The 55078-nt window shown below is 73.0% G+C and carries 54 protein-coding genes (1 of these 54 running past the window's edge); 28 read left to right on the top strand and 26 right to left on the bottom strand.

The features are described from left to right. Positions 1-131: 131 nt before the first annotated feature. Together ACGFZF_RS16215 and ACGFZF_RS16210 are read right to left on the bottom strand one after the other, a co-directional pair. Positions 132-896 (bottom strand): DUF4239 domain-containing protein, encoded by a 765-nt coding sequence (locus tag ACGFZF_RS16215; RefSeq protein ID WP_393554504.1) that lies wholly within the window; start codon positions 894-896, stop codon positions 132-134. Between the two features lie 21 nt (positions 897-917). Then, entirely contained in the window at positions 918-1478 is a 561-nt protein-coding gene (locus ACGFZF_RS16210; protein WP_393554502.1) for a hypothetical protein, read from the bottom strand. 207 nt (positions 1479-1685) lie between these two features. Between ACGFZF_RS16210 and ACGFZF_RS16205 the strand changes: the two genes are divergently transcribed. The 3 genes from ACGFZF_RS16205 to ACGFZF_RS16195 all read left to right on the top strand — a co-directional run bounded on the left by ACGFZF_RS16205 (position 1686) and on the right by ACGFZF_RS16195 (position 5888). Beyond that, a complete protein-coding gene (locus ACGFZF_RS16205) occupies positions 1686-2645 on the top strand; it encodes an SCO0930 family lipoprotein (protein ID WP_393554500.1) in 960 nt (319 codons plus the stop codon). A 268-nt stretch (positions 2646-2913) separates the two neighbouring features. Beyond that, positions 2914-3726: an SAM-dependent methyltransferase gene (locus tag ACGFZF_RS16200; RefSeq protein WP_393554498.1), complete on the top strand. Its 813-nt coding sequence runs from the start codon at positions 2914-2916 to the stop codon at positions 3724-3726. Then, entirely contained in the window at positions 3723-5888 is a 2166-nt protein-coding gene (locus ACGFZF_RS16195) for a putative bifunctional diguanylate cyclase/phosphodiesterase (RefSeq protein WP_393554496.1), read from the top strand. Before ACGFZF_RS16200 ends, ACGFZF_RS16195 begins: the two co-directional genes overlap by 4 nt. Before the next feature lie 81 nt (positions 5889-5969). On the opposite strand, the gene ACGFZF_RS16190 is transcribed toward ACGFZF_RS16195, so the two are convergent. Further along, the gene (locus tag ACGFZF_RS16190; RefSeq protein ID WP_393554495.1) at positions 5970-6869 is read right to left on the bottom strand and encodes a LysR family transcriptional regulator; all 900 of its coding nucleotides are present in this window, start codon (positions 6867-6869) and stop codon (positions 5970-5972) included. Positions 6870-6941: 72 nt separating this feature from the next. Here ACGFZF_RS16190 and ACGFZF_RS16185 point away from each other — a divergent pair, with 72 nt between their 5' ends. From ACGFZF_RS16185 to ACGFZF_RS16175, 3 genes are read left to right on the top strand one after another with little or no spacing between them, the layout of a single operon-like run. Continuing rightward, on the top strand, positions 6942-7679 hold the full coding sequence (locus ACGFZF_RS16185) for a succinate dehydrogenase (RefSeq protein WP_393554493.1): 738 nt from the start codon (positions 6942-6944) through the stop codon (positions 7677-7679). Between the two features lies 1 nt (position 7680). Next, complete coding sequence (locus tag ACGFZF_RS16180) at positions 7681-9624, top strand: fumarate reductase/succinate dehydrogenase flavoprotein subunit (protein WP_393554491.1); 1944 nt, start codon at positions 7681-7683, stop codon at positions 9622-9624. After that, positions 9621-10370 carry a succinate dehydrogenase/fumarate reductase iron-sulfur subunit gene (locus ACGFZF_RS16175; protein ID WP_393554489.1) on the top strand — a complete coding sequence of 250 codons (750 nt, stop codon included), beginning with the start codon at positions 9621-9623 and terminating at the stop codon, positions 10368-10370. The genes ACGFZF_RS16180 and ACGFZF_RS16175 overlap by 4 nt, the downstream gene beginning before the upstream one ends. Before the next feature lie 60 nt (positions 10371-10430). Here ACGFZF_RS16175 and ACGFZF_RS16170 read toward each other — a convergent pair whose 3' ends face one another. Further along, positions 10431-11285 carry a helix-turn-helix domain-containing protein gene (locus tag ACGFZF_RS16170; protein WP_393554487.1) on the bottom strand — a complete coding sequence of 285 codons (855 nt, stop codon included), beginning with the start codon at positions 11283-11285 and terminating at the stop codon, positions 10431-10433. A 100-nt stretch (positions 11286-11385) separates the two neighbouring features. Here ACGFZF_RS16170 and ACGFZF_RS16165 point away from each other — a divergent pair, with 100 nt between their 5' ends. Next, positions 11386-11943: a YceI family protein gene (locus ACGFZF_RS16165; RefSeq protein WP_393554485.1), complete on the top strand. Its 558-nt coding sequence runs from the start codon at positions 11386-11388 to the stop codon at positions 11941-11943. On the opposite strand, the gene ACGFZF_RS16160 is transcribed toward ACGFZF_RS16165, so the two are convergent. Then, on the bottom strand, positions 11897-14320 hold the full coding sequence (locus ACGFZF_RS16160) for an ATP-binding cassette domain-containing protein (RefSeq protein ID WP_393554483.1): 2424 nt from the start codon (positions 14318-14320) through the stop codon (positions 11897-11899). The genes ACGFZF_RS16165 and ACGFZF_RS16160 overlap by 47 nt on opposite strands. A 9-nt stretch (positions 14321-14329) precedes the next feature. Then, entirely contained in the window at positions 14330-15361 is a 1032-nt protein-coding gene (locus ACGFZF_RS16155; RefSeq protein ID WP_393554481.1) for an LLM class flavin-dependent oxidoreductase, read from the bottom strand. A 301-nt stretch (positions 15362-15662) separates the two neighbouring features. Between ACGFZF_RS16155 and ACGFZF_RS16150 the strand changes: the two genes are divergently transcribed. Further along, on the top strand, positions 15663-16151 hold the full coding sequence (locus ACGFZF_RS16150) for a hypothetical protein (RefSeq protein WP_393554479.1): 489 nt from the start codon (positions 15663-15665) through the stop codon (positions 16149-16151). A gap of 122 nt (positions 16152-16273) precedes the next feature. On the opposite strand, the gene ACGFZF_RS16145 is transcribed toward ACGFZF_RS16150, so the two are convergent. Continuing rightward, entirely contained in the window at positions 16274-16489 is a 216-nt protein-coding gene (locus ACGFZF_RS16145; RefSeq protein WP_147980108.1) for a dodecin, read from the bottom strand. Positions 16490-16741: 252 nt separating this feature from the next. Here ACGFZF_RS16145 and ACGFZF_RS16140 point away from each other — a divergent pair, with 252 nt between their 5' ends. The 3 genes from ACGFZF_RS16140 (at position 16742) to ACGFZF_RS16130 (ending at position 19882) form a co-directional block, all read left to right on the top strand. Then, positions 16742-17992, top strand: coding sequence for an extracellular solute-binding protein (locus ACGFZF_RS16140; RefSeq protein WP_393554922.1), 1251 nt, complete (start codon positions 16742-16744; stop codon positions 17990-17992). A gap of 136 nt (positions 17993-18128) precedes the next feature. After that, on the top strand, positions 18129-18992 hold the full coding sequence (locus tag ACGFZF_RS16135) for a GNAT family N-acetyltransferase (RefSeq protein ID WP_393554476.1): 864 nt from the start codon (positions 18129-18131) through the stop codon (positions 18990-18992). Next, a complete protein-coding gene (locus tag ACGFZF_RS16130) occupies positions 18989-19882 on the top strand; it encodes a lysophospholipid acyltransferase family protein (protein ID WP_393554475.1) in 894 nt (297 codons plus the stop codon). Before ACGFZF_RS16135 ends, ACGFZF_RS16130 begins: the two co-directional genes overlap by 4 nt. Here the strand turns inward: ACGFZF_RS16130 and egtD are convergent. The 4 genes from egtD to egtA are packed head-to-tail and all read right to left on the bottom strand — an operon-like array spanning position 19777 to position 24078. Further along, on the bottom strand, positions 19777-20742 hold the full coding sequence (gene egtD / locus ACGFZF_RS16125; protein ID WP_393554473.1) for an L-histidine N(alpha)-methyltransferase: 966 nt from the start codon (positions 20740-20742) through the stop codon (positions 19777-19779). The two genes, ACGFZF_RS16130 and egtD, sit on opposite strands and share 106 nt — an antisense overlap. Beyond that, a complete protein-coding gene (gene egtC, locus ACGFZF_RS16120; protein WP_393554471.1) occupies positions 20739-21506 on the bottom strand; it encodes an ergothioneine biosynthesis protein EgtC in 768 nt (255 codons plus the stop codon). Before egtC ends, egtD begins: the two co-directional genes overlap by 4 nt. Next, on the bottom strand, positions 21506-22822 hold the full coding sequence (gene egtB / locus ACGFZF_RS16115) for an ergothioneine biosynthesis protein EgtB (RefSeq protein ID WP_393554469.1): 1317 nt from the start codon (positions 22820-22822) through the stop codon (positions 21506-21508). The genes egtC and egtB overlap by 1 nt, the downstream gene beginning before the upstream one ends. Next, on the bottom strand, positions 22819-24078 hold the full coding sequence (gene egtA, locus ACGFZF_RS16110) for an ergothioneine biosynthesis glutamate--cysteine ligase EgtA (RefSeq protein ID WP_393554467.1): 1260 nt from the start codon (positions 24076-24078) through the stop codon (positions 22819-22821). Before egtA ends, egtB begins: the two co-directional genes overlap by 4 nt. A 131-nt stretch (positions 24079-24209) precedes the next feature. Here egtA and ACGFZF_RS16105 point away from each other — a divergent pair, with 131 nt between their 5' ends. Then, positions 24210-25034, top strand: coding sequence for a TIGR02452 family protein (locus ACGFZF_RS16105; RefSeq protein WP_393554465.1), 825 nt, complete (start codon positions 24210-24212; stop codon positions 25032-25034). An 88-nt stretch (positions 25035-25122) separates the two neighbouring features. On the opposite strand, the gene ACGFZF_RS16100 is transcribed toward ACGFZF_RS16105, so the two are convergent. Next, positions 25123-25575, bottom strand: coding sequence for a type II toxin-antitoxin system PemK/MazF family toxin (locus ACGFZF_RS16100; protein WP_393554920.1), 453 nt, complete (start codon positions 25573-25575; stop codon positions 25123-25125). A 129-nt stretch (positions 25576-25704) separates the two neighbouring features. Between ACGFZF_RS16100 and ACGFZF_RS16095 the strand changes: the two genes are divergently transcribed. Further along, positions 25705-25875, top strand: a complete 171-nt coding sequence (locus ACGFZF_RS16095; RefSeq protein WP_356606486.1) for a hypothetical protein — start codon at positions 25705-25707, stop codon at positions 25873-25875. 69 nt (positions 25876-25944) lie between these two features. On the opposite strand, the gene ACGFZF_RS16090 is transcribed toward ACGFZF_RS16095, so the two are convergent. From ACGFZF_RS16090 to ACGFZF_RS16075, 4 genes are all read right to left on the bottom strand, one after another. Further along, complete coding sequence (locus tag ACGFZF_RS16090) at positions 25945-27405, bottom strand: SPFH domain-containing protein (RefSeq protein ID WP_393554462.1); 1461 nt, start codon at positions 27403-27405, stop codon at positions 25945-25947. A gap of 81 nt (positions 27406-27486) precedes the next feature. Next, positions 27487-27705 carry a hypothetical protein gene (locus tag ACGFZF_RS16085; RefSeq protein ID WP_356606490.1) on the bottom strand — a complete coding sequence of 73 codons (219 nt, stop codon included), beginning with the start codon at positions 27703-27705 and terminating at the stop codon, positions 27487-27489. A 14-nt stretch (positions 27706-27719) separates the two neighbouring features. Next, the gene (locus tag ACGFZF_RS16080; protein ID WP_393554460.1) at positions 27720-28427 is read right to left on the bottom strand and encodes an alpha/beta fold hydrolase; all 708 of its coding nucleotides are present in this window, start codon (positions 28425-28427) and stop codon (positions 27720-27722) included. A gap of 25 nt (positions 28428-28452) precedes the next feature. After that, positions 28453-29703, bottom strand: a complete 1251-nt coding sequence (locus tag ACGFZF_RS16075; protein ID WP_393554458.1) for an MFS transporter — start codon at positions 29701-29703, stop codon at positions 28453-28455. A gap of 158 nt (positions 29704-29861) precedes the next feature. Here ACGFZF_RS16075 and ACGFZF_RS16070 point away from each other — a divergent pair, with 158 nt between their 5' ends. From ACGFZF_RS16070 to ACGFZF_RS16060, 3 genes are all read left to right on the top strand, one after another. Continuing rightward, positions 29862-30884, top strand: coding sequence for a LacI family DNA-binding transcriptional regulator (locus ACGFZF_RS16070; RefSeq protein ID WP_393554456.1), 1023 nt, complete (start codon positions 29862-29864; stop codon positions 30882-30884). 140 nt (positions 30885-31024) lie between these two features. After that, the gene (locus ACGFZF_RS16065; RefSeq protein ID WP_393554454.1) at positions 31025-31294 is read left to right on the top strand and encodes a hypothetical protein; all 270 of its coding nucleotides are present in this window, start codon (positions 31025-31027) and stop codon (positions 31292-31294) included. A 230-nt stretch (positions 31295-31524) separates the two neighbouring features. Continuing rightward, positions 31525-32712, top strand: a complete 1188-nt coding sequence (locus tag ACGFZF_RS16060; RefSeq protein ID WP_356780542.1) for a thiolase family protein — start codon at positions 31525-31527, stop codon at positions 32710-32712. A 91-nt stretch (positions 32713-32803) separates the two neighbouring features. Here the strand turns inward: ACGFZF_RS16060 and trxA are convergent, their stop codons facing one another. After that, positions 32804-33181: a thioredoxin gene (gene trxA / locus ACGFZF_RS16055; protein ID WP_147980096.1), complete on the bottom strand. Its 378-nt coding sequence runs from the start codon at positions 33179-33181 to the stop codon at positions 32804-32806. Between the two features lie 156 nt (positions 33182-33337). Between trxA and ACGFZF_RS16050 the strand changes: the two genes are divergently transcribed. Both ACGFZF_RS16050 and ACGFZF_RS16045 read left to right on the top strand, forming a co-directional pair. After that, the gene (locus ACGFZF_RS16050; protein ID WP_393554451.1) at positions 33338-34786 is read left to right on the top strand and encodes a dihydrolipoyl dehydrogenase family protein; all 1449 of its coding nucleotides are present in this window, start codon (positions 33338-33340) and stop codon (positions 34784-34786) included. Further along, positions 34783-35652 (top strand): 3'-5' exonuclease, encoded by an 870-nt coding sequence (locus ACGFZF_RS16045; RefSeq protein ID WP_393554449.1) that lies wholly within the window; start codon positions 34783-34785, stop codon positions 35650-35652. The genes ACGFZF_RS16050 and ACGFZF_RS16045 overlap by 4 nt, the downstream gene beginning before the upstream one ends. A gap of 103 nt (positions 35653-35755) precedes the next feature. Here the strand turns inward: ACGFZF_RS16045 and ACGFZF_RS16040 are convergent, their stop codons facing one another. After that, a complete protein-coding gene (locus ACGFZF_RS16040; protein WP_393554918.1) occupies positions 35756-36370 on the bottom strand; it encodes a TetR/AcrR family transcriptional regulator in 615 nt (204 codons plus the stop codon). 153 nt (positions 36371-36523) lie between these two features. Between ACGFZF_RS16040 and ACGFZF_RS16035 the strand changes: the two genes are divergently transcribed. The 3 genes from ACGFZF_RS16035 to ACGFZF_RS16025 all read left to right on the top strand — a co-directional run bounded on the left by ACGFZF_RS16035 (position 36524) and on the right by ACGFZF_RS16025 (position 40140). Further along, on the top strand, positions 36524-37918 hold the full coding sequence (locus ACGFZF_RS16035; RefSeq protein WP_393554447.1) for a purine-cytosine permease family protein: 1395 nt from the start codon (positions 36524-36526) through the stop codon (positions 37916-37918). Positions 37919-38016: 98 nt separating this feature from the next. After that, the gene (locus ACGFZF_RS16030) at positions 38017-39690 is read left to right on the top strand and encodes an amidohydrolase (RefSeq protein ID WP_393554445.1); all 1674 of its coding nucleotides are present in this window, start codon (positions 38017-38019) and stop codon (positions 39688-39690) included. Between the two features lie 9 nt (positions 39691-39699). Then, positions 39700-40140, top strand: a complete 441-nt coding sequence (locus tag ACGFZF_RS16025; RefSeq protein WP_393554443.1) for a GNAT family N-acetyltransferase — start codon at positions 39700-39702, stop codon at positions 40138-40140. Positions 40141-40218: 78 nt separating this feature from the next. Here ACGFZF_RS16025 and ACGFZF_RS16020 read toward each other — a convergent pair whose 3' ends face one another. From ACGFZF_RS16020 to ACGFZF_RS16005, 4 genes are all read right to left on the bottom strand, one after another. Further along, positions 40219-40860, bottom strand: a complete 642-nt coding sequence (locus ACGFZF_RS16020) for a DUF305 domain-containing protein (RefSeq protein WP_393554441.1) — start codon at positions 40858-40860, stop codon at positions 40219-40221. Between the two features lie 115 nt (positions 40861-40975). Beyond that, positions 40976-41479, bottom strand: a complete 504-nt coding sequence (locus tag ACGFZF_RS16015) for a hypothetical protein (RefSeq protein WP_393554439.1) — start codon at positions 41477-41479, stop codon at positions 40976-40978. Between the two features lie 148 nt (positions 41480-41627). After that, on the bottom strand, positions 41628-41972 hold the full coding sequence (locus ACGFZF_RS16010; protein ID WP_356780556.1) for a tetratricopeptide repeat protein: 345 nt from the start codon (positions 41970-41972) through the stop codon (positions 41628-41630). A gap of 234 nt (positions 41973-42206) precedes the next feature. Next, the gene (locus ACGFZF_RS16005) at positions 42207-43172 is read right to left on the bottom strand and encodes a pirin family protein (RefSeq protein WP_393554437.1); all 966 of its coding nucleotides are present in this window, start codon (positions 43170-43172) and stop codon (positions 42207-42209) included. 241 nt (positions 43173-43413) lie between these two features. On the opposite strand from ACGFZF_RS16005, the gene ACGFZF_RS16000 reads away from it, so the two are divergent. The 7 genes from ACGFZF_RS16000 to ACGFZF_RS15970 all read left to right on the top strand — a co-directional run bounded on the left by ACGFZF_RS16000 (position 43414) and on the right by ACGFZF_RS15970 (position 52054). Next, on the top strand, positions 43414-45609 hold the full coding sequence (locus ACGFZF_RS16000) for a discoidin domain-containing protein (RefSeq protein WP_393554435.1): 2196 nt from the start codon (positions 43414-43416) through the stop codon (positions 45607-45609). A 232-nt stretch (positions 45610-45841) separates the two neighbouring features. Beyond that, positions 45842-47164, top strand: a complete 1323-nt coding sequence (locus tag ACGFZF_RS15995) for an ROK family protein (RefSeq protein WP_393554433.1) — start codon at positions 45842-45844, stop codon at positions 47162-47164. Positions 47165-47333: 169 nt separating this feature from the next. Further along, positions 47334-47507, top strand: a complete 174-nt coding sequence (locus ACGFZF_RS15990) for a hypothetical protein (RefSeq protein ID WP_393554431.1) — start codon at positions 47334-47336, stop codon at positions 47505-47507. Continuing rightward, a complete protein-coding gene (gene kdpF, locus ACGFZF_RS15985; protein WP_356606524.1) occupies positions 47504-47593 on the top strand; it encodes a K(+)-transporting ATPase subunit F in 90 nt (29 codons plus the stop codon). The genes ACGFZF_RS15990 and kdpF overlap by 4 nt, the downstream gene beginning before the upstream one ends. 8 nt (positions 47594-47601) lie before the next feature. Further along, positions 47602-49266, top strand: coding sequence for a potassium-transporting ATPase subunit KdpA (gene kdpA, locus ACGFZF_RS15980; RefSeq protein WP_393554428.1), 1665 nt, complete (start codon positions 47602-47604; stop codon positions 49264-49266). Further along, positions 49263-51371, top strand: coding sequence for a potassium-transporting ATPase subunit KdpB (gene kdpB, locus ACGFZF_RS15975; protein WP_393554426.1), 2109 nt, complete (start codon positions 49263-49265; stop codon positions 51369-51371). Before kdpA ends, kdpB begins: the two co-directional genes overlap by 4 nt. An 8-nt stretch (positions 51372-51379) precedes the next feature. Then, positions 51380-52054: a potassium-transporting ATPase subunit C gene (locus ACGFZF_RS15970; protein WP_393554424.1), complete on the top strand. Its 675-nt coding sequence runs from the start codon at positions 51380-51382 to the stop codon at positions 52052-52054. Between the two features lie 68 nt (positions 52055-52122). Here the strand turns inward: ACGFZF_RS15970 and ACGFZF_RS15965 are convergent, their stop codons facing one another. The 4 genes from ACGFZF_RS15965 to ACGFZF_RS15950 all read right to left on the bottom strand — a co-directional run. Then, complete coding sequence (locus ACGFZF_RS15965) at positions 52123-52887, bottom strand: hypothetical protein (protein ID WP_393554423.1); 765 nt, start codon at positions 52885-52887, stop codon at positions 52123-52125. A gap of 115 nt (positions 52888-53002) precedes the next feature. After that, a complete protein-coding gene (locus tag ACGFZF_RS15960; protein WP_393554421.1) occupies positions 53003-53692 on the bottom strand; it encodes a GntR family transcriptional regulator in 690 nt (229 codons plus the stop codon). Between the two features lie 141 nt (positions 53693-53833). Continuing rightward, on the bottom strand, positions 53834-54835 hold the full coding sequence (locus tag ACGFZF_RS15955; protein ID WP_393554419.1) for a proline racemase family protein: 1002 nt from the start codon (positions 54833-54835) through the stop codon (positions 53834-53836). 30 nt (positions 54836-54865) lie between these two features. Further along, positions 54866-55078 carry the 3' end of a dihydrodipicolinate synthase family protein gene (locus tag ACGFZF_RS15950; RefSeq protein ID WP_393554417.1) on the bottom strand. Its footprint extends 708 nt past the window's final position, so 213 of the gene's 921 nt are visible here — the last part of the coding sequence; its start codon lies beyond the right edge, outside the window; it ends in the stop codon at positions 54866-54868.

Genomic DNA, 55078 nt, shown 5'->3' with positions numbered 1-55078 from the left:
TGATATGCACCTCGATGCCCGAAACGCTAGGAGTGCACTATCACAACCGCGATCCCAGGCGCGCGAATGGGGCACCGGTGTCCCCCGGCCGGCCCATCGACACGCCGTGCCGCGGTGCCCGAACGGGCCCGTCAGTCCGTGAGATGGGGGAAGAGGTCGGTGAACGGGGTCGCCGTCGCCGAGATCCCTCGTCCGAACGGTGCGTCGAAGTCCCAGATGAGGAAGAGCAGGAACGCGATCATGGCGCTGAACAGCCCCGCGAGAAGCAGTTCGCGTCCGGTCCGCCGGATCTGGAGGGTGAAGATCAGCCCCACCGTGACGAGGGCGCCGATGATCAGGCCGAACCACACGACCCCCGGCATGGTGGCCCCCGCGCTCTGGCCCCGCGCGCCCCGGGCGTCGTCGACCACCGCGACCTGGTCCACCAGCGGCTGGTACGCCTGTCCCTCGTGGTCGTCGGCGGGCCGGTAGTCGGTCACGTCGCGGCGGATCCGGTCGAGGAGTTCGGTGCCCCTCTCGCTCAGCTCCTCGCGCTCCGACATGTGGCGCCATTCGTCCCCCACGACGTAGGAGACGTAGGCGTCGACGTCGGCGCGGATCCGGGTCCGGACATCGGCCGGGTAGACCTCGGCCCGCGCCGAGATCTCGTGCAGGGCCTGGGCCTCCTGGCGCACCGTCTCCTGGGCGGCGCTGCGGGCCTCCCAGACGCCGGCGATGGCAAGGCCGAGCACGATGGCGTACACCACGCCGATCATCATCGTCATGTACTCGATGACGTCGGGGGTCTCGCTGGGGTCGTCGTCGTCGGTGATCCTCCGGTGGTTGATGACGACGATGGTGAGCACGACGGCGCAGGCGGCGGCCATCGCGATGGACAGGACGAGCCATTCGGACATGGGGACTTCCTTCGGCGGGGCTCAGCGGGAGCGGGCGCGCAGGATCGCGGTCGCGAGCACCGCGGGGGCGGTGACGAGCAGCGTCATGGACACGAGGGAGGGGCCGCCCTCGGGCTCGGCCCGCGCGGTGCGGCGGTAGGCGGGCAGGGCGACGGGGGGCGGGGGAGCCGGGCGGGGGCTCAGGGACGGGGAGGGTGACGGGGGAGGCGGGGGAGGCGGCGCCGGAGCGGGCGGCTGGGCTCTCCTGACGGGCGGTGGCGGGGGAGGCGGTGTCCGGACCGGCACCGGCGGGGGTGCGGGGTGGGTGACGGGCGGCGGCGGTGGAGGCGGCTTCGGCGTGGGCCGGGGTGTGGGCGTCGCGGGCGGCGGCGGCGTCGGCGAGGGGGTGGGCGTCGGCGGAGGCGGCGTGGGTGTGGGGGAGCACGCGCCCGGTCCGGCCACCGCGACCGAGGTGTTCGAGTCGCCCGGGCCGGTGACGGCGTAGGCGCAGGCATCGGCGGCGGCGGGTACCGGAGCGGCCAGCAGCCACACCAGCGCGGTGGCCGCCAGGGGCCGGGCCAGAAGGGATCCGTACAGAGACACGCCGACGAGCATGATCACAGGACGGGCGCACCACGCCGGGAATCGCGGCGGATTCGCCGGATGGAGGGGTTCTCGGAGTGCACCGGTTTGACGTTCGGGCGAAAAACTTTCGAGATCCGTTGAGTACGCGAGCGGCGCGCTCCGTATCCATGACCAGGAACGGCAGCCCACGCCACCTCAACAAGCTATGAATCAACGGGAGTTGACATGAAGACCTGGAGGAACGCCGCACTCGCGGTGACGGCGGTGGCCGTACTCGCACTCACGACGGCGTGCGGCCAGGAGCAGGGCGACCAGACGCTGGGCGGCCAGCCCGCGGGCGCCGCGAAGCCGGCCGGGGCTCCCGCCGAGAACGGGTACGGGAACGACGGGTACGGGTCCGACGCCGGAGCGGCCGAGGCCGCGAAGTCCGCCGGGCAGCTGGAGGTCCAGAACGACCCGAAGCTCGGCAAGGTCGTCACCGACAGCGAGGGCTTCACGCTCTACCGCTTCGACAAGGACTCGGCCAACCCGCCGCGGGCCACCTGTGAGGGCGACTGCGCCAAGGCGTGGCCGGTCGTGAGCGCGGTCGGCGCCAAGGCGCCGGACGGTGTGGGAGCCGCCGAACTGGGTCAGGTGGTCCGCGCCGACGGGACGAAGCAGCTCACCATCGGCGGCTGGCCGATGTACCGGTACGCGAAGGACACCAAGGCCGGCGACACCAACGGGCAGGGCGTGGGCGGCACCTGGTTCGCCGCCGCCCCCGACGGCAAGAAGGCGGCACCGGCCGCCGAAGAGGCCGGTAGCGAGGATTCCGGTTCGGACCTCGCCGGGCTCTCGGTGCGAAAGGACCCCAAGCTCGGTGACATCGTGGTCGATTCGCGCGGAATGACGGTCTACCGCTTCAAGAAGGATTCCGCCTGGCCCATGAAGACCGCCTGTGTCGGCGCCTGCCTGGAGAAGTGGCCGGTTGTCGCCCCTGTCGACAAGAAGGACACCGAGGGCATCAGCACGAAGGGATTCGTCACCTTCAACCGTCCTGACGGCATCAAGCAGCAGACCATGGACTGCTGGCCGCTCTACACCTTCGCGGGCGACGAGGAGCCCGGAGACACCAATGGCCAGGGCGTGGGCGGCACCTGGTACGCCGTCTCGCCCCAGGGAAAGCTGGTCGGAGCGCCCAAGTAGGTCCCCCGCGCCGCGCTTCCGGCCGGTCGGCCCGCCGTCACCCCCTCGGTGACGGCGGGCCGGACGCACGTCCGCGTGCACGTGAATGTGCACGGCCACAAGGCGCGATCTCTTCGTTCTGATCGCACGTGCCATTGGCGTGTGACCAAGAACGGATCGCGAATTTCCGTTTCTACTCGCCCTCTTGGCGGGCGATCAGTAGCCTCGGCTCGAACACCGGCCGCGAACACATGGCCGCACCCCCCGTGGCGACTTGTTGGAGACTTTGATGGAGCGTCCCGCCTGGGCCCCGCCGGGTATCGATATCTCGGTCCCGAGCGTGTCCCGTATGTACGACTTCTATCTGGGCGGCTCGCACAATTTCGAGGTCGACCGGGACGCGGCCCGCAAGGCCATGGAGTTCATGCCGGGGCTGCCCAAGATCATGCAGGCGAACCGGGCCTTCATGCGACGCGCCGTGCGCCACGCCGTCGACAGCGGCGTCACCCAGTTCCTCGACATCGGCTCCGGCATACCCACCTTCGGCAACGTCCACGAGGTCGCCCAGGCGGCCTCCCCGGACGCCCGCGTCGTCTACGTCGACCACGACCCGGTCGCCGTCGCGCACAGCCGGGCCGTCCTGGAGGGCAACGCGGGCGCCGCCGTCGTCGCGGCCGACCTGCGCAAGCCGCGGGAGATCCTGCGCAGCCCCGAGGTCACGGGACTGCTCGACCTGGAGCGGCCGTTGGCGCTGCTCCTCGTCGCCGTCCTGCACTTCCTGGAGGACGAGGACGAGCCGCAGCGGGCCGTCACCGAGCTCCTCGACGCGCTCGCGCCCGGCAGCCTCGTGATCCTCACCCACGCCTCCTACGAGGGCATACCGCTCCCGGAGGACCAGGCCGGCGGCGCCGTCGGGGTCTACCGGAACATCCGCAACCCCCTCGTGATGCGCTCCCGCGAGGAGATAGCCCGCTTCTTCGACGGGTGCGAACTCGTCGAGCCGGGCCTGGTCTCCATGCCAGACTGGCGGCCCGACAGCCCGGCCGAGGAGGAGGATCCCTACGCCTTCTCCGGCTTCGCAGGGGTGGGGCGCAAGGCGTGAAGGTGCCGTCGCAGCCGTCCGGTTCCGGCGCGGAACCGGACGGGCTCGAGGACAGACTCAGGCGGTTCGTGACCATCTGGAGCCGGGCCATCTTCCCGGTCACCGCCACCTCGCTGACCCGCGCCGAGTTCGAGGGGCACCTGCTGCCCCTCGCCCGCGAGTTGCGCACCGCGCTGCACGACCGGTCCTTCGACACGGCGCCCGCCCACCGCGCCGGCGCCGCCCTCGTGGCCGCCCACTGCACGGACCCGGACGCCCTCAGCCGCACGCTCGGGGTCATCGACTCCTACCTCGTGCTGTACTGCGGCACGGAGCAGGACACCGCCGGCGAGGAGCTGCGAGCCCGCTGCTCGCGGCTCCAGCACGCCATGGCCGCCGGCTTCGCCCAGGCCCTGCGCGAGCGCACCCTCGTCGAGCAGGAGGCCATCGCCCGCTCCTCGCTCTCCGCCCGCAGCGCCGCCGAAGTCGCCCTGCACGCCACCGAGACCCGCTTCCGCGCCGTCTTCGAGGGCGCGGCCATCGGCATCGCGATCGCCGACCTCGAAGGCAACGTCCTGGAGGTCAACGAGACCCTCACCCGGATGTTCGGCGGCCTGGAGCACCACGTCCGCAGCAAGAACGTCGTCGAATGGGCCCATCCCGAGGACGCCCCGCACGTCTGGCGGCTCTACGACGAGCTCGTTCGCGGCGAACGCGAGCACTACCGCGTCGAGAAGCCCTACTACCGCGGCGACGGCACCGTCCTGTGGACCAACCTCACCGTCTCGCTGCTGCGGGACGCCGAGGGCTTTCCGCAGTACCAGCTGGCGCTGATGGAGGACACCACCGAGCGCCGGCTGCTCAACCTGCGGCTGCGCTACGAGGCCACCCACGACGCCCTCACCGGGCTGCCCAACCGGACCCTGTTCTTCGAGCGCCTGGAGAAGGCGCTCGCCCCGGCCGAGGGAGCCCGCTTCGGGCTCTGCTACCTCGACCTCGACGGCTTCAAGGCCATCAACGACAGCCTCGGCCACTCGGCCGGCGACCGGCTCCTCGTCGAGGTCGCCGACCGGCTGCAGAGCTGCGCCACCGCGCCCGGCGAGATGGTGGCCCGGCTCGGCGGAGACGAGTTCGTCGCCCTGACCACCGGGCCGCACACCGAACGGGAGGTCGTGGAACTGGCCAACCGCATCCTGGCGTCCCTGGCCGCCCCGATCGGGGTCGACGGCCGCGAACTGACCGTGCGCGGCAGCGTCGGCGTGGTCGAGGGGCCGGCGGGGGAGCGGACCGCCGCAGAGGTGCTGCGCAGCGCCGACATCACGATGTACCGGGCCAAGTCGGCGGGCGGCAACCGCTTCGAGTTCGCCGACGCGGAGGCGGACGCCCGGGCGATCACCCGGCACGGACTGACCACCGCGCTGCCCGCCGCCCTGGAACGCGGCGAGTTCTTCATCGAGTACCAGCCGCTGGTGCACCTCGGCGACGGCACCGTGCACGGCGCGGAGGCGCTCGTGCGGTGGTGCCATCCGCAGCACGGCGTGCTCGGACCGGACCGGTTCATCCCGCTCGCGGAGAACACCGGGCTGATCGTCCCGCTCGGCCGCTGGGTGCTGGAGGAGGCCGTACGCCAGGCCCGCTTCTGGCAGACGCGGCACTCCGACGGCGGCCCCCTGCGGATCAACGTCAACCTCTCGCCGACCCAGCTGCACCACCCCCGCCTGGTCGCCGACACCGTCGACGTGCTGGAGCGCTCCGGACTCGAACCGGGTGCCCTGTGCCTGGAGGTCACCGAGTCCGCGCTGATAGGGGCGGACGACGACCTGCTCAAGCCGCTGCGCCAGCTCGCCGAGATGGGGGTGGACATCGCGCTCGACGACTTCGGCACCGGCTACTCGAACCTCGCGAACCTGCGACGGCTGCCGGTGAGCGTCCTCAAGCTGGACCGCTCCTTCACCCGGGGCATGCAGCAGCACCCGGCCGACCCGGTGGACCTGAAGATCGTCGAGGGGATCGTCTCGCTGGCGCACAGCCTGAAACTCGCCGTCACCGTCGAGGGCGTCGAGACGGGCGCCCAGGCGCAGCAGCTGCGCGAACTGGGCTGCGACACGGCACAGGGCTGGTACTACGCCCGCCCGGGCGCCCCCGACCGGATCCACGCCCTGCTGCTCGCGGACGCGGTGTAGCCGGAACGGCCCGCCGGGGCGTCCCGGCTGCACATCCGCGGGGCGCAGGGGGCGCGGGGCCACGACCCTCGGCGCGCCGGTTCAGGCCCCGCGCCCCGGGCCGCGCCCGGAGCGCAGCAGCAGCCGCTGCAGCTCGCGGGCCGCCCGGGGCGGGGCCACGTCGCTGCGGTGCGCGAGCGCGATCGTCCGCCGGAGCCCGGGACGGGCCAGCGCCGTGACCCGCAGGTCACGTCCCGTCCGGGCCGCCACCATGGCCGGCACCACCGCCAGCCCCAGCCCCGCCCTGACGAAGCCCAGGACGGCGTCCATCTCCCCGCCCTCCACCGTGAACGACGGCTCGAAACCCTCCGCGCGGCACGCAGCGACGGTGAGCTCCCGCAGGTCGTAGCCGTGCCGGAACATCACCAGGGGATGCTCGCGCAGGTCCGCGATCCGGACCGGCCGACGCGGCGCGGGCGCGGCGGCCGACGAGACCACCACGAGATCCTCGGTCAGCAGCTCCACCGTCGTGAGCGCCGGCGACGGGGTCGGCAGCGGCAGGACCACCAGCGCCAGATCGAGGGCGCCGCGCGCGAGCTCCCGTACGAGGTCGTGCGAGCCGCCCTCCTCGATGAGCAGCCGGATCCCCGGATGCAGGTCGTGGAAGGCGCGCAGCACGTCCGGCAGCAGGCCCGTGCACAGGCTCGGGGTCGCTCCGAGCCGCACCCGCCCGCGCTTCAGCTGCACCAGCTCCTGCACCTCGTGCCGCGCGGTGTCCGTGTCCGCGAGGATCCGGCGGGCCAGCGGGAGCAGTGCCTCACCGGCGTCCGTGAGGGTGATGTTGCCCCGCGCGCGGCTGAACAGCTCCGCGCCCAACTCCTGCTCCAGGGCCCGGATCTGCTGCGACAGGGAGGGCTGGGAGACATGGACCCGCTCCGCGGCGCGGGTGAAGTGGCGGGCCTCGGCCACCGCGACGAAGTACAGGAGCTGCTGGAACTGCATAGGCTCAGCCTATCGAGATGAGCCGGACCATGTCTTGGACCTCTCGGGCACTCCGGCCCTAGCGTCGACGGCATGGCTCTGGCAACGAAGACGACGGCCCCGGCGGACCGGGGCACCGGCCGACCGCCGTCCCCGAAGCGATCACGCGGCTTCTGGGCGTCCACGATCGGCAAGAAGACGGTCATGGCCGTCAGCGGCCTCCTCATGCTCGGCTACCTGGTCGCCCACGTCATGGGCAACCTCAAGGTCTTCTTCGGCCCCGAGGAGTTCAACGCCTACGGCCACTGGCTGCGCACCATGGGCGCGCCCGTCCTGCACCACTCCTGGGCGCTCTGGCTCGTCCGGATCGTGCTCGTCGCCGCCGTCGTGGCCCACGCCGTCTCCGCCTTCCAGCTGAGCAGGCGCGACATCAAGGCCCGCCCCACCGCCTACGTCCACCGGCGGAGGCGCTCCACCTACGCGACCCGCACCATGCGCTGGGGCGGGGTGATCGTCGCCCTGTTCATCGTCTGGCACATCCTGGACCTGACCACCGGGACCGCGCACCCCGGCGGATTCCAGGAGGGCCACCCGTACCAGAACGTCGTGGACACCTTCTCCACCTGGTACGGCAACCTCGTCTACATCGTCGCCATGATCGCCGTCGGCCTGCACGTCCGGCACGGCTTCTGGAGCGCCGCCCAGACCCTCGGCGTCGGCGACGCCCGCCGCGAGCGCGTCCTCAAGATCCTCGCGAACGGGCTCGCGCTCGCCCTGACCGCGGGTTTCGTCTCCGTCCCCGTCGCCGTCATGACCGGAGTGGTGAGCTGACATGAGCTACCTCGACTACACGGTGGGGGAGCCCGCCGTCGACCACAAGGCACCCGCCGGGCCCATCGCCGAGCGCTGGGACACCCGCCGGTTCCAGGCCAAGCTGGTCAACCCCGCCAACCGGCGCAGGCACACCGTCATCGTCGTGGGCACCGGACTCGCCGGCGGCTCGGCCGGCGCCACCCTGGCCGAACAGGGCTACCACGTCGTCCAGTTCTGCTACCAGGACTCCCCGCGCCGGGCCCACTCCATCGCCGCGCAGGGCGGCATCAACGCCGCCAAGAACTACCGCAACGACGGCGACTCGGTGCACCGCCTGTTCTACGACACCGTCAAGGGCGGCGACTTCCGCGCCCGCGAGTCCAACGTCCACCGCCTCGCCCAGATCTCCGTCGAGATCATCGACCAGTGCGTCGCCCAGGGCGTGCCCTTCGCCCGCGAGTACGGCGGACTCCTCGACACCCGCTCCTTCGGCGGCGTCCAGGTCTCCCGCACCTTCTACGCCCGCGGCCAGACGGGGCAGCAGCTCCTCCTCGGCGCCTACCAGGCGCTGTCCCGCCAGATCGCCGCGGGCAACGTCGAACTCCACGCCCGCACCGAGATGCTCGACCTGATCGTCGTCGACGGGCGGGCCCGGGGCATCGTCGCCCGCGACCTGGTCACCGGCACGATCTCCACGCACTACGCCGACGCGGTGGTGCTCGCCTCCGGCGGCTACGGAAACGTCTTCTACCTGTCGACGAACGCCATGAACTCCAACGCCACCGCGGTGTGGCGGGCCCACCGGCGCGGCGCCCACTTCGCCAACCCCTGCTTCACCCAGATCCACCCCACCTGCATCCCGCGCACCGGGGACCACCAGTCCAAGCTCACGCTGATGAGCGAGTCCCTGCGCAACGACGGCCGCATCTGGGTCCCCAAGGAGCGGGGCGACCACCGGCCCGCGGGCGAGATCCCGGAAGAGGAGCGCGACTACTACCTGGAGCGCATCTACCCCTCCTTCGGCAACCTCGTCCCGCGCGACATCGCCTCCCGCGCCGCCAAGAACGTCTGCGACGAGGGCCGCGGCGTCGGCCCCGGCGGGCAGGGCGTCTACCTCGACTTCGCCGACGCCATCGCCCGGATGGGCCGCAAGGCCGTCGAGGAGAAGTACGGCAACCTCTTCGACATGTACGAGCGGATCACCGCCGAGAACCCGTACGAGACGCCCATGCGGATCTACCCCGCCGTGCACTACACGATGGGCGGGCTGTGGGTCGACTACGACCTCCAGACCACCGTCCCCGGGCTCTTCGCCGTCGGCGAGGCCAACTTCTCCGACCACGGCGCCAACCGGCTCGGCGCCTCCGCCCTGATGCAGGGCCTCGCCGACGGCTACTTCGTCCTGCCGTCCACGATCAACGACTACCTCGCGCGCCACCCCTCCAGCGAGCCGCTCGACGACGGGCACCCGCTGGTCCGCGAGGTCCTGGCCGAGACCGAGGACCGGCTCCACCTGCTCCTCGCCGTCGACGGCGACCGCACCCCCGACTCCTTCCACCGCGAACTGGGCGAGCTGATGTGGGAGTACTGCGGCATGGCGCGCACCGGAGCCGGCCTGCGCAAGGCCCTGGAGCGCATCCCGCAGATCCGCGCCGAGTTCTGGCGCCGGATCAAGGTCCCGGGCACGGGCGAGGAGTTCAACCAGTCCCTGGAGAAGGCCAACAGGATCGTCGACTACCTCGAACTCGCCGAGCTCATGTGCCTCGACGCCCTGCACCGCGCCGAGTCCTGCGGCGGCCACTTCCGCGAGGAGTCCCAGACCGCGGACGGCGAGGCCGCCCGCCGGGACGAGGACTTCTCGTACGCGGCGGCCTGGGAGTTCAACGGCGGCGACGCCCCCGTCCTGCACAAGGAAGACCTCGTCTTCGAGTACGTCCACCCCACCCAGCGGAGCTACGCATGAAGCTCACCCTGCGCGTCTGGCGCCAGAAGAACGCCGACGCCGACGGCGCCATGTCCACCTACGAGGTGGACGGCATCTCCGCCGACATGTCGTTCCTGGAGATGCTCGACACCCTCAACGAGGACCTCATCCTCCGCGGCGACGACCCCGTCGCCTTCGACCACGACTGCCGCGAGGGCATCTGCGGCGCGTGCAGCCTCGTCATCGACGGCGAGGCCCACGGCCCCGAGCGGACCACGACCTGCCAGCTGCACATGCGGTCCTTCCGGGACGGCGACACGATCGACGTCGAACCCTGGCGCGCCTCGGCCTTCCCCGTCGTCAAGGACCTCGTCGTCGACCGCTCGGCCTTCGACCGGATCATCCAGGCCGGCGGTTACGTCAGCGTGCCCACCGGCGCGGCCCCCGAGGCGCACGCGACGCCGGTGCCGAAGGCCGACGCGGACCTCGCCTTCGAGCACGCGGAGTGCATCGGCTGCGGCGCCTGCGTGGCCGCCTGCCCCAACGGCTCGGCGATGCTCTTCACCTCGGCCAAGGTCAACCACCTGAACGTGCTGCCCCAGGGCGCCCCGGAGCGCGAGACCCGGGTCCTCGACATGGTCGGCCAGATGGACGCGGAGGGCTTCGGCGGCTGCACGCTGACCGGCGAGTGTGCGACCGCGTGCCCGAAGGGGATCCCGCTGCCCTCGATCGCCGCGATGAACAAGGAGTGGCTCCGGGCCCGGCGCAAGGCCGCGCGCGGGTAGGGCCGACCGGGCGGGGCGCGGGGCGGGCGGGTGCGGCCGGGAGGCCCCGGCGGCACCCGCTCAGCCGCCGACCGCGCGCAGGGTGCCCGGTCGGCGGCCGACCAGCCGGTCCAGGGCGGCGGAGGTCGCCTCGTCGGCGGGCAGCTGCACCGTCATGCTCTGCCCGTCGGTCTCCGGCAGGTCGAGGACCTCGTACGACAGCCGCAGCTCGCCGACCTCCGGGTGCACCAGCCGCTCCCGGCCCGAACGCGCCCGCATCAGCCCGGTGGCGGCGAACCGCTCGGAGAACACGGCCCCGGCGGTGATCGTCAGTTCCCGCGCCAGCTCGGCGACGTACGGGTCCGACCGCGTGACGGGCAGGTACAGGGCGGCGACCTGCTGGTCGGCGATCCGGTCCCAGTCCGGGTACGCCGCACGCGCCCGCGGATCGGTGAAGACGTACCGGAGCAGGCTCGGCGGGTCGCCGTCGAGCATCCCCAGCGGGCCGGCGAGCAGCGCGTACCCCTCGCTGTACGCGGCGACCTCGCCGATCGCGTTGGTCACCACGGCCGGGGTCGGCCCGAGCCGGTCGAGCAGGGCCCGCACGGTCGGCCGCACCGTCCGGGCCGGCGTCGGCGCCGCCGCGCACATGTGCTGGTGGTCCTGCGACTTCAGCAGCCGGCGCAGGTGCAACCGGGCGTCCAGCGGCAGCTGCAGCGCGTCGCTGAGGGCGCCCAGCACCTGCGACGAGGGGTTGCGGTCCCGGCCCTGCTCCAGCCTCGCCAGGTACTCGACGCTGATCCCGGCGAGCATCGCCAGCTCCGTCCGTCGCAGCCCCGGCGTCCGGCGCCGCGGCCCCGCCGGCAGCCCCGCGTCCGCGGGCGTCAGCGCCTCGCGGCGGGCGCGCAGGAAGGCACCGAGTTCGTTGTCGCTCATCCACCGATCGTAGGAGGACCCGGCGCCCCGAGGGTGGCCCTGTCACTACCAGCCTCCGCCGGGCCTTCCTCACGCCGTCCCGAGGCCGCAGCGTGGAGCCATGACCACCGAATCGCAGAACACCACCACCACGCTTCCGCTCACCCCCGGCCGCTGGGCCGTCGACCCGCTGCACTCCAGCGTCGGATTCGCGATCCGCCACCTCGGGATCTCCAAGGTGCGCGGGCGCTTCAACGACCTCCAGGCCGAGCTGGTCGTCGGCACCGCCCTCGACGACTCCTCGATCACCGCGACCGTCGCGCTCGCCTCGCTCGACACCGGCAACGCGGACCGGGACGCGCACGTGCGCAGTGCGGACCTGCTCGACGTCGACAAGCGGCCCACGATGACCTTCCGCTCGACCCGCATCGACGGCGCGGGCGAGGACTGGACCATGGCGGGAGACCTCACCATCGGCGACGTCACCCGTCCGGTCACCTTCGACGTCGAGTTCGGCGGTCTCGTGGACGTGCCGGCGGACGGCAGCCGGCACGCGGGCTTCGACGCCACCGGCGAGTTCCGGCGCAGCGACTTCGGCCTCGACTTCGCTCCCGGCTTCCTCGGGGACGTGATCAAGGTGAACCTGGAGGTCCAGTTCGTCGAGCCGGCCTCGTCCTGACCGGTCGGCCGCCGAGCCGGGCCGCGAGATAGGGCGCGGTCCGGCTCGCCGCCGCCCGGGCCACCTCGGCCGGCGGCCCGGCCGCCACGATCCGCCCGCCCTCGTCGCCGCCGCCCGGCCCGAGGTCGATCACCCAGTCCGCGGTGGCCACCACATCCATGTCGTGCTCCACGACGACCACCGAGTGACCCGCGTCGACCAGGTCGTGGAGCCGTCCCATCAGGACCTCGACATCGGCCGGATGCAGGCCGGTCGTCGGCTCGTCCAGCACGTAGAGGGTGTGGCCGCGGCGCAGGCGCTGGAGCTCGGAGGCGAGCTTGATGCGCTGCGCCTCGCCGCCCGACAGCTCCGTGGCCGGCTGGCCGAGCCGCAGATAGCCGAGGCCGACGTCGAGCAGCGTGCCCAGGCTGCGCACCGCCGCCGGGGTGTCCGCGAAGAACGCGGCGGCCGCCTCCACGGTCAGGTCCAGCACCTCCGCGATGGTCAGCCCGCGCAGCCGGACCCGCAGCGTCTCGGGGTTGTAGCGGGCACCGCGGCAGTCCGGGCACGGGGCGTACGTGCTGGGCAGGAAGAGCAGCTCCACCGAGACGAAGCCCTCGCCCTGGCACGTCTCGCACCGCCCGCCCGGGACGTTGAAGGAGAAGCGCCCCACCTTGTAGCCGCGCTCGCGGGCCTCGTCGGTGGCGGCGAACAGCCGGCGGACCACGTCGAACAGCCCCGTGTACGTGGCCAGATTGGACCGGGGCGTCCGGCCGATCGGCCTCTGGTCGACCGTCACCAGCCTTTCCACTCCCGGAAGTTCCTCGCTCAGCGCGCCCACCAGCGTCGACTTCCCCGAGCCCGAGACGCCGGTCACGGCCGTCAGCACCCCGAGCGGGAACTCCGCTTCCAGACCCCGGAGGTTGTGCCGCGTGACCGGACCCGTGCGCAGCCGGCCGGCGGGGGTCCGCACCTCGCGCCCGGGCACGGGGAGCGGACCGAAGAGGAAGCGCCGCGTCGCGGACTCCCCGACGGCCGCCAGCCCCTGCGGCGGCCCGCTGTGCAGCACCCGGCCCCCGTGCACGCCCGCCCGCGGGCCGACGTCGACGAGCCAGTCGGCGTGCCGGATGACGTCGAGGTGGTGCTCCACCACGAACACCGAGTTGCCCGCCGCCTTGAGCCGGTCCAGGACCACCAGGAGGGCCTCGGTGTCGGCCGGATGCAGGCCCGCGGACGGCTCGTCGAGCACGTACACCACGCCGAAGAGCCCCGAGCGCAACTGCGTGGCCAGCCGCAGCCGTTGCAGCTCGCCGTTGGACAGGGACGGGGTCGTGCGGTCCAGGCTGAGGTAGCCGAGGCCCAGCTCGGTGACCGTGGCGATGCGCGCGACCAGGTCCGCGGTGAGCACCCGGGCCGTCTCACCCGCACCACCGGCCGTGCCGTCGCCGTCGCCGTGGACCGCGGCCTGGAGCGCCTGCGCGAGCGCGGTCAGCGGCAGCGCCGCCAGATCGGCGATCGTCCGGCCCGCGAAGGTCACCGCGAGCGCCTCGGGACGCAGCCGGCTGCCCCCGCACACCGGACAGGGCGAGGCGGTCAGGAACCGCTCCGCCTTCGCCCGGAGCGTGGCGCTCCTGGAGTCGGAGAACGTGTGCATCACGTAGCGGCGGGCGCTCGTGTACGTGCCCTGGTACGGGCGCTGGATCCGCCCCGCCTCGCGGACCGGATGGACGGTGACCACCGGCTGCTCGTCCGTGAACAGGATCCACTCGCGGTCCCGCGCGTCGAGCTCGCGCCAGGGCCGGTCGATGTCGTGGCCGAGCGCGTCCAGCACGTCGCGCAGGTTCTTGCCCTGCCACGCACCCGGCCACGCGGCGATCGCGCCCTCCCGGATCGACAGCCCCGGGTCGGGAACGAGGAGCTCCTCACTGGTGCCGTGCACGCGGCCGAGACCGTGGCACTCGGGGCAGGCCCCGACCGCCGTGTTCGGCGAGAACGCGTCCGAGTCGAGCCGCTCGGCTCCCTCCGGGTAGCGGCCCGCGCGCGAGAACAGCATCCGCAGGGAGTTGGAGAGGGTGGTGACCGTCCCCACCGACGACCGGGCGTTCGGCGACGACCGGCGCTGTTCCAGGGAGACGGCGGGCGGCAGCCCGGTGATCTCCCCCACCTTCGGCGCGCCGACCTGGTGGATCAGCCGCCGGGCGTACGGGGCCACCGACTCGAAGTACCGGCGCTGCGCCTCCGCGTAGATCGTGCCGAAGGCGAGCGAGGACTTGCCCGAGCCGGACACCCCGGTGAAGACGGCGATCGCGTCGCGCGGGATGTCGACGTCGACGCCGAGGAGGTTGTTCTCGCGGGCGCCGCGGACACGGACGAAGGAGTCGGGGGAGTGCGCGGACATCCCCCGATTCTAGGTCGACGTCCCGTCGTTCGCGCTGGTCAGGCCCGCGACGCGGGCGAGTCGGCGGTACGAGTCGAGCAGCGCCGCCCGGTCGTGGGTGCTCGTCGTCACCAGCACCTCCTGGGCGCCGCTCTCCTTCACCACCCGCTCCAGCTCGGCGCCGACCTGCGCCTCCGTGCCGTACACGTGCCCCGTCAGCCCCGCCTCGAACAGGCCGCGCTGCTTCTCCGTCATCGCCGACTCCGCGATCCGCTCGACGGGCGACAGCGGCGGGAAGTCGCCCCGAGTCCGGGACCAGGCCGCGGACCAGGCCTCGGGGACCAGCAGGCGGCGGGCCTCCTCCTCGGTCCCGGCGACCGCGACCGTGCCCGACACGACGACGTACGGCTCCTCCGCCCAGGCCGAGGGCCGAAAAGCGGCGCGGTAGGCGTCGACGGCGGCCAGCATCCGCTCGCGCCCGCGCAGATCACCGATCACGAGCGGCAGACCCGCCTCCGCGGCCGTCGTGGCGCCCTCGCCCGTCGCCAGCACGTACGGCGGCACCCGCAGGCCCTCCGCCGGCCGGGCGTGGACCCCGGGGTGGGCCGTCTGCGTGCCGGTGAACCAGCCGAGCAGTTCGGTCAGCTGCTCGGCGAACCGCCCGGCGTCGTCCTTGTCCCGGCCCAGCGCCCGCCGGACACCGTCCGTGAAGCCGACCGAGCGGCCGAGCCCCATGTCGATCCGCCCCGGGAACAACGCCTCCAGGACACCGAACGCCTCCGCGACGAGCAGCGGCCGGTGGTTGGGGAGCATCACCCCGCCGGTGCCGACGCGGATGGCCGACGTCGCCGCCGCCACGGCCGCGGCCAGCACGGTCGGCGCGGATCCCGCCACCCCCGGCACACCGTGGTGCTCCGAGACCCAGAACCGGTGGTACCCCAGCGCCTCCACCTCCTGCGCGAGGCGCACGGTCGCGCGCAACGCCTCGGAGCCGTCCTCGCCCTCGCGGGTGCGGGAGCGGTCGAGGACGGAGAACCGGATGCCGTCGAGAGAAGGGGTCACACAGGGTTCAACGCATCGGCGCGAGGACGATTCCCGGTACCGGGAGGCACCGCCGTGCTGACCCGGCCTGGATCCGAAGCCCCAGGACACCGCTCACTGACCCGGCCTGATCGACAAGACACCCCCCGAGGGGGTGTCTTGCCGATCTTGCCGGGCTCCCGGTGTCCCGCGACTCCGTCTCCGGCGTTGTCGTCGGTCGGCATGGCTCCGCCATGCCTCTCTCCTCCGCCTTGGATCCGAAGCCCCAGGACACCGCTCACTGACCCGGCCTGATCGACAAGACACCCCCTACGCTGGGCGGGTGACCCGAAGCAGCAGGCCCGTGGCCGTGTTCGACCTCGACAACACCCTCGCGGGGACCGCCCACCGTCAGCACCACCTGGAGGCGCGGCCCCGCGACTGGGCCGCGTTCTTCGCCGCGGCTCCCGAGGACCCGCCGCTCGCCGAGGGCGTCGCCCTGTGCCTGGAGGCGGCGCAGGAATGCGAGGTGGTCTACCTGACGGGCCGACCGGAACGCTGCCGCCGGGACACCGTCGCCTGGCTGGCCGCGCAGGGTCTGCCGGGGGGCCGTATCCACATGCGCGGCAACCGCGACTTCCGCCCGGCGCGCCTCACCAAGCTGGAGGTCCTGCGCCGTCTCGGCCGCGACCGCGAGGTGCGGATGCTCGTCGACGACGACGAGCTGGTGTGCGACGCGGCCGAGGCAGCCGGATTCGAAGTCGTCCGGGCCCGCTGGGCGGCGCCGTCCGAGGAACTGAAGCAGGCCCAGGAGGGCGAGGGCCGCACCTGAGACCGGGCCCGGCACCGTCCGGCACCGCCCGCCGCCCGCCGCCCGCCGCGCGTCGCGGGCGCCCGCGACGGGGCACCGCCGGCCCGACGGCGCGGGCGAGCGGCCCGTACGTGACGCCGGGCCTACTCGCCCTCCTCCAGGCGGAATCCGACCTTCAGGCCGACCTGGTAGTGCTCGATCGCGCCGTCCACGATGTGGCCGCGGACCTGCGTCACCTCGAACCAGTCGAGGGACCGCAGGGTCTGCGCGGCCCGCTCGATGCCATTGCGAATGGCCTGGTCGACTCCCTCCGGGGAGGTGCCGACGATCTCGGTGACGCGGTAGGTGTGGTTCGACATGGGGGCCGAACTCCTCTCGGTGGGGGTCATTCCACGGTGCCCCACCACGCCCCGGACCGCGACACGTCGGGCGCCGGGGGAGCGCGGGGCGGGCGCGGGCGGCCGTCGCCGGGACCGTCCAGGACTTGACCACCCGGTTGGTCCAGACCAGAATCCAGGCCACATACCCGCGCGAACAACCCGTTCGGTCCCCCCACGTCGGGTCAGCTCCCCATGCCGCACTCCATTCATGGAACGCAGAAGGTGACCTACGTGAAGAACCGCCATCTCGTCTGTCCCCTGGCCGCAGTGACCGCCCTCGCGCTCTCCGCCTGCGGGCTCCTGCCCGGCGACGGCGACCAGACCCGGACCGTCAGCATCTGGCTGATGCGCGACAGCGTCAGCGAGGACTTCCTCCAGCGGTTCACCACCGCGTACGAGTCCCAGCACGCGGGCGTGAAACTGCAGTTCACCATCCAGGACTGGACGGGCATCGGCAAGAAGGTCACCGGGGCGATCAAGGGGGAGGGCGGACCCGACGTCATCGAGGTGGGCAACACCCAGGTCGCCCAGTACGCGGAGACCGACAGCCTCTACGACCTCACCCTGGAGTCGGCCCGCGACCTCGGCGGCGAGCAGTGGCTCCCCGGCCTCGCCGAACCCGGCCGCATCGACGGCGCCCAGTACGGCATCCCCTGGTACGCGGCGAACCGCATCGTGATCTACAACAAGGACCTCTTCAGACAGGCCGGCATCGCCAAGCCGCCGACGACGCGGGCGAAGTGGCTCGCCGACACGGAGAAGATCAACGACAGCGGCTCGCAGGGCATCTACCTCGCCGGCCAGGACTGGTACACCCTCGCGGGCTTCATCTGGGACGAGGGCGGTGAACTCGCCGTCGACCAGGGCGGCGCCTGGTCCGGCACCCTGGACAGCCCGGCCGCGCTGCGCGGCATGGAGGTCTACAAGGAGCTGCAGGCCCTCGGCTCGGGTCCCAAGGACGCCGACGAGCAGACCCCGCCGCAGGCCGAGGTCTTCGCCCGGGGCGACGTCGCCCAGATCATCGCCACGCCCAGCGCCGTGGCCGCCATCACCAAGGTGAACCCCGAACTCGAGGAGAAGCTCGGCTTCTTCCCCATACCGGGCAAGCAGGCCGGCAAGCCCTGCGCCGTCTTCACCGGCGGCTCGGACCTGATCATCCCGGAGAACGCGCCCCAGCGCGGCGCCGCCCTGGACGTCGTCAAGGCCCTGGCCGGGGACAAGTGGCAGACCGAACTCGCCCGCGCGATGAACTACGTGCCCAACAAGTCCGGTCTCGCCTCGGTCGTCCAGGGCCGGGAGGCCACCTCCGTGATGGCCGTCGGCGCGGCACGCGGCCGGGCCACGCCCAACTCCCCGCAGTGGGCCGACGTCGAGGCCGACAACCCGATCAAGCCCTACATGACGGCCGTCCTGCAGGGCGAGGACCCCAAGGCCGCGGCCAAGGCGGCCTCGAAGAAGATCAGTTCGGCGCTCGCCGAATAGCATTCAGCGCCTCCACACCCGCCTGCCTCCGAACGGTCACGTCGAATCCAGCCGGTGACGGAAGAAACGAGGAGCCGGTCCGCCGCCGCGCGGCCCGGCCCTCACCGTCCCCTTCCGCCCGCCGGAGGAGCCCGACATGCCCGCACCGTCGTCCGCAGTCGCCGTCCCCGCCGCCCCCCACCCCACCGCCCGGGAGGCCGTGTCCCCGGCCCTCCCCGAGGCCGCGTCCGCGGCCCGCCCCCGGTCCACGTCCGGCGACGACGGCGCCCCGCCGCGCTACGTCGTCACCCTCGCCCGCGACCAGGAGGACGTCCGCGCCGCGCAGCGCCTGCGGCACCAGGTCTTCGCGGGCGAGATGGGGGCCCGCCTCGACGGCCCCGAACCCGGTCTGGACGCCGACGCCTTCGACGCCTACTGCGACCATCTGCTGGTCCGCGAGGAGGAGACCGGAGAGATCGTCGGCACGTACCGGGTACTGCCGCCCGAGCGTGCCCGGATCGCCGGACGGCTCTACTCCGAGAGCGAGTTCGACCTGACCCGGCTCGCGCCCCTGCGCGACGACCTCGTCGAGGTCGGCCGCTCGTGCGTCCATCCCGCCCACCGCAACGGCGCCGTCATCGCCCTGATCTGGGCCGGGCTCGCCCGCTACATGACCCGCACCGGCCACAACTGGCTGGCCGGCTGCTGCTCGATACCGCTCGCCGACGGCGGCGCGCTGGCCGCCGCGACCTGGGACACCGTCCGGACCGGGCATCTCGCGCCCGAGGAGTACTGGGTCACGCCGCACCGGCTCTGGACCCCCGAGGGGGTCACCCGGCCCGAGGGCCGCGTCGAACTCCCCCCGCTCCTGCGCGGCTACCTCCGCCTCGGCGCCAAGGTCTGCGGCGCCCCCGCCCACGACGTGGACTTCGGGGTCGCCGATCTGTACGTCCTGCTGTCCCTGCGCGACACGAACCCCCGCTACCTGCGCCACTTCCTCTCCCTCGCGCCCGCCCGGTGACCGCCGTCACCGGCCCCGGCGCGGCCGTCTCGCCGTGGCTGCCCGCGGCACCCTGCACCCCGGGCCGGTGCGCCGCTCACCCCGGGCCCGCCGCCATGACCGTGGGCCCCGCCCGGGCCGTCGCCCGGCTGGCCGCCGGCCTGGCCGCCGTGGTCGCCGGCCTCCTGCTCGCACCCCTCGTCGCGCTCCTGCCGGCCGCCGCCCGCCGGGCGGCGACCCGCCGGTGGTGCCGGGCCGTCGTACGCGCCTTCGGCGTCCGCCTCCGGGTCACCGGGGTTCCCGCCGCGGGCCCGATGCTCGTCGTCGCCAACCACGTCTCGTGGCTGGACATCCCGCTCGTCGCCGCGGTGCTGCCCGGCCGGATGCTCGCCAAGACCGAGGTCCGGTCCTGGCCGGTGCTGGGACGGCTCGCGGCCCGCGGGGGCACGCTGTTCATCGACCGCGACCGGTTGCGCGCCCTACCCGGCACCGTCGGCGCGATCGGCGCCGTGCTCGCCGGCGGTGGCCGCGTGATCGTCTTTCCCGAGGGCTCCACCTGGTGCGGACGGGCGGGGGGAGCCTTCCGGCCCGCCGCCTTCCAGGCCGCGCTCGACACCGGCGTCGGCGTCCAGCCGGTCCGCCTCGCCTACGGCCCCGCCGGACCGGCCGCGTTCGTGGGGGACGACCCACTGGTCGCGTCCCTCTGGCGGATCGCGGCGGCCGGCGGACTGACCGCCGAGGTACGGATCCTCGATCCGCTCCCCGGCGGCCGGTACCCGGACCGCCGCGCCCTGGCCGCGGCGGCTCAGCGCGCGATCGCCAGCGACAGCGCGAACCGCTCCTTCCGGTCCGTCCACCAGCGGGCCAGCTCCAGCCCCGCGTCCGAGAGCTCCCTGCGCACCCCGGCCTGACGGAACTTCGCCGACACCTCCGTCCGTACCTCCTCGCCCTTCTCGAACGGCACGATGAGGTCCAGCTCCGGGATCTTCACGGTGAGCGCGTGCCGCGCCCGCAACCGCATCTCGATCCACTCCCGGTCCCGGTCCCACAGCGCCACGTGGTCGAAGTCCTCCGGCCGTACGTCCGCGTCCAGCTCGCGCGCGATGACCGCCAGCACGTTCTTGTTGAACGCGGCCGTGACACCGGCCGCGTCGTCGTACGCGGCGACCAGCGTCGCCTCGTCCTTCACCAGGTCCGTGCCGAGCAGCAGCGCGTCCCCGGGGCTGAGCATCGTCCGCACCGAGCGCAGGAAGACCGCGCGCTCGTCGGGCAGCAGGTTCCCGATCGTGCCGCCCAGGAAGGCGACCAGGCGCGGCCCGGGGGTGTCGGGCAGTTCGAGCCCCCGGGTGAAGTCGGCGACCAGGGCGTGGATGTCCAGCCCCGGCCGCTCGGCCAGCAGCGCCTCGGCCGCCCCGGTCAGCGCCGACCGGCTGACGTCCACCGGCACGTAGCTCGCCAGGTCCGGCAGCAGCGCGTCGATCAGGAAACGGGTCTTCTCGGAGGATCCGGACCCCAGCTCCACCAGGGTGCGGGCCCCGGTGGCCGCCGCGATGTCGGACGCCCGGTCGACCAGGATCTCCCGCTCGGCGCGGGTCGGGTAGTACTCGGGGAGCCGGGTGATCTCCTCGAAGAGCTCACTGCCGCGGGCGTCGTAGAACCACTTCGGCGGCAGCTCCTTGGGCACGCGGGTCAGACCGCCTTGCACGTCGGCGCGCAGATCGGCCTCGGTGGCGTCCTCGGGCAGGGTGCGGGTCAGCTGGAACGGGCTCACGGGGAGGGCTCCTTGAGCGGGGTGAGGGTGACATCGGCGCGGGTGGCGGACAGCAGCGTGCGGTCCGGCACCTCGCGCCAGAGCGGATCGTCGTCGTACGGCTCGGATGCCACGACCGTGCGCGGCGCGCCGTTCCGGTCGGGACCCGTCAGGTACCACAGGGAGTTGCCCCAGGCGGTCGCGGTGATCTCCGAGCCGTCCGTGAGCAGCAGGTTCAGCGTCGCGCCCGGGGAGGCGCCGGCGGCCTCGCGCACGGTGTCGGCGAGTGCCCTGCCGGCGCCGTCCCCGGCACGCAGCCGGTGCAGTGCCAGCGCCCAGAGGAGGGCCGAGTCGGTCCGCGCCTCCATCCGGAGCAGCTCCGCGGCCGGCAGGGCCGCCGCCAGGCCGGCGAGGGCGTCGGGCCAGCCGCCGACCGCGCCGTTGTGACTGAACAGCCACGGGCCGGCGGCGAACGGGGCCGCCGCCGCCTCTCCGTCGGCGCCGGGCAGGGTGGCTCCCCGGACGGCGGCCAGCAGCGCCGCGGGGCGCAGGACCCGCGCGAGGTCGCCGAAGGAGAGGTCGGACCAGAGCGGTACGGCCCGGCGGTAGCGGGCCGGTACCGGGTCGCCCGGCACGTACCAGCCCACCCCGAAGCCGTCCGCGTTCACGACGCCACTGGTCTGCAGCCGCGGCTCCCACGCCTGCCGGTGCAGGGAGTGCTCGGGCCGTACCAGCAGCTCGCCGAGGGCCACCGGTTCGCCGACGTAGGCGAGATGCCGGCACATCAGGCGAGCTCCGCGTCGCGCGCGGTCCGGAAGCCGGAGAAGATCTGACGGCGCACCGGCAGGTCCCAGTTGCGGAACGTGCCCCGGCAGGCCACCTGGTCCACGGCGAACGAGCCGCCCCGCAGCACCTTGTGCGCGGGCCCGAAGAAGACCTCCGAGTACTCCTTGTACGGGAACGCGGTGAAGCCCGGGTAGGGGAGGAAGTCGCTGGACGTCCACTCCCACACGTCCCCGATCAGCTGGCGGACGCCGAGCGGCGAGGCGCCCTCGGGATAGCCGCCGGCCGGCGCCGGCCGCAGGTGCCGCTGGCCCAGGTTGGCGTGGGCGGGGGTGGGGTCGGCGTCGCCCCACGGATAGCGCCGGGACCGTCCGGTCGCCGGGTCGTGGCGGGCCGCCTTCTCCCACTCGGCCTCCGTCGGGAGCCGGCGCCCCGCCCAGCGGGCGTAGGCGTCCGCCTCGTACCAGCTGACGTGCACCACCGGTTCGTCCTCGGGCACCGGCTCCGTCACGCCGAACCGGCGCCGCAGCCACTGCCCGCCCGAGCGCCGCCAGAACAGCGGCGCGCCGATGCCGTGCTGCCGGATCTGCGCCCAGCCCTCCGCCTGCCACCAGCGCTCGTCGGTGTAGCCGCCGTCCGCGACGAAGGCCATGTAGGCGCCGTTGGTGACGGGCGCGGTGTCGACGAAGAACGACGGGACGACCCGGGTGTGGGCGGGCCGTTCGTTGTCCAGCGCCCACGGCTCGTCGGAGGTTCCCATGGTGAACGGTCCGCCGGGCACCAGGACTTCGGAGGGCAGCGGACCGGTGTCGGTCTTCGGCGGCGGCGGGGCGGTCAGCGCCGCCGGCCCCGTGCGCAGCTGATGGGTGATCAGCATGGTCTCGTCGTGCTGCTGTTCGTGCTGGGCGATCATCCCGAAGGCGAACCCCGCCTCGACCAGCGGCGCCCCGGCCAGCGCGGTGCCGGCCAGCACGTCCAGCACCCGGCCGCGCACGTCGGAGGCGTACGCGCGGGCTTCGGCGGGCGGGAGCAGCGGCAGCGTCGGCCGGCTGGCCCGCGGATGCTCGAACGCGTCGTAGAGGGAGTCGATCTCGGGCCGCAGCGCGTCGCGGCCGGCGACCGCCCGCCACAACCACTGCTCCTCCTGGTTGCCGATGTGCGCCAGGTCCCACACCAGGGGCGACATCAGCGGAGAGTGCTGGGCGACGAGTTCGTCGTCCTCCACGCAGGAGGTGAGCAGCGCGGTGCGCTCGCGCGCGGTGGTGAGCGCGTCCAGCGCCCGCTGCCGCAGTGCGGTCGGGTCGTCGGTCACGGTCATGACCGCACCTCCTGGAGTTCGTCGGCCGGGCAGCTGCCCGGGATCACGTACCGCTCGTGGAAGGCGGCCACCGCGTCCTGCACGGCGGTGCTCGCCCCGATCCGGGGCAGGGCCTCCAGCGCGGCGGGGAAGGCCACCAGCGCCGCGGCGTGCAGTTCGGGATCCTTCAGCCCGTCCCGGGCCGCGGCGAGCCACAGCGGATTGCGTGGGGCCGGACGCGTACCGGCGTACTCGGCCAGCGGTTTGACGGCCCGGTAGACGCTCTCCGTGGCCTGCGGGTCCTCGAAGAGGGCGGTGGTCACGGCCACCGGTACGATCCAGCCGTCGGCACCCGGCTGCGCGTCGACCATCCGCAGCTCCAGATGGCCCCGCGGCCGTACGGGCGGGAAGAGTGTCGTCATGTGGTAGTGCAGGTCGTCCTCGACGGGCGGACGGGGCCGGCCCGTGCGGAGCCACTCCCGGAACGTCAGCCCCTCGGGCGCCTGCCACGGCCCGTCGTCGGACCGTACGCACATCACCGGGGTGTCGAGCACGTGCGCGGCCCAGGCGGCGCGCGGATCGCCGTCCGGGCCCGGTGCGAGCGCCCGCACCGGATCGAGGTCCGTCCACAGCGCCTGCCGGGTCGAGCGCCAGCCGGTCGGCCGGCCGCCGTGGACGGGGGACGTGGCGAACGCCGCGACCAGTACCGCGCCCAGCAGATGGGCGAGCTGCCAGCGCCGGTGGTACCCGAGCGGCCCCGGCTCCTCGTGGCCCGCGTCCAGGCAGATCTGCACCGAGGCCGAGTCGCACATCATGGCCCGGCCCGCGGGCCCGGTGCGGTCGAAGAGCCGCTCCATCGCGTCGTAGCGGGGCTCGTGCAGCATCCGCTCGCGGGGCGCGTGCCACGGGTCGACCCCGTAGCCGTTGAGGGAGAGACCGAGCGGGCCGAGCGCGCCGCGCACCGCGCGCAGATCGGCCGAGAGGGTGTCGAGGCACTCCATGAGGGAGGCGGCGGGCGGGGAGCTGAGCTCCAGCTGCCCGCCGGGCTCGAAGGTGAGCGCCGAGGCCAGCGGCAGGGCCCGGACGCCGTCGATGGCCGCGGCCAGGCGCGGCGGGGGGACGGGAAGCCGCGGATCACGCAGCTCGTGGACGAACCATTCCAGCTCGACCCCGACGGTGCGGGGCGGGCCCGTCTTGAAGCAGATACATCGCAGCAGCTCCTCCGCCTCGCTCTCGGTGAGAGGGGGGCCGCTGTGCGGTATGCCGCTGGGCGACATGTCGGAACCTCCTGTTCGGGAAGGCGCTGATTCCACCTAAAGCCACGTCCGACGGGCGTGCAAGACCGCCTCTCCGGCCCCTCTGGAAATCCCGTTGCCCCACCGTCACACGATCGATCAAGCTCAGGGGCATGAGTGCACGACTGCGGGGGATCGCGAAGCAGACCGAGGAGATCGTGGAGGCGGGCCGCTACCGGGCGCCCGACGGCCGCACGGTGTCCATCGAGGCGGAACTGGCCGCCGCGGTGGCCGGAACCACGCTGTACGGCCCCGAACCCGTCCGGATCGTCCCGGACCGGGACCGTGAGACCGCCATAGAGGTGACGGACGAGAGCAGCCTGGTCGCCGCCCGTCGGCTGACCGCGGCGGACTCCGCCCCCGTCGCCGTCCTGAACTTCGCGTCCGCCCGCAACCCCGGCGGCGGCTACCTCAACGGCGCCCAGGCCCAGGAAGAGGCCGTCTGCCGGGCCTCCGCCCTGTACACGACGCTCCTGACGGCGCCCGCGTACTACGAGCACCACCGGGCCGAGCGGGACGCCTTCTACACGGACCGCGTCATCCACTCGCCCGGGGTGCCGGTCTTCCGCGACGACCGCGGGGCGCTCCTGGACGAGCCGTTCACCGTCGGGTTCCTCACCTCGCCGGCGCCGAACGCGGGCGTCATCCGCCGGCAGACGCCCCAGCTCGCCGACCGGATCCCGGCCGCCCTCGCCGCCCGTGCCGAGCGGGTCCTGGAGACGGCGGTGGCGGGCGGCTATCGCCGGCTCGTGCTCGGCGCGTGGGGCTGCGGCGTCTTCCGGAACGACCCGGCCGAGGTGGCCGGCACGTTCCGGCGGCTGCTCACCGGGGAGGGCCGCTTCGCCGGCCACTTCGACGAGATCGTCTTCGCGGTCCTGGACCGCACCGACGGCCGCACGACCCTGGGCGCCTTCCGGCGGGTCTACGAGGCCGCCTGACCCGCCTGACCTCCGACCCGGGGCCCCCGGGGGCCCGTCCGGGCGCCCGCCCGGCGCCGCGAGCCGGGCGGGACCGCCCGTACGGGTCCTACGACCAGCCGTAGCGCTCGATCAGCCGGTCCACGACCCGGTCGAAACGCGGCCGGTCCAGCGCGCAGGCCTCGCGGCGCATGCCCGCCTCGTGGACCCGCAGGACGCGGTCCAGATCCACCCACGACTCGCGCCGCGCGCTGTCCCAGTCGCCCACCCCGATCGCCACCCACTCCCGGTCGTGGTCGTGGCGCTTGCTCGACAGCTGCACGGCCAGCAGCGTCCCGGCCGCCTCCCGCGCGACCACGAGCACGGGGCGGTCCTTGCCCCGCCCGTCGTTCTCCTCGAAGGGCACCCAGGTCCAGACGATCTCCCCGGGGTCCGGATCGCCGTCGCGGTCCGGGGCGTACGAGGTCCGGACGGGGCCGACCTCCCGGGGATCGGCCTCGGCGGTGGCGTGCGAGGGCGGCGACGACTGCGACGACTGCGACGGCGAGGACTGCGAGTACATGGTCACGGGCCCACCGTAGGGGGCCGGACGGCCGCCCCGCACGGGCCGTCCCTGACGTGCGACGTCCGCGGCCGCGTGCAAGGCTGAGAACGGCCCAGTGTCCGACGTTCCGCTACAGGAGGCACGATCGTGGGCAAGAAACAGACCCGGGTGAACCATGGCGCCCGCACGGGCGGCCACGAGCAGAGGACCGAGAGCGCGGCGAAGGAACGGGCGGCCACCTCCCCGACGGGAGAGGCCCCGCGTCCGCTCATCCAGCAGGTCGCCCACAAGAAGGAGCGGAAGTTCGGTCACAACTGACCGACACCGCTCGAACACACCGCGGGCCGGGGCCCGGCGCCGTGACGGCGCCGGGCCCCGCCCCCGTGCTCACGCCCGGTCGTCGTCGACCGGGATCGCCTTCGAGCCGGCCGTGGCCGCCTCCGTACCGGCCGGGATCGCCTCGGCCCGGGGAGCAGGCGCCGCCGCCACCCCGTTCTTCGCGGGCGCGGCCGTGCCCCCGGCGGGGTTCATCGAAGCGAGCAGCTGACGGGCCACTCCGAGACCGGTCCCTCCCATGGTGAGAGCCTTGGCGAACATGTCCGCCATGCCGTCGGCGCCGTTCAGCAGGACCATCTGGTCCACATTGCCGAAGGCGGACGCGCCCGCCTCGACGATCTCCGGCCACTTCTCGGCCAGCTGCTGGGCGACCACCGCCTCCTGGTTCTCGGCGAGCGCCGCGGCGCGCGCCTTGATGGCCTCCGCCTCGGCCAGACCCTTGGCACGGGTCGCCTCCGCGACCGCCAGACCCCGGGCGTGCTGCGCCGCCGCCTCCGCCTCACCGGTGAGCCGGGTCGCGGTCGCCCGGGCCGCGCTCGCCAGCTCGGTCTCCTTCGCCTCGGCCTGAGCCGCCGAGATCCGCGCGTCGCGCTCGGCATCGGCCAGCGTCCGTGTCTCGTACGCCATCGCGTCCGCCGGCTTGCGGACCTCCGCCTGGAGCTGCTGCTCCTTGCGGTGACCCTCGAGCTCGGCGACCCGCGTCTCCTGGACGACCACCTCCTGGCGCGCCGCCGCGTCCGCCAGCGGGCCGGCCTGCCGGGCCTTCGCGGACGCCTGGTCCCGCTCGGCCTGGTAGCCGGCCTGCAGGATCTCGCTGTCGCGGGTCGCCTCCGACATCCGGGCCGCGGCCATCTGCTCGGCCTCGGTCGCCCGGCGGTTGGCCTCCGCCTGCGCGATCCTGGCGTCCCGCTGGACGGCCGCCGCGTGCGGCGCGGCCAGGTTCTTGATGTACCCGGTCGGGTCCTCGATCTCGTGGATCTGCAGCGAGTCGACGATCAGGCCGAGCTTCTCCATCTCCGTGCCACAGGCCGAACGCGCCTGCCCGGTCAGCTTCTCCCGGTCCCGGATCATGTCCTCGACCGTCAACCCGCCGACGATCGCGCGGAGATGACCGGCGAAGACGATGTGCACCCGTTCCGACATCAGCTTCTGCTGGTCGAGGAATCGACGGGCCGCGTTGGCGATCGACACGAAGTCGTCACCGACCTTGAAGATGACCACGCCGCGGACCTTGAGCGGAATGCCCTGGTGCGTCACGCACTCGACGGACAGCTGGGTCTCGTTGAGGTCCAGCGAGAGCTTCCGTACGGCCTGGACGCCCGGCAGCACGAGCGTGCCGCGCCCCGTGACGATCCGGAAGCCCATGCCCTCGCCGAGGCCCTCCATCTTGTGGTTGGAGCCGGAGATGATCAGAGCCTCGTTGGGTTCCGCGACGCGCCACATCAACTTGAACACTGCGAACAGAGCGAGGAGAGCGGCTACCGCGCCGCCCGCCAGCATGCCGATGCCCATGGGCAGCTCCCCCTTCACCGGAGCCGTGCGGATCCGGTGAAGGGAGTGTGCGCCCCACGGGGGCGCCGCTCAATGGATCGGTCAACTGTCGTACGCGGCTGTGACATAGACGGTGCGTGGAGGGAGATGTTCCACGACCATCACGACCGTTCCGGGACCGATCCGGTCCTTGCCCGTCGCCGGATAGGCGAGGAAGTGCTCGGCCCCGCCGCGGATCCGGACGATCACCTCGCCGACGAGACCGGGCCCGACGGTGCCGGTCACCCGGCCGAGCATTCCCACCATCGAGACGTCGTCCATGACCAAAAGGTACGTCAGATCCAGCCGTCCAGGGCGGTCATGAACCCTTCGAAGTCGTCCCGGTGGAGGGTGTGCCCGGCGCCGGCGACCGTACGCAGCTCGAAACCGCGCTCCTTGAGCGTCCGGGCGTCGTCCGCGCCGACCAGCATGCTCGGATCCGCGAGGGCCACCAGCGAGGGCACGGCGGGCCTCGTGGGCCACATGTCCGCGCCGACGCAGGGCACCAGACCGTGCGCCGTCCGCTCGTCCCAGCGTCCGATCGCGTCCGCCTCGATGTCCAGATCCTCCTCCGCCCAGCGGGGGTTGAGGATCCCTATGTGCTCCCTGGTCAGTTGCTTGCCCTGGGTGAAGAGCTCCGGACGGTAGCCCGCCTCCCCGGCCGGCAGGTGCCAGGCGGGGTCGGCGTAGACGGCACGGCGGGGTGCGAGCCGTTCCACGGCACCGGCCAGGGCCAGCGCGCCGAGCGAGTGCCCGATGGCCAACTCGGCTCCCGCGGGCAGGGTTTCGACGAGGTCGTCGGCGTAGTCCTGCGGGGCGTAGCCCTCGGGTCCCGCGGCGCGGCCACTGGCGCCGTGGCCGCGCAGGTCCACCGCCGTCACCCGGTATCCGCGGGCGGCCAGGGCCGGTCCGACCCGTCGCCAGGTGCGGTGGTCCGACATGATCCCGTGGACCAGGAGCGCGACCCGGTCGCCGGATCCCCAGGACGTGGTGTGCAGCCGCACGGTGGTACCCCTTCGTCGGGCGTGCTCAGCGCACGCTGCGGATCGGGCGCACGGCCAGTGCGCCGAGCACCGACAGTACGGCCGCGACCAGGAACAGGGCCGTGTATCCGCCACTCGCCGAAACGATGAGGGAGGCCACGAAGGGGGCGACGATCTGCGGCCCCGCGTTGGCGATGTTGAGCACGCCCATGTCGCGGGCGGCGTCCTCGGCCCGGGGCAGCACCATGGTGACCAGCGCCGTGTCGACGGCCATGTAGCAGCCGAAGCCGAGGCCGTTGACGACGGAGAACACCAGCATCGCGGTCCAGCTCGCGGACAGCGCCGGGATGAGCAGCGCGACGGCCGCGAGGGCGGCGGAGGCGGCGACGAAGAGCTTGCGGCGGTCGTAGCGGTCGGAGAGCCAGCCGCCGAGCACCGTGGAGACGACCATGGCGACGCTGTTGACCGGCATCAGGATCGCCACGGCCTCCTCGGCGGAGAGCCCGGCGGGCAGCCGCGTGTGGTCCTTGAGGACGTACAGCTGGAAGCCGGCGACCGCGAAGTAGCCGAGGACCAGCAGCGCCCGGCCGATGAACGCCCAGCGGAAGTCGTGGTCCCGCAGCGCGCTGCCGAAGGCGGCGATCTGGGCCCCGACGGGCAGCGGCGCCCGGGCCGGCATCCGCTGTTCGCGCGCGCAGGCGGAGAACAGCACGGCGGTGGCCGCGACGATCACGCCGAACACCAGGTAGCCGGTGCGGTGGTCCTCCGAGTACGCGGCGCCGACCAGGGCGCCGACGGTCGATCCGACGGGCAGCCCGAGTCCGACGGCGGCGGACGCCCTGCCGCGCGCGGCGCGCGGCACCCGGTCGGGCACCACCGAGGTGAGGGCGGCCTGGTAGACGTTCATCACGGCCTGCCCGAGGCACCAGGCGATCATCACCAGCAGGATCGTGTCCACGCTGCCCAGCAGGAACATCACGGGTATCGCGAGCAGGCCGCCGGCCAGGATCCAGGGATTGCGGCGGCCCGACCGGTCGGAGAGCGCGCCCGCCACCGGGTTGAAGACGGTGGCGAAGACGGCGGAGACGCCGGACACCAGACCGAAATTGGCCACCTTGTTCGCCGGATCGATGCCCTCGATCTGGAGCGCGAGAAGGATGCCGGGGACACCCACGTACAGCGCGTACATCGCGGCGTTGCCGGCGAGCAGCAACGGCAGCAGGCCGCGCGTCGGCCGCGGGGCGGCGGGGGAGGGGTCGACGCCGGTCGTTCCGGTGCCGGAGGAGGAAAGGGCCACGGTGCCCTCCTGGGGAGATCGCCCCGACGAGGGGGCGAGCAGCGGACGTGAGGAATGAAGGTGACACGTGTCAGTGACGCGTGTGAGCATGGTGTAGCACTCGCATCGGGCCATCCGCCAGACCCTGGTTCGGAGCGGTCTGGAAAGATGCCGGAGCGATGACGAAGCCAACCGAACAGCCCGCCGGGCGTCCCGTCCCGACCAGCGCCGACGTCGCACGGCTCGCGGGGGTGTCCCGCGCCACCGTGTCGTACGTCCTCAACAACACCTCGGCCGTGCGGATCAGCGAGCCGACCCGCCGGCGGGTGCGGGAGGCGGCCGAGGAGCTGGGCTACGTGCCGCACGCCGCCGCCCGCAGCCTGCGCGCCGGTCACAGCCGCATGGTCCTGCTGCCCACCGCGCACGTGCCGATCGGTCCGCTGTACAGCCGCTTCTTCGACGAACTCCAGTGGGCGCTGCGGCGCCTCGACTACACGGTGGTGCAGTACGGCAGCCTCGGCCTGGACGCCGACGAGGCGGCCCGCGCCTGGGCCGAACTCCGGCCGGTCGCCGTCGTCTCCCTCGGCGAGATCGAGCTGACCCCGCACGGCGTGGAGACCCTCAAGCGCTCGGGTGCCAAGGCCGTCCTCACCGTCGGGCCGCAGCGGGTCGACGGCGCGCACGCCCTCGTCATCGACCCGGCCCGGATCGGCCGGGCGGCCGTGGAGCACCTCGTCGAGCAGGGCCGCCGCCGGATCGGCGTGGTGGTCCCGGAGGAGCCCGGTCTGGAACTCTTCTCCGGCCCGCGCCTCGAAGGCGCCCGGCAGGCCGTCGAGGGGACGCCGGCCACGGTCGTCCCGCTGCCGTTGCGGTACGAGGAGGACGCGGCGGACGAACTGGCCGGGCGATGGCGGGAACTCGGGCTCGACGCGGTGTTCGCGTACAACGACGAGTACGCGATGCTCCTGATGCGGGCGCTCCAGGACGTGGGGCTGTCGATCCCCGAGGACACCGCGGTGGTGGGCTCGGACGACCTGCTCCTCGGCCGGCTGCTGCGGCCCCGGCTGAGCACGGTCCGGATGGACATGGTGCGCGGCCGGGACCTGGCCGAGCTGGTCGACCGGGCGGTGCGGGAGCCGGAGGCCCTGCCCGAGGCGCGGGAGCTCGCGGACACCCGGGTCGTCCGGCGCGAGTCCAGCTGAGCGGCCCGGCTCACCGCCGGGCGCGGGAGCCGGCGGGCCCCGGGTCGTCCGGCGCGGTGCTCCGGCTCACCGCTGGGCGCGGGAGGGAGCGGAGTCCCGGTCGCCCGGCGCGAGACCGGCCGAGCGCTTAGCGTCGGTTCATGAGCACCGTTCCGAAGCGTTTCGAGATCCTTCTGGTCCCCGAGCACGTGGAGGACCGCGGCGACGCCTCCGTCGAGGACAGCGCGGTCCGCTCGGCCGTGGTCGAGGTGACCGGCCGCCAGGGGTCCTCGGGCTATCCGCGCTACGAGGGGCACGGCCTCGTGGCCGAGATCGACCCGGAGACCCGCACCGTGGAGGCCCTCCTCGTGGACGGCCGTGAACTGGACTACGGGCTGACGGCGCTGATCCGGCCCGCACCCCACCCGTGAGTCGGCGCGTCCCGGGCGTGCCCCCGGACCCCCGCGGGGCCGCGCGTTGCCGTGCCGCGCGTCCCGCCCGTTCCGTGTGTACCGCCCACCTACCGGCCGCCGCGGGCCGTTGACAGGACGCCGCGCGGGGCAGAGACTCGGCGCGCACCTCATGAACGAATGTTCACCAGGCGAACAACAGCCGCTGCCGAACCGCAGGTCACGACCGCAGGTCCCGTGGGAGACAACCGATGAGCATCCGCGACGTGTACATCGTCGACGCCGTCCGCACCCCGATCGGCAAGTTCGGAGGGGCCCTCTCCTCCGTGCGCCCGGACGACCTCGCCGCACACGTGGTGAAGGCGCTCGTGGACCGCGCCCCCGCGCTCGACCCGGCGCGGATCGACGACGTGTACTTCGGCGACGCCAACGGGGCGGGCGAGGACAACCGGGACGTGGCGCGCATGGCCGTGCTGCTCGCCGGACTGCCCGCCTCCGTCCCGGGCGTCACCCTCAACCGCCTCTGCGGCTCCGGTCTCGAGGCGGTGATCCAGGCCGCCCGCGCCGTCGCGCTCGGTGACGCCTCGGTGGCGATCGCCGGCGGTGTCGAGTCGATGTCCCGCGCGCCCTGGGTGCTGCAGAAGCCGGAGCGGGCCTTCCCGGCCGGCCACCAGCAGCTGCACTCCACGACGCTCGGCTGGCGCATGACCAACCCGAGGATGCCCGCGGAGTGGACCGTCTCGCTCGGCGAGGGCGCGGAGCTCGTCGCCGACCGCCACGGGATCACCCGGGAGCAGCAGGACGCCTTCGCCCTGGCCAGCCACCGCAAGGCGGCCGAGGCCTGGGACAAGGGCCGCTACGACGCCGAGGTCGTCCCCTACGAGGGCGTGGACCTGCTCCGCGACGAGTGCATCCGCGACTCCACCTCGATGGAGGCCCTGGGGAGGCTGAAGCCCTCCTTCCGTACCGACGGCGGCACGGTCACGGCGGGCAACGCCTCGCCGCTCAACGACGGCGCCGCGGCCCTCCTGCTGGTCGACGAGGAGGGGCTGCGGGAGACCGGCCGCGAGCCGCTCGCCCGCATCCGCGCTTCCGCGGTCACCGGCATCGAGCCCCAGCTCTTCGGTCTCGGACCGGTCGAGGCGGTCCGCCGGGCCCTCGGCAAGGCGGGCAGGTCCTTCGCCGACCTGACGACCTTCGAGCTCAACGAGGCCTTCGCCGCCCAGTCGCTGGGCTGCCTCGCCGAGTGGCCGGAACTCGACCCGGCGATCGTGAACCCGCTGGGCGGCGCGATCGCCATCGGCCACCCGCTGGGCGCCTCCGGCGCGCGGCTGGCCGGCTCGGTGGCCCACCAGCTGGCCGCCGCCGGCTCGGGCACCGGCCTCGCGGCGCTGTGCATCGGCGTCGGCCAGGGCCTGGCCCTGGTCCTGGAGCGCTGAGGCGGTACCCGGTCGACTGCCGTTCCGGGCCCCCGCTCCGGACGTGCGAAGGGGCGGTACGGATCACCCGTACCGCCCCTTCGCCTCCGGGCTACTGCTCGCCCGCCTTCTCCTTCGCCGTCTCGATGGACCTGCGCACCTCGTCCATGTCGAGGCCCCGCGCCTGTCCGATCACGTCCTCCAGGGCGGTCTCCGGGAGCGCGCCCGGCTGTGCGAACACGGCCACGTTGTCGCGGACGATCATCAGCGTCGGGATCGAGCGGATCTCGAACGCGGCGGCCAGCTCCTGCTGCGCCTCCGTGTCGACCTTGGCGAACACCAGGTCCTCGTGGCGCTCCGACGCGGCCTCGTAGACGGGTGCGAACTGACGACACGGACCGCACCACTCAGCCCAGAAGTCGATCAGAACGAAGTCGTTCTCACTCACGATCTGGTCGAAGTTGTCCTTGGTGAGCTCAACGGTGCTCATGCTGCCAACCTTTCCGGTCCCGGCCTGTCTGTCCTACGTCTCCGCGGTCCCCGGGGACTCGACCCGCACAACGGTGTGCCGAGCCTCGCTATTCCGGGGGCCGCCGGGGCACCTTCCCTGTGGCAGCCGGTGCACACCTGCCACCAGACTGGGCCCATGACGCGAGCAGTGGAGCACGAGTACGACGTGGTGGTCCTGGGTGCGGGACCGGTGGGCGAGAACGTGGTGGACCGCGCCCGGGCGGCCGGGTTGACCACGGCGGTGGTGGAGGGCGAACTGGTCGGCGGCGAGTGCTCGTACTGGGCGTGCATGCCCAGCAAGGCGCTGCTGCGACCGGCGATCGCCCGCTCCGACGCCCGCAAGGTGCCGGGGCTCGGCCAGGCGGTCCAGGGCCCGTTGGACGCGGAGGCGGTGCTCGCCCACCGCGACTACTACGTCGCGGACTGGAAGGACGAAGGGGCGGTCGGCTGGCTCGACTCCATCGGCGCCCGGCTGTACCGCGGCCACGGACGGCTGGACGGCACCCGCCGGGTGTCCGTCGAGGGACCCGAGGGCGAGCGACACCTCCTGACCGCCCGGCACGCCGTGGCCGTGTGCACCGGCAGCCGCGCCGCCCTGCCCGAGCTGCCGGGTCTGACCGGCGCCCGGCCCTGGACCAGCCGCGAGGCCACCAGCTCCCACCATGTACCGGACCGGCTCGTCGTGGTGGGCGGGGGAGTGGTCGCCGCGGAGATGGCCACCGCCTGGCAGGCCCTCGGCTCGCGCGTGACCCTCCTCGTCCGGGGCTCCGGCCTGCTGCCCCGGATGGAGCCGTTCGTCGGCGAGCACGTCGCCGACGCGCTCGCCGAAGCCGGTGCCGACGTACGGACGAACGTCTCGGTCGCCGCCGTGGTGCGCGACGGGGGCACCGGACCGGTCACCGTGGTCCTGGAGGGCGGCGAGCAGATCGAGGGCGACGAGGTGCTCTTCGCCACCGGCCGCAGGCCGCGCACGGAGGACATCGGCCTGGAGACCGTCGGTCTGGAGCCCGGATCCTGGCTGCCGGTGGACGACAGCCTGCTGGTCACCGGCAGCGACTGGCTGTACGCCGTCGGGGACGTCAACCACCGGGCGCTGATGACCCACGAGGGCAAGTACCAGGCGCGGATCGCGGGCGCCGCCATCGTGGCCCGCGCCCAGGGGCACCGCACGGACACGGGCCGATGGGGAGCGCACGCGGCCACCGCCGACCACGCCGCCGTGCCGCAGGTCGTCTTCACCGATCCGGAAGCGGCCGCGGTCGGTCTCTCGCTCGCCGAGGCAGAGCGGTCCGGGCGCCGGGTCAGGGCCGTCGACCTGGACCTCACGAACGTCGCCGGCGCCGGGCTGTACGCCCACGGGTACCGGGGGCACGCCCGGATGGTCGTCGACCTGGACAGCGAGACCGTCGTCGGCGTCACGTTCGTCGGACCGGGCATCGGCGAACTCCTGCACTCGGCGACGATCGCCGTCGCCGGCGAGGTCCCGATCGACCGCCTGTGGCACGCGGTCCCCGCGTACCCGACGCTGAGCGAGGCGTGGCTGCGCCTGCTGGAGGCGTATCGGGACGGCGGCGGAGCGGAATGAGCCCCGGCGCCGGTCCGGGCGGCCTCGTCAACGACTACGACGGGCCGTGCGCCGTGTGCGGGGCGGTCGTCCCGGCCGGCACCGGCGTGCTCCGGCACGGTCCGGCCGGCGGCTGGGAGGTCCACCACGCGGAGCACGCGAGGGACCCCGCCCCGCCCGTACGGCAGGACCTGCCCGGCTGGCACCGGCGCCGCCTGCTCTCCCTGGACATCGCCACCACCGGCAACCGGGCGGAGGTGGACCGGATCCTCGCCGCGTCCGTCCGGGGCAGCGACGGCGCGGCGGAGGACTGGCTGCTCGACCCCGGACCCGACCCCGTGTCGGTGGCCCCGTCCAAGGGGCACGGGATCGGCGTCGAGCGGGCCCGCGCCGAGGGCGTGCCCGCGGCCGAGGCCCTGGAGGAGCTCGCCGGGACGCTCGCCGGCCACCTGGCGTCGAAGGAGGTCCTGGTGGTCTGGTTCGCCCCGCACGTCCTGAGCACCCTGCACGCCGAACTCCTGCGCCACGGCGTGCCGCCGCTGACCGAGCGCCTGCCGGCCGGAGTCGCCCCGATCTGCGACCCGCTGGTCCTCGACCGGCACGCCGACCGCTACCGGCCCGGCCGCCGTTCGCTGGCGGACGTCACCGAGTGGTACGGCATCCCGCACCCGCACCCCGGCGAGGCGGCGTCCGACGCCGAGGCCACGCTCGTCCTCGCCCAGGCCGTGGCGGCCTGCCACCCGGCGATCGCGCGGCTGTCCCGGCCGGCCCTGCACGTCGAGCAGATCCGCTGGAACGCCGACCACGCGCACCGCCACCCCGACGCCCTCGACTGGCCCTTCACCGCGCTCGAACCCCGGCCCTGGGAGGACTTCCCGCGGAGCTGACAGGGCCGACGACGCGCGTCGGCACGCCGTCCCGCGCCGGAGGGCGGGAACGGAAGCCGAGGTCGCGGGGCGGACCGGCGCCGGTGCGGCCCGGGGCCCGGCCTCAGGCCCGTACGATCAGCCGCGCCGCGGCCGCCCGCGCCGCCTCCAGCGCCGGGCGACGGTCGCGGCCCTCCTCCGGGCCGAGCACCACCCGGGTGCTCAACCCGTCGAGCAGCGCCAGGAGTTCGGAGGCGCGCTCGGTCACCTCCGTCGCGTCCAGCGGGGCGAAGCGGGACTGGGCCACCCCCGTGGCGACGAGGGCCTCCAGGTCCTCCTGCCAGCCGTTGTCCAGCTCCTGCTGGGCCTCGCGCAGCGAGGCGTTGGCCGGGGTGCGGGCCCACAGTTCGATCCACAGCGTCCAGCGCGGATCGCGCGGGCCGTGCGGCAGGTACAGCCGCAGGAAGAGGTCCAGCTTGCGCTCCGCCGCGAGCCGGCGGCCGAGGAGCGCGCGGCGTTCCTCGGCCAGGGCCGCCTCGCTCCAGCGCAGGGCGGCGAGCAGCAGCAGGTCCTTGCTGCCGAAGTAGTACAGGATGTGGCCGCCGCTCGTGCCGAGCCGCTCCGCGAGGGCGGACATGGTCAGGGTCGCCAGGCCGTTCTCGGCGATGGCCGCCATGGCCTCCTCGAGCATCCGCTCCTGCGTGACGTGCCCGTCCCGCCGTCGTGCCGCCCCTGCCACCCGTACCGCCTTCGTCGCCGTCACCCGTCGTCCCCGCCGTCAGGTCACGACTCTAACCGCAGCTTCCCAGGGGTCTTGACGGGGCGGCCTCGTCTCGCACATCTTGAATGCCGTTCTAACTTCTAGAACGGCATTCAAGATCTGGGGAGTGACATGGCGCAACCGACGAGAGTGGCCGACACCGGCCGCGACGAGGTCTTCCAGGTCGAGGAGCACGGCATCGACCCGATCCCGGACGCCGAGCGGCACGGCAGCGCCAAGGACCTGTTCTGGCTCTGGTTCGGCTCCAACCTGACCTTCACCTACGTGATCAACGGCGCCCTCGCCGTCGCCTTCGGGCTGTCGTTCTGGCAGGCGACCGCCGTCGTCGTCGTCGGTGGGCTCGCCTTCTTCGCCATCAGCGCCGCCGGGCTCAGCGGCATCCGAACGGGCACCGCCACCCTCGTCATCTCGCGCGCCGCCTTCGGGGTGCGCGGCAACTGGCCCGCCGGGCTGCTCAACTGGGTCGTCAGCATCGGCTACACCATCGTCAACACGGTCGTCGGCACCCTCGCCCTCGAAGCGTTCCTCGCCGACCTCGGCTGGAGCGGCGGCCATGCCGCCCGCGCACTCGCCCTGACCGTCACCCTCGCGATGACCTTCGCCGTCGCCCTCTGGGGTCACGCCACCGTCCAGTTCGCCGAACGCTGGATGGCGTACGTCCTCGCCGTCGGTTTCGCCGCCCTGCTCGTCCTCGTCCTGCCCGGTGCCGACACCACCGCCCCCGCCCAGGGTCCCGGCGCCGCCGGCTGGAGCCTCGCCTTCGTCGTCATGCTCGCGGGCCCCTTCTCCTACCTCCCGATGCCCGCCGACTACACCCGCTACCTGCCCCGCACCACCTCCCTCAGGTCCCTCACCTGGAGCGGCGCCCTCGGCGGCTTCCTCTCGTCCGTGGCGCTCGGCGTCGCCGGCGTGGCCGCCGCGACCCAGACCGACATGACGGACGCGGTCGCCGGCGCCGAAGGTCTGCTCCCGGGCTGGTTCCAGCCCCTCTTCCTCGCCCTGGTCCTCGGCGGCTCGGTCACCAACTCGATCATCACGCTCTACTCCTCCAGCCTGAACCTCCAGGTCCTCGGCATCCCCTGGAGCCGCGCCCGCGCCATCGTCATCAGCGCCGCCGTCACGGCCCTCGGCTCCCTCGGCGCCCTCTTCCTCACCGACTTCACCACCTCCCTCCTCTCCTTCCTCTCTCTGCTGATCATCGTGTTCGCCCCCTGGGGCGGTGTCTTCCTCGCGGACATGGTGCTGCGCCGCTGCTCCTACGACGGCGACGCGCTGCACACCGCCGAACGCGGCGCCTACTGGTACCGGGGCGGCTGGCATCCGGCCGGCGCGACCGCCCTCCTCGCCGGGATGCTCTTCGCCGCCCTCACCTGCGACTCCGAACTCTGGACGGGCCCGCTGGTCGCGCCCCTCGGAGGTGCCGACCTCACCCTGCTCGGCGCGGTCGTCTCGGCCCTCGTCTACGTCCTCCTCGCCCGCCGCCGCGTCATCCCCTTCCGGCCCTGACCCCGCCCGGTCCCGGCATCCCGCCCGGTCCCGGCATCCTCCGTACGTCCGCCCCGACCTCGTCCGCACACCACCACCCGAACGTGGAGTCCAGCCCCATGCACCACACCACCCCCGCCGACCTCGTCCTCACCCGCGCCCGCATCCACACCGTCGACCCCTCCCTCCCGGAGGCCGAGGCACTCGCCGTCCGGGACGGGCGGATCGTCTGGCTCGGCGCCGAGGCCGACGCCGTGCGGTGGACCGGTCCGGACACGGAGGTGATCGACGCGGGTGGCAGGCTCGTCCTGCCGGGGTTCATCGACGCCCACAACCACGTACGCCTCGGCTCCGACGACGCCTGTGTCCAGCTGGCCGGAGCCCGCACGCTGGACGCCGTGCACGCCCGTATACGGGCGTGGCGGGCGAGCCACCCCGACGCCGAGTGGATCGAGGCCGAGGCCTTCGACTACTCGGCCGTCCCCGACGGCCGCATGCCCACCGCCGCCGACCTCGACCCCGTCACCGGCGACACCCCCGCACTCGTCCTCAGTTACGACGTGCACACCGCCTGGCTCAACACCGCGGCCCTGCGCCGGCTCGGCGTGCACCGGGGCCGGACGAGCCTGCCCTTCGGGGAGGCCGCCACCGACCCCGTCACCGGCGAACCGACCGGCTTCGTCAAGGACTTCGCCGTCAAGGGGCTCTCCCGCGAGGGACACCGCGCGCTGCGCGAACTGGGCGTGCCGTGGGCGGCCCCCGACCGGCAGTACGGCCGGCTCGCGAGGAGCCTCGACGACGCCATCGGGTTCGGCATCACCACCGTCGTCGAGCCCCAGAACTCCCTCGACGACCTGGCCCTCTTCGAGCGCGCCCGGGCGGAGGGCCGGCTCCGCTCCCGTATCGTGGCCGCGCTGTTCCACCCCCGCGGCACCACCGAGGCGGACCTCGACGCGTTCGACGCCGCCGCACGGAAGTTCGCCGACGACCGGCTGCGCGTCGGTCCGCTCAAGCTGTACATCGACGACGTCGTCGAGCCCCGTACCGCCGCGCTCCTGGAGCCGTACGCGGGCTGCGGCCACCATCGGGGGGACACCTTCTATCCGGCGGACGAGTTCGCCGGCCTGCTCACGCGCCTCGACGCGCGGGGCTTCCAGTGCTTCGTCCACGCCACCGGCGACCGGGGCATCCGCACGGTCCTCGACGCCGTCGAGCAGGCCCGCAGCGCCAACGGCCCGCGCGACGCCCGGCACCAGGTCGTCCACGTCGAATGCCTCGACCCGGCGGATACGCCGCGCTTCGCCGAACTCGGCGTCGTGGCCTGCATGCAGCCCCGGCACGCCGCCCCCGACATCGCGGGCCCCGGCCAGGACTGGGCGGAGAACATCGGCCCCGACCGCTGGCACAAGGCGTGGCCGCTGCGGAGCCTGCACGCCGCGGGAGCCGTCCTCGCCCTCTCCAGCGACTGGAACGTCGCGGAGATGGACCCCATGGTCGGCATCTACTCGGCCGTCACCCGGCGACCGCTCGGCGGCGGGGAGCCCTGGACGCCCGGCGAGACGATCGACGTCGCCACCGCCGTCGAGGGCTACACGATGGGCTCGGCGTACGCCAACTTCCTCGAGGACGAGCGGGGTTCGCTCACCGTCGGCAAGCTGGCCGACTTCGTCGTGCTGTCCCGCGACATCCTCCGCATCGCACCGGAGGAGATCCCGGGCACGGTCGCCGAGACCGTGGTGGTGGGCGGCGAGATCGTCGCCGGCCGGGAGCGAGAGCGGCAGGACACCTCGTAGGCTCGGCTCATGAAGATCACCGTGCGGCCGGCTGCGGAGGGTGACCTCTCCGCACTGCTGCGGCTCTACAGCGAGTTGAACCCGGACGACCCGCCGCTGCCCCAGGCGTCCGTGGACGCCGTCTGGGCAGCCATCTCACACCAGCAGGGGCGGACGGTCCTGGTGGCCGATGCGGGCGGCGCGGTCGCGGGAACGGCGGACTGCATCGTCGTGCCGAACCTCACGCGGGGCGGCCGCGCCCTCCTGTTCGTGGAGAACGTCGTCGTGGCCGGAGCCTTCCGACGGAGCGGGGTCGGCCGCCGGCTGATGGAGGAGTCCGTCCGCCTGGGCGAGGCAGCCGGCTGCTACAAGGTCCAACTCCTGGCGGCGGACGACGCGTACGTCCACACCTTCTACGAGGCGTGCGGTTTCGAGGCCCTGGCACAGGGCTTCCGCCGCTACGTCCCGTAGCGACCCCGCCGCGGCAGCGAGCGACCCGTGTCCGGGTGGTCAGTCGGGAGGGACCACCCGGACAGAGGACGCCGTCGGTCAGAGCCGGTCGAGGATCCTCCGCAGTTCGGCGATCTCGGCCGACTGGGTCCGCACCACGTCGTCGGCCAGCTTGAGCGCCGCCTTGTCGCGGCCCTCGCGCTGTTCCGTCCTGGCCATCAGGACCGCCCCGTCGTGGTGGGCGATCATCAGCTCCGCGAAGGTCCGGTCGAAGGCCCTGCCCCGGACGGCCGCCAGTTCCCTCATGTCCTGCTCGGACATCATGCCGGCCATGCCGTGTCCCGTGTGACCGGCCGACTCGGGCCTTCCCCAGCTCGCGAGCCAGGTCCGCATGGTCCGGATCTCGGGGTCCTGCGCCTGCTCGATCGCGGCGACGAGCCGACGGACGGCGGGGTCCTCGGCCCGGCCGTCGGCGAGCCGCGCCATGTCGAGCGCCTGCTGGTGGTGCGGGATCATCCCCTGCGCGAACGTGACGTCCGCGTCGTTGAATGCGCCGGTGGCGTTCGCCCGGCCCGGGGTGCCGGACGGGCTCGCCGGGGCGGATGCCCGGTGGTCCGACCCGCCGGGGTGGCCGCTGCCGGAACCGGTGCCGGAACCGCAGGCGGTGAGCAGGAGCCCGGCGGCTACGGCGGCGCCGGCCACCACGAGCCGATGGGTGGAGTTCTTGTCGAAGGCACGCATCTGTGACACACCTCTGTGCTGTCTGTACGGCGTGCGCGAACGCGCGCACGCGCGGAAGGCGGACGGGTCCACGGGTCGGCGGGCAGCACGAGGCGCCCGCGGCGACGGGACCGCCCTAGATCCGCAGGACGGACAGTCGGGAGAGGTCGGGAGGCCGGCGCGGGGGCGCGTTCGGCCCGAGAACGGGCGTCAGCCCGGTGAGGAGCCGGGCGAGCCAGTCGGGGCGCCGTGCGAGTGCCGCCCGGACGAGGCCGGCGAGCAGCCAGACGACGAGCACGGCCACGCAGAGCGAGGACATGTCCATCGCCATGCCGGAGTCGTGCGACGACGAGGGCGACGAGGAGGCCGGGGCGGACCACGAGGCGGAGGCCGAGACCGGGCCGCTCTCCGCGGCTCCGTGGCCGGACGCCGCGAGGAGGGGATCCCGGTCAGGTGCCCGGTGGCCGGCGGCGCCCGTGTGGGTCATGGCCCCGGACTCCGTACCGCTGCCGGACGAGCCCTCGGGGTGGCCCACCCCGTGCATCACGAAGACGCCGAGCGCGAGCACCACGACGAGCAGCAGGTGCGCCAGGGCGCATCCCGCCCGACCGCTGCTGCGTTCCACTCGTCTCGTGTGCACGGCTCGGACCTCCTGCCCGGAGCCTACCGAGTGCGTCGAGTTCCCTCGCGCCGTGGGTGGTTCACGGCGGGCCGAACGGCGTACACGCGGTGGCCGGAGCCGGCGGCCGTCTTCGGTCCTCGTTCCCGGCCCCGGCCTTCCGGCCGCGTCAGTCGAGCTGCTCGCCGGACATCGCCGCGGCCATCCGCAGGTGCGGCCTGGCCTCGGCGGCCCGGCCCTGGCGCTCCAGCGTGCGGCCGAGCATGAGGCGGGCGTAGTGCTCCACCGGGTCCCGGTCCAGGACGGCGCGGAGCTCGGTCTCGGCGCGGGAGAGCTGGGCGGAGTGGTAGTAGGCGCGGGCCAGCAGCAGCCGCTGGGCGGTCTGCTCGGGGTGCTCGGCGACCAGGCCCCGCAGGATCCGGGCGGCCGTCAGGTACTCCTTCGTCCCGAAGAACATACGGGCGCGGTCCCAGCGCTCGGCGGCCGTACCGAACTCGTAGTACGTGTCGCTCACTTCGTCTCCTTCGCAGCGTTCGTGCCTCCCGCCCCGGAGGGCGTCACCTCCGACAACACCGCAGGGTGATTGAACATTCCACTACCTGTCCCGGTCGCCGCGCGTCCGTTTTGCGGGCGGGAACCCTCGCATGGACGTGCGCACGCATGCGGCGCCGTCCCCACCCGCGGTACGCGAGGGACGGCGCCGCCGGCGCAGGCGGGCCATCGCCCGCAAGGGTGGCGGGGTGGCGCCCTATCGCGTGCGGCCGCGGGGCTTGAGCGGGGTCGCGGGCAGGGACGGCGCGTCCAGCGGGTCGCCGTCGTACCCCTTCACCTCGCCGAAACGCGTGCCGGACATCCAGTCCTCGCGGGCCTGCTCGATCTCCTCCTGGGTGCGGCCGACGAAGTTCCACCACATGATCAGCTCCTCCTCGAACGGCTCGCCGCCGAGCAGCATGACCGCCGCGTCCGACGTGGCGCGCAGCGGCAGTTCGCTCCGGCCGCAGCCGAGGTAGAGCATCGAGCCCGGCAGTACGGGGACGCCGTCGACGTGCACCTCGCCGGACATCGACAGGACGCCGTACTCGAAGTCGGGCACCAGGGGGAGCCGCGTCTCGGTGCCGGCCGCGAGGGCGAGGTCGGCGCCGACGAGCGGTGTGTACGTCGTGCCCGGCGAGGCCGACCCGTCGACGTCGCCCAGGATCACGGTGGCCGTGAGGCCGGGGGCGGTGACCGTGGGCAGTTCGGCGTGGTGCTCGAAGTGCGGCTCCACGTGGCGGTGCGCGTCCGGCAGGGCCACCCACAGCTGCGCGCCGTGCAGCAGTCGGGCGTGCTTCCTGGGGCTCTCCTCGGAATGGGAGATCGCCCGGCCGGACGTCATCAGGCCCAGCTCGCGCGGCCGGATGGTCTGCAGGCTGCCGGTGCTGTCGCGGTGGAGCACCTCGCCGTCGTGGAGCCAGCTGACGGTCTGCAGTCCCATGTGCGGGTGCGGCGGGACCTGCATCCCCGGCTCGTCCGCGATGTCGTCGGGGCCGTAGTGGTCCACGAAGGCCCAGGCGCCGATCATGCGGCGGCCGAGGTTCGGCAGGAGGCGGCGGACTTCGGTCGACCCGCCGAGCTGAACACGACGGGGGCTCAGGAGCTCGCGGACGGGCTCGGCGACGACGAAGCCGCGGCCACCGCAGACGCTCGGCACTGCCTGACGGTCAAGGTTGCTCATGCGGCACAACCTAGCTCGGGCGCGGGGCGGTCAGCAGCAATACCCGTGCCGCGGTCCGGTGTCTTTGCGAAGGCGAGGCAGGGGGGTGGCCCCGCCCCATCAGGTCATCAGCTTAATGAAAGACATGAGAAAAGGCGTGTCGGAGTCATTGACCCCGGCCGGGGGAGCCGGGCAAGGTGCCGGAGAACGCTCTTGCGTACCTTGCCGTTCCCCCCAACTCCCTTTCCAAGGAGCCCACTTCATGCCTTCCCTCGGCATACCCGTGGCGGCGGCACCGCCCCCTGGACGACGCACCGCGCCAAGCCGCGGCGCCGTGGCCCTCGCGGTCGTCGGCGCCCTCGTCGTCACGCTGCTCGCACTGCTTCCCACCCCCGCCGCTCAGGCGGCGCCGGTCCTGCTCTCCCAGGGCAGGTCCGTCACCGTCTCCAGCCAGGAGAACGGCGGCACCCCCGCGGCCGCCGCGGTCGACGGCGACGCCGGCACGCGCTGGTCCAGCGCCTTCTCCGACCCCCAGTGGATCCAGATCGACCTCGGCTCCACCGCCGCCGTCGAGCGCGTCGACCTGCGCTGGGAGGCCGCGTACGCGAAGGCCTACCGCATCGAGTTCTCCACCGACGGCACCACCTGGACGACCGCCCACTCCACGACCACCGGCGCCGGCGGCAACGAGAGCGTCGCGGTCACCGGGAACGCCCGGCACGTCCGGCTCACCGGCACCACCCGCGCCACCGTGTACGGCTACTCGCTCTGGGAGTTCCAGGTGTACGGCACCTCCGGCGGTGGCCCCACGCTGCCCGGTGGCGGGGATCTCGGTCCCAACGTCCACGTCTTCGACCCTTCGACCCCGAACATCCAGGGCACGTTGGACCGGATCTTCCGGGAGCAGGAGTCGGCGCAGTTCGGCAGTGGCCGGCACGCGCTCCTGTTCAAGCCGGGCACGTACGGCGATCTCAATGCGCAGATCGGTTTCTACACGCAGATCGCCGGTCTGGGTCTGCGTCCGGGTGACACCGTCATCAATGGTGATGTGACGGTCGATGCGGGCTGGTTCAACGGCAATGCGACGCAGAACTTCTGGCGTGGTGCGGAGGGTCTGACTCTCAATCCGGTCAGTGGTACGAACCGGTGGGCGGTCTCGCAGGCGTCCTCGTTCCGGCGGATGCACGTCAAGGGCGGGCTGAATCTGGCGCCGAACGGGTACGGCTGGGCCAGCGGCGGCTACATCGCCGATTCCAAGGTCGACGGCCAGGTCGGCAACTACTCGCAGCAGCAGTGGTACACCCGGGACAGCACGATCGGCGGCTGGTCCAACAGTGTCTGGAACCAGACGTTCTCGGGCGTCGAGGGCGCCCCTGCCACCGGTTTCCCGGAGCCGCGCTACACCACGCTGGACACCACCCCGGTCTCCCGCGAGAAGCCCTTCCTCTACCTCGACGGCAACGAGTACAAGGTCTTCGCGCCGGCCAAGCGGGTGAACGCGCGCGGCACCACCTGGGCCAACGGCACCCCGCAGGGCGAGTCGATCCCGCTGAGCCGGTTCTACGTGGTCAAGCCCGGCGCCACCGCCGCCACGATCAACCAGGCGCTGGCCCAGGGCCTGCACCTGCTGTTCACCCCGGGTGTCTACCACGTCGACCGGACCATCGACGTCGACCGGGCGAACACCATCGTCCTCGGCCTCGGCCTGGCCACCATCATCCCGGACAACGGTGTCACCGCGATGAGGGTCGCGGACGTCGACGGCGTGCGGCTCGCCGGCTTCCTCGTGGACGCCGGGCCGGTCAACTCCCCGACCCTGCTGGAGATCGGCCCGGCCGACGCCGCCGCCGACCACTCCGCCAACCCCACCACCGTGCAGGACGTCTACGTCCGCATCGGCGGAGCCGGCCCCGGCAAGGCCACCACCAGCATGGTCGTCAACAACGACGACACCATCATCGACCACACCTGGGTATGGCGCGCCGACCACGGCGAGGGCGTCGGCTGGGAGACCAACCGAGCCGACTACGGCGTCCGCGTCAACGGCGACGACGTCCTGGCCACCGGCCTGTTCGTCGAGCACTTCAACAAGTACGACGTCGAATGGTACGGCGAGCGCGGCAAGACGATCTTCTACCAGAACGAGAAGGCCTACGACGCCCCCGACCAGGCCGCCATCCAGAACGGCTCGACCAGGGGCTACGCGGCCTACCGGGTCGACGACTCCGTTGACACCCACGAGGGCTGGGGCCTGGGCAGCTACTGCTACTACAACGTGGACCCGACCATCCGTCAGGCCCACGGTTTCAAGGCACCGGTGAAACCGGGAGTGAAGTTCCACAGCCTGCTCGTCGTCTCGCTCAGCGGCAACGGCCAGTACGACCACGTCATCAACGACACCGGCGCACCCACCTCGGGCACCTCGACGGTCCCGTCCACGGTGGTCTCGTTCCCCTGACCCGACGGCCGGGGCGCGGTCCCGGCCCCCACTCCTCCATCCGCCTCCGGCCCCTCGGGCCGGAGGCCCTTTCCTTGCTCACGGCCGGAAAGTCGTGGTCGGAGCGCCCCGCGTTCAGTTCCTGAAGCCCCGCACCTCTTAATTTAGGATGTGAGTTAAAGCCCAAGTGAAGGGCGCGTCCGGAGTGCGACAGAGGTATGTTGCCTGTAGGGACTGACGACGAGGGGGCGCGGTGACAGTGCGCAGTGGCCGTACGGTGCGTGACCTGCGGCGGGAGAACCGCACCGCGGTGTTGCAACGGTTGTACTTCGACGGGCCGCTGAGCCGCTTCTCGCTGGGGCCGGTCACGGGACTGAGCTCCGGTTCGGTGAGCAACGTGGTGGCCGAACTGGTCGCCGAGGGACTGGTGGAGGAGGCCGGCAGCGTCGACTCCGCCGGCGGGCGACCGCGCACGCTCCTGCGGATCCGTCCGGACAGCGGCTACATGATCGGCGTGGACGTCGGCGAGACCAGGGTCCGGATCGAACTCTTCGACCTCGCCCTCACGGAACTCGCCCGTGTGGAGCGCCCCCTCGCGCCCGAAGGGCCGCGGCGTACCGACCGGTTCGACGTGGGCGTCGTCGTCGGGCACCTGCGCGAGGGCATCGCCGAGGTCCTCGACCGGGCCGGCATCGCGGCCGAGCGGCTCCTCGGCGTCGGCGTCGGCGTCCCGGGCATCGTCGCCGGGACACCCGAGGACGGCGCCGTGGTGCACGGCCAGACCATCGGCTGGGACGCCGTGCCGCTGGAGCGTCTGCTCCGCGAGTCGGTGCGGCTGCCGGCGAGCGTGCCGTACTACATCGACAACGGGGCCAAGACGCTCGGGCAGGCCGAGATGTGGTTCGGCGCCGGACGGGGCGCCGACAGCGCCGTCGTCGTGCTGTTCGGCTCGGGTGTCGGCGCCTGCGTCGTCACCGACGACATGGGGCCCGGCCGCGCCGTCGAGTGGGGGCATCTGACCGTACGCGTACGAGGCCGCCGCTGCCGCTGTGGAGCCCAGGGCTGCCTGGAGGCCTACGCGGGGGCGGAGGCGCTCCTGGAGCGCTGGGCGGAGGCCGGCGGCGAGCCGCCCGCCGGGGCCGCGGAGGAGACCGCGCTGACCGCGATGCTCGCCGCCGCGTACCCGTCCCCGGCCCCCGACGGCACCGTTTCCGAGCCCGACGCCACGGCCCTGGCCGTCCTGGAGGAGACCGCGGAGTACCTCGGCGCCGGCTTCGCGGACCTGATCAACCTCTTCCAGCCCGAGCGGATCCTCGTCGGCGGCTGGGCGGGCCTCCAGCTCGGCTCCCGCTTCCTGGACTCCGTCCGCGCCTACGCCACGTCCTACGCCCTCGCCTATCCGGCCGCGCGCGTCCGGATCGAGCTCGGCACCCTCGGACCGGACGCCGTCACCGTCGGCGCCGCGATCCTGCCGCTCGCCGACTTCTTCGGGCGCGGCGGGCGTCCGGCGGAGGCCGACCCGCAGGAGCCGGTGCCGGCCTGGCGGACCACCCTCCAGGAGCGGGCCGTGCACTGAGCCCCGCGGGCCGGGCCGCGGGTGACGGGCGGGCGAACAGCGGGTGAACCGGCGGCGGGGGACCGGCGGGCCGGCCACGGTGGCGGGTGACGGCCGGGACCTGATCCCGCGCCGGTATCCCGTCCCGGGCCGCTCGTAGGGGAAGCGTCAAGACCGGACCGCGCGACGTATGGGAGGCGTCAACGACCGCGGCGACCTGCGGGAGAGGGGGGTTTTCTCGTCTTGTCCGAGAAAACCGTCCTTCACTCAGGAGCCCACGATGGCCGATCTGGCCTTCGTCGTCACCACGCTCGCGGTCTTCGCGCTGGTGGCCGTCATCGCCAAGGGGGTGGCGAAGCTGTGACCCCCGAGAACATCGTCGGCCTGATCGTCGCCGCCGCCCTGCTGGGATATCTCGTCCTCGCCCTCGTCAAGCCGGAGAGGTTCTGAGCACGGATATGAGTCCCGTCCTCGCTGGAGTGCTCCAGCTCCTCGCCCTGGTCGCCGCGCTCGGTCTGTCGTACCGGCCGCTGGGTGACCACATGGCGCGTGTCTACTCCTCGGAGCGGCACTACCTGCCCGAGAAGTGGATCTACAAGGCGATCGGCGCGAATCCGTCGGTGGAGATGCGCTGGCCCGCCTACCTGCGCGGCGTGCTCGCCTTCTCCGCGGTGAGCGTCCTCTTCCTCTACCTGCTCCAGCGCGCGCAGGGCTTCCTGCCGGGGTCGCTCGGCTTCGCCTCCATCGACCCGGACCAGGCGTTCAACACGGCCGCCTCCTTCGTCGCGAACACCAACTGGCAGTCGTACTACGGCGAGCAGGCCATGGGTCACGTCGTGCAGACCGGCGGCCTCGCGGTGCAGAACTTCGTGTCGGCGGCCGTCGGCATCGCGGTCGCGGTCGCGCTGGTCCGCGGCTTCGCCCGTTCCCGTACCGGTGAACTGGGCAACTTCTGGGCCGACCTGGTCCGCGGCACCGTCCGGGTCCTGCTGCCGATCTCCGTGGTCGGCGCCCTGGTCCTCGTCGCCTGCGGGGCGATCCAGAACTTCTCCGGCATCCACGAGGTCGGCCGGTTCACGGGCGGAACCCAGCAGTGGAACGGCGGGGCGGTCGCCTCCCAGGAGGTCATCAAGGAGCTGGGCACCAACGGGGGCGGCTACTTCAACGCCAACTCGGCCCACCCCTTCGAGAACCCCGACGGCCTGTCCAACCTCTTCGAGATCTACCTGATCCTGGTCATCCCCTTCGCGCTCACCCGTACCTTCGGCCGGATGGTCGGCTCGCTCCGGCAGGGGTACGCGATCCTCGGCACGATGGCGGCCGTCTGGCTCGGCTTCACCGCGCTGATGATGTGGACGGAGTTCGCGCACCACGGCCCGGCGTTCGACCTGGCCGGCGGCGCGATGGAGGGCAAGGAGACCCGCTTCGGGATCGCCGGCTCGTCGATCTTCGCCGTGGCGACCACGCTCACCTCGACCGGCGCGGTGAACTCGTTCCACTCCTCGTACACCGGGTTCGGCGGCGGGATCACGATGCTGGGCATGCAGCTCGGCGAGATCGCGCCCGGCGGTGTCGGGTCCGGCCTCTACGGCATGCTGATCATGGCGGTCATCGCGGTGTTCGTCGCCGGACTGATGGTCGGCCGCACGCCCGAGTACCTGGGCAAGAAGATCGGCACCCGCCAGATCACGTTCGCCGCCTGCTACATCCTCGTCACCCCCGCCCTCGTGCTCGGCTTCACCGCCGTCGCGATGGCCCTGCCGACCCCGGCCGGCTCGATGACGAACACGGGCGCGCACGGTTTCTCCGAGATCCTCTACGCCTACACCTCCGGCGCCAACAACAACGGGTCCGCCTTCGCGGGCCTGAACGCGGACACCCAGTGGTTCAACACGACGATCGGCATCGCGATGCTGCTCGGCCGCTTCCTGCCCATGGTGTTCGTCCTCGCCCTCGCCGGCTCGCTCGCCGAACAGCAGTCCGTCCCCGAGACCGCGGGCACCCTGCGCACCGAGAAGCCGCTGTTCGCCGGACTCCTCGTCGGCACCATCGTGATCATCACCGGTCTCACCTACTTCCCGGCCCTGGCGCTGGGACCGCTCGCCGAAGGGCTCGCAGCATGAGCACCATCACCCCTCCCCGGACGCCCCACCCGGACGTGCCGACCGGACCGCGGCCGACCTCCGGCGGCCGCGTCGGCGGGGGCCTGTTCGACCCCCGGCATCTGCTCACCTCCCTTCCGGACGCGCTGCGCAAGCTCGACCCGCGCGTCATGATCAAGTCGCCCGTGATGTTCGTCGTGCTCGTCGGCTCGGTGCTCACCACCGGACTGGCGGTCGCCGACCCGGGAGACTGGTTCGGCTGGGCCATCGCCGCGTGGCTGTGGCTGACGACGATCTTCGCGAACCTCGCGGAGGCGGTGGCCGAAGGCCGCGGCAAGGCGCAGGCGGACACCCTGCGCAAGGCCCGGACCGGCACCGTGGCGCGCCGGATCACCAGGACCGGCGAGGAACGGGTGCCCGGCACCGAGCTCCGCGTCGGGGACAGGGTGGTCTGCGAGGCCGGTGACGTCGTCCCGGGCGACGGCGACGTCGTCGAGGGGGTCGCCTCCGTCGACGAGTCGGCCATCACCGGCGAGTCGGCGCCGGTCATCCGGGAGTCGGGCGGTGACCGGTCCGCGGTGACGGGCGGCACGAAGGTGCTGTCCGACCGGATCGTCGTGAAGATCACGACGAAGCCCGGCGAGACCTTCCTCGATCGCATGATCAACCTGGTCGAGGGCGCGTCCCGGAAGAAGACACCCAACGAGATCGCCCTCGACATCCTGCTGGCGTCCCTCACCATCGTGTTCCTGCTGGCCGTCGTCACGCTCAAGCCCTTCGCGATCTACGCCGGCGCCGACGAGCAGACCTCGATGATCGTGCTCACCGCGCTCCTGGTCTGCCTGATCCCGACCACGATCGGCGCGCTGCTCTCCGCGATCGGCATCGCCGGCATGGACCGCCTCGTCCAGCGCAACGTGCTCGCCCTGTCCGGGCGGGCCGTCGAGGCCGCCGGCGACGTGTCGACACTGCTGCTCGACAAGACCGGCACCATCACCCTGGGCAACCGCCAGGCGGCGGAGTTCGTCCCGGTCGAGGGCGTCACCGAGGCCGAACTCGCCGACGCCGCCCAGCTGTCCTCGCTCGCCGACGAGACCCCCGAGGGCCGTTCCGTCGTCGTCCTGGCCAGGGAGAGGTACGGGCTGCGCGAACGCCACCAGGGCGAGTTCGCCGGTGCCACCTGGATCGAGTTCACGGCCCGGACCCGCATGTCGGGCGTCGACGTCGACGGCCGCCGGACCCGCAAGGGCGCGGCCGGCGCCGTCATCGCCTGGGTCCGCGAACAGGGCGGCGAGGTCCCCGCGGATGCCGCCGCCCTGGCCGACCGGATAGCCGAGGCGGGCGGCACACCGCTCCTCGTCGCGGTCGAGGACGAACGGGGCGCCCGCGTCCTCGGTGTCGTCCACCTGAAGGACGTCGTCAAGGAGGGCATGCGCGCACGCTTCGACGAGCTGCGCCGGATGGGCATCAGGACGATCATGATCACGGGTGACAACCCGCTGACCGCCAGGGCGATCGCCGAGGAGGCCGGCGTCGACGACTTCCTCGCCGAGGCCACGCCCGAGGACAAGATGGCGCTCATCAAGCGCGAACAGGCGGGCGGGAAGCTCGTCGCCATGACCGGCGACGGCACCAACGACGCGCCGGCGCTGGCACAGGCGGACGTCGGCGTCGCGATGAACACCGGCACCTCGGCCGCCAAGGAGGCCGGGAACATGGTCGACCTCGACTCCGACCCGACCAAGCTCATCGAGATCGTCGAAATCGGCAAGCAACTCCTCATCACCCGAGGTGCGTTGACGACCTTCTCGATCGCCAACGACGTCGCGAAGTACTTCGCGATCATCCCCGCGATGTTCGCGGTCGCCTACCCCTCGCTGGACAGGCTCAACATCATGGGGCTGGCCTCACCGGAGTCCGCGATCCTGTCCGCCGTCGTCTTCAACGCGCTGGTCATCGTGGCCCTGGTCCCGCTCGCCCTGAAGGGCGTCCGCTACCGGCCCACGAGCGCCGACCGGCTGCTCCGCCGCAACCTCGGCCTCTACGGACTCGGCGGCCTGGTCGCCCCCTTCGCCGGCATCAAGCTCATCGACCTGCTCCTCTCCCTCATCCCCGGAATCGGCTGATCGTCGTCATGAACAACTCGGTAGGAAACACCGGCCGCGTGCTCTGGGCGGGCCTGCGTGCCCTGCTCGTCCTGACCCTCGTCTGCGGCGTGCTCTACCCGCTGGCCGTCACCGGCGTCGCCCGGCTCGCCTTCCCCGGCAAGGCCGACGGGTCCCCGATCAGGGACGGCGGCGGGAAGGTCGTCGGCTCCGAGCTCATCGGCCAGACGTACGACCTGCCGCTGAAGGACGGGCAGGAGACGCCCGAGCCCGACCTGCGGTGGTTCCAGCCGCGCCCGTCCAACGGGCTCAGCAGCAACAGCGTCAACACCCAGTACAAGATCATTCTTTCCGGAGCCACCAACCGCTCGGGTGACAACGCGGACCTGATCAGCTGGGTCACCGACGCGAAGGCGGCCGTCGTCGCGGACAACTCCACCGCGGGCCACCCGGTGAAGCCGTCCGACGTGCCGGCCGACGCCGTCACGTCCTCCGGCTCCGGCCTGGACCCGCACATCTCCCCGGAGTACGCCCGACTCCAGGTCCGCCGGGTCGCGGAGAGGAACCACCTCCCCGTGGAGCGGGTCGAGAGGCTCGTCGCCGACCACACCGAGGACCGTCTCCTCGGCTTCGTCGGCGAGCCCCGCGTCAACGTCCTGAAGCTCAACATCGCCCTCAGGTCCCTGGTGGCCGCCGCGGGCTGACGCCGGCACCCGGGTGCGGTCCGCCCCGGCGGACCGCACCGTCGGCCCGCGGGGCCGGCCCCGCGGGCTCACGCCCCGGAGATCTCCGGCTCCAGGGACACCGCGACCAGCCGGTCGCTCATCGAGGCAGGATCCCGGCCGGTCACCGCCGCGCGGTAGTCCCGCACGGCCGGGTCCGAGAGGGTGAGCGTCAGCACCGGGCAGTCCTGCGCGTCGTTCGTCCGCTCCGGCGAACAGGCACCCACGGTGAACAGCGTGTAGCCGGGGCAGAGTGCCGCGGCCGGCAGCTCCACGTCGAGCGACAGCGTCTTGCCGGGGGCGATGCGGAAGCCGCCGGGCGGGGGAGGCACCGCCTCGGAGGGGACGTCGTCCGTGACGACCGTCGCCGTGAGCCCGCGGACGGAGGCCCGTCGGCCCTCGCCGTGCGGGCCGAAGACGTCGAGCGTGACCCGGCCCGCGGACACCGGGGCTCCGAGGAGGAGAGGACGGTGCCCGACCGCGACCGCCATGTGGACGGTGAAGTGCGGCTGGCCGCGCCCCGGTCCCGGGTCCTCGGCGCCGTAGCCCCCGTAGGCCAGCTGCGGAAGCGCGTCCTTCTCGCCCTCGCCGACCGCCGCGGGCCGGGGTCCGTCGTCCACCCGGCACTTGGAGAGCTGGGCGGTCGCGCCGCCGGGCAGCGCGGCGTCCGGGAGCGGGGTGGCGGGGACGGGCGGCAGCGCCGGCGTGTCCCCCCGGGACCGGGTGGACGGGAACGACAGCATCGCAACGATCACCAGCAGGGCGACCACGGGCACCGTGAGGAACAGCCAGGAGCGCGGGGAGAGACGGAACATTCAGCCACGCACCCGCATGCCCGCTCGTGCGTGCCCGCCACGCCGTCGGCCGTCCACCGGAATCCACCCTGTCACCGTGTTCACGCTTCGTTCAGCGCGCGCCGGGCACGAAACGTCACTCGGCCGCGGGTCGGGCGGCGGAGCCGCCCCGGGCCCACAGCGAGCGCACATGGCTGAGATGGCGGACCATGCACGCCTCCGCGCCCATCGCGTCGCCGGCCAGCATGAGGTCGAGGAGTTCCAGGTGCTCCTCCGCCGAGGGCAGCAGCTCACCCCGCTCGTCCAGCGCGGTCAGGCCGTACAGCCGGGACCTTTTGCGCAGGTCGCCGACGGTCTCGACCAGTCGCTGGTTACCCGACAGGCCGAGCAGCGTGAGGTGGAAGCGGCGGTCGGACTCCAGGTACCCGATGAGGTCGTGGGCCCGGGCCGCCGCCACGATCTCCTCGGCGATCGGGCGCAGCGCCCTGAGGTCCGCGCGGTCCGCGGTGAGCGTGACCCGGCCGACGGTCGGCACCTCGATCAGCAGCCGGATGTCCGTGTACTGGTCGAGATCGCGCTCGTCGACCTCGGTGACCCGGAAGCCCTTGTTGCGCACCGGCTCGACCAGTCCCTCGCGTGCGAGGTCGAGCATGGCCTCCCGGACGGGGGTCGCGGACACGCCGAAGTCCTCGGCCAGGCCGGGTGCCGAGTACACCTGGCCGGGCCGTAGTTCACCGGATATCAGCGCGGCCCGCAGGGCGTGGGCCACCTGGTCGCGCAGCCGCTCGCGCGTGGTGATGAGATGGCTCGTCTTCAGATGGCCCATGTGCCGTTCCCCGACTTCCGCTTGTCACGCCCGGCTTCCGGATCCGGGCGGTGCATCAGCGTACAATGTCACGTTTTCACGGTCGTCGACAGAGCCGGGACCAGGCAACGGCGCCTCGCCCAGGGCCGGTTCGCGCGCACGTCAGAGCAGGAACCCGCCGGGGAACGGGTCGTCCGGGTCCAGGAAGTACTGCGCGGTACCGGTGATCCACGCCCGCCCGGTGATGACGGGAACCACGGCGGGGACGCCGCCCACCTCGGTCTCCTCGACCAGCCGGCCGGTGAACCGGGTGCCGATGAAGGACTCGTTGACGAAGTCCTGTCCCAGGGGGAGCAGTCCGCGCGCGTGCAGCTGGGCCATCCGCGCGGAGGTCCCGGTGCCGCACGGGGAGCGGTCGAACCAGCCCGGATGGATGGCCATGGCGTGCCGCGAGTGCCGGGCGTCGGAGCCGGGCGCGGTGAGGTACACGTGCTTGAGCCCGCCGATCTCCGGGTGGACCGGATGAACGGGCCGGTCGGACTCGTTGATCGCCGCCATGATCGCCAGGCCGGCCGCGAGCAGGTCCTCCTTGCGCTCCCGGTCGAAGGGCAGGCCGAGCGCGTCCAGGTCGACGAAGGCGTAGAAGTTGCCGCCGAACGCCAGGTCGTACGCGACGGTACCCAGGCCCGGCACCTTCACCTCGCGGTCGAGGGCGGCGCAGAAGGCGGGCACGTTGGTGAGCGACACCTCCTTCGCGGCGCCGTCCTCGACCCGGACCTCCGCCCGCACCAGCCCGGCGGGGGTGTCGAGACGGACGGTGGTCACGGGTTCGCTCACCGGCACCATCCCCGTCTCCACCAGGACGGTCGCCACCCCGATCGTGCCGTGCCCGCACATGGGCAGGAGCCCGGACACCTCGATGTAGAGCACCCCGAAGTCGGCGTCCGGCCTGGTCGGCGGCTGGAGCAGGGCGCCGCTCATGGAGGCGTGGCCGCGCGGCTCGTACATCAGCAGCGTCCGCAGGTGGTCCAGGTGCTCGAGGAAGTGCAGACGGCGTTCGGCCATGGTGGCGCCGGGGATCACCCCGACACCTCCGGTGACGACACGGGTGGGCATGCCTTCGGTGTGCGAGTCGACGGCGTGGAACACATGACGGGTGCGCAACGTGGGGACTCCTCTCGGTGCCGGATCGGGTCAGCGGCGGCCGTCGGCGACGGCCTTCTCGGTGGCGGCCCGTACGTCGGCGGCGACGGCACCGGCGAGGGGCGAGCGCGGCGGGCGGCACGGGCCGCCGGTGCGCCCGGCGATGTCCATGGACAGCTTGATCGACTGGACGAACTCCGTCCTGGAGTCCCAGCGCAGCAGCGGGTGCAGGGCCCGGTAGAGCGGCAGCGCGTGCTCCAGGTC

It is taken from the genome of Streptomyces sp. NPDC048338, assembly GCF_043201055.1.
Lineage (GTDB): Bacteria > Actinomycetota > Actinomycetes > Streptomycetales > Streptomycetaceae > Streptomyces.
This window is presented reverse-complemented; position numbering and strand designations above follow the sequence as displayed.

Excerpts from the sequence above, each read along its gene's own strand:
- ACGFZF_RS16215 (WP_393554504.1), bottom strand. The coding sequence starts at position 896 with ATGTCCGAATGGCTCGTCCTGTCCATCGCGATGGCCGCCGCCTGCGCC.
- ACGFZF_RS16205 (WP_393554500.1), top strand. The coding sequence starts at position 1,686 with ATGAAGACCTGGAGGAACGCCGCACTCGCGGTGACGGCGGTGGCCGTA.
- ACGFZF_RS16200 (WP_393554498.1), top strand. The coding sequence starts at position 2,914 with ATGGAGCGTCCCGCCTGGGCCCCGCCGGGTATCGATATCTCGGTCCCG.
- ACGFZF_RS16190 (WP_393554495.1), bottom strand. The coding sequence starts at position 6,869 with ATGCAGTTCCAGCAGCTCCTGTACTTCGTCGCGGTGGCCGAGGCCCGC.
- ACGFZF_RS16185 (WP_393554493.1), top strand. The coding sequence starts at position 6,942 with ATGGCTCTGGCAACGAAGACGACGGCCCCGGCGGACCGGGGCACCGGC.
- ACGFZF_RS16180 (WP_393554491.1), top strand. The coding sequence starts at position 7,681 with ATGAGCTACCTCGACTACACGGTGGGGGAGCCCGCCGTCGACCACAAG.
- ACGFZF_RS16175 (WP_393554489.1), top strand. The coding sequence starts at position 9,621 with ATGAAGCTCACCCTGCGCGTCTGGCGCCAGAAGAACGCCGACGCCGAC.
- ACGFZF_RS16170 (WP_393554487.1), bottom strand. The coding sequence starts at position 11,285 with ATGAGCGACAACGAACTCGGTGCCTTCCTGCGCGCCCGCCGCGAGGCG.
- ACGFZF_RS16165 (WP_393554485.1), top strand. The coding sequence starts at position 11,386 with ATGACCACCGAATCGCAGAACACCACCACCACGCTTCCGCTCACCCCC.
- ACGFZF_RS16160 (WP_393554483.1), bottom strand. The coding sequence starts at position 14,320 with ATGTCCGCGCACTCCCCCGACTCCTTCGTCCGTGTCCGCGGCGCCCGC.
- ACGFZF_RS16145 (WP_147980108.1), bottom strand. The coding sequence starts at position 16,489 with ATGTCGAACCACACCTACCGCGTCACCGAGATCGTCGGCACCTCCCCG.
- ACGFZF_RS16135 (WP_393554476.1), top strand. The coding sequence starts at position 18,129 with ATGCCCGCACCGTCGTCCGCAGTCGCCGTCCCCGCCGCCCCCCACCCC.
- egtC (WP_393554471.1), bottom strand. The coding sequence starts at position 21,506 with ATGTGCCGGCATCTCGCCTACGTCGGCGAACCGGTGGCCCTCGGCGAG.
- egtB (WP_393554469.1), bottom strand. The coding sequence starts at position 22,822 with ATGACCGTGACCGACGACCCGACCGCACTGCGGCAGCGGGCGCTGGAC.
- egtA (WP_393554467.1), bottom strand. The coding sequence starts at position 24,078 with ATGTCGCCCAGCGGCATACCGCACAGCGGCCCCCCTCTCACCGAGAGC.
- ACGFZF_RS16105 (WP_393554465.1), top strand. The coding sequence starts at position 24,210 with ATGAGTGCACGACTGCGGGGGATCGCGAAGCAGACCGAGGAGATCGTG.
- ACGFZF_RS16100 (WP_393554920.1), bottom strand. The coding sequence starts at position 25,575 with ATGTACTCGCAGTCCTCGCCGTCGCAGTCGTCGCAGTCGTCGCCGCCC.
- ACGFZF_RS16090 (WP_393554462.1), bottom strand. The coding sequence starts at position 27,405 with ATGGGCATCGGCATGCTGGCGGGCGGCGCGGTAGCCGCTCTCCTCGCT.
- ACGFZF_RS16085 (WP_356606490.1), bottom strand. The coding sequence starts at position 27,705 with ATGGACGACGTCTCGATGGTGGGAATGCTCGGCCGGGTGACCGGCACC.
- ACGFZF_RS16070 (WP_393554456.1), top strand. The coding sequence starts at position 29,862 with ATGACGAAGCCAACCGAACAGCCCGCCGGGCGTCCCGTCCCGACCAGC.
- ACGFZF_RS16065 (WP_393554454.1), top strand. The coding sequence starts at position 31,025 with ATGAGCACCGTTCCGAAGCGTTTCGAGATCCTTCTGGTCCCCGAGCAC.
- ACGFZF_RS16060 (WP_356780542.1), top strand. The coding sequence starts at position 31,525 with ATGAGCATCCGCGACGTGTACATCGTCGACGCCGTCCGCACCCCGATC.
- trxA (WP_147980096.1), bottom strand. The coding sequence starts at position 33,181 with ATGAGCACCGTTGAGCTCACCAAGGACAACTTCGACCAGATCGTGAGT.
- ACGFZF_RS16050 (WP_393554451.1), top strand. The coding sequence starts at position 33,338 with ATGACGCGAGCAGTGGAGCACGAGTACGACGTGGTGGTCCTGGGTGCG.
- ACGFZF_RS16045 (WP_393554449.1), top strand. The coding sequence starts at position 34,783 with ATGAGCCCCGGCGCCGGTCCGGGCGGCCTCGTCAACGACTACGACGGG.
- ACGFZF_RS16035 (WP_393554447.1), top strand. The coding sequence starts at position 36,524 with ATGGCGCAACCGACGAGAGTGGCCGACACCGGCCGCGACGAGGTCTTC.
- ACGFZF_RS16030 (WP_393554445.1), top strand. The coding sequence starts at position 38,017 with ATGCACCACACCACCCCCGCCGACCTCGTCCTCACCCGCGCCCGCATC.
- ACGFZF_RS16025 (WP_393554443.1), top strand. The coding sequence starts at position 39,700 with ATGAAGATCACCGTGCGGCCGGCTGCGGAGGGTGACCTCTCCGCACTG.
- ACGFZF_RS16020 (WP_393554441.1), bottom strand. The coding sequence starts at position 40,860 with ATGCGTGCCTTCGACAAGAACTCCACCCATCGGCTCGTGGTGGCCGGC.
- ACGFZF_RS16005 (WP_393554437.1), bottom strand. The coding sequence starts at position 43,172 with ATGAGCAACCTTGACCGTCAGGCAGTGCCGAGCGTCTGCGGTGGCCGC.
- ACGFZF_RS16000 (WP_393554435.1), top strand. The coding sequence starts at position 43,414 with ATGCCTTCCCTCGGCATACCCGTGGCGGCGGCACCGCCCCCTGGACGA.
- ACGFZF_RS15990 (WP_393554431.1), top strand. The coding sequence starts at position 47,334 with ATGGGAGGCGTCAACGACCGCGGCGACCTGCGGGAGAGGGGGGTTTTC.
- kdpA (WP_393554428.1), top strand. The coding sequence starts at position 47,602 with ATGAGTCCCGTCCTCGCTGGAGTGCTCCAGCTCCTCGCCCTGGTCGCC.
- kdpB (WP_393554426.1), top strand. The coding sequence starts at position 49,263 with ATGAGCACCATCACCCCTCCCCGGACGCCCCACCCGGACGTGCCGACC.
- ACGFZF_RS15970 (WP_393554424.1), top strand. The coding sequence starts at position 51,380 with ATGAACAACTCGGTAGGAAACACCGGCCGCGTGCTCTGGGCGGGCCTG.
- ACGFZF_RS15965 (WP_393554423.1), bottom strand. The coding sequence starts at position 52,887 with ATGTTCCGTCTCTCCCCGCGCTCCTGGCTGTTCCTCACGGTGCCCGTG.
- ACGFZF_RS15960 (WP_393554421.1), bottom strand. The coding sequence starts at position 53,692 with ATGGGCCATCTGAAGACGAGCCATCTCATCACCACGCGCGAGCGGCTG.